Below are 57,254 nucleotides of genomic sequence, written 5' to 3' on the forward strand. Positions count from 1 at the left end.
GATCTTCGGGCGGTTTGGCCACGGAAGATAATCGTAGAGGCCAAGATCGGATTTCATCGGTTCGGCAGACATATCAGCGCGCCTCCGGCTGATAGGCCTCGTACCAGGCAATGGCATCCGCTACCGGGATCACGTCGCCGTATTTGATCGCGATATCATAAAGGTTGGCGAAGTGCGGGCTTTCATGCTTGTCGGCCACGCATTCTTCCGGAACGATAACGCGATAGCCACGGGAAATGGAATCCACCACGCAAGCACGCACGCAGCCAGATGTTGAGCCACCCGTCAGCACCACCGTGTCGCACTGGTGCCAGACCATCAGCGATTGCAGATTGGTTTCGTGGAAAGGAGAGGCCATGCGCTTGTTGATGATGATGTCCTTGACATGATCGATCTTCAGACGCGGATCGAATTCTGCGCGACGCGAGCCAACCTTGATGTTCTGCAGAGAGTCCGGCGTATTTGTCCGGGTGCCCCACACGCCGCAGTCTTCACCGGATTCCATATAGGCCACATAAGTCCAGGTGACAGGCAAACCCTTTTCCCGCGCCAGACCGGAAAGTGTATTCACATAGTCCAGCTGCTTGGGATCAGTCTCGTAGGCCGTTACGAATTCGCCGAGGCTGGTATAGGCGCATTGCAGATCTATGTTGATCAGCATCGGCTTTTTTCCAAATCCGAACCGCTTGCGCGTAGGGTTGGCCTTGGCCTGCTCATACAGTTGACGAGCGGTGAGCGACGACAATTCCATTTGGGCCTCCTGCATTTCATGCGCCGTCCGCATCATTGCCCATTCGGGCTTATCCCCAACGGATCGGCTTTTCATTAATCCCTATTGTTATCACTTTATATCATTTGTAAAGTCCATTTTGAGTTGCTGATGTTGCGATTTTTGGGGCTGCTTCCCGTCGGTGCAATTGCCCAGGGAAACGCTTCGCTTTGCCGCCCGTTTGAGCAGGCTGGCACAGGAAGGAGGAGGGAAACGGATGACGCTTTCACCATGTCCACCACTTGGCGATGACCAGTGGCCCGAGCCGATTGAAGACTTGCGTTCAGGCTTTGCCGGGCAATTGAACGTCTACAGAACCATGGCACACAATCCCGCCCTTCTGCGGGCCTGGGCACCTCTGCGCCAACATCTGGTAAAGGACAGCGCGCTGGGGCCTCAACGCTCCGAAGTGGTCATTCTTCGCACTGGTCACCGCCTCGGTTCCCGCTACGAATGGGCGCATCACGTCAGCCGTGCACGCCAGCTGGGATTCACTGATGAGCGGATTCGCGCAATCGCCGCCATGCCCGACGGAGAGGATGGACTGATCGTGCGCGCGGTCGATGCAATATTCGACCAGCATTACATCCCTCCTGAACTCGAGCGCGAACTGGCGCACACAATAGGTCAGGAGGCGGTTTTCGATCTGATTGCGACAGTCGGCTTCTACAGCGTGCTGGGCGGCATTCTCATGACTTATGATACACCCGTAGACGATGCGATTGCAGCCGAACTCGAGCGCAACCCGATCTGACCTCACCGGAACTTCTTCCTCTTCAACGCATTCTTGAGCAACAAACCAGCTTGCTCAGGACGTGTACCGTGAAAATTGCGATTGTTGGCCTTGGACCGACTGGACTTTACACATTCTCCGAACTTGTTCACGCCGACACTCCCATGGACATCACCATCTATGACGAAGGTGAATGGGCGGGCGCTGGCACACCCTATTCGCGTCAGGGCGCCAGCCGTCTCATGCTGGCAAACATCGCCAGTATCGAGATCCCGGTTCTTAATGGGGTCAGCTATCTCGACTGGCTGAAATCCTGTCCGCCCCGAATTCTCTCCGATTTCGGAATCGAGCAGGAGGATCTGAACGAGAGACTGTTCACGCCGCGCCTGCTCATCGGTTGCTACTATCACGACCAACTCCTGACCTTGCAGCAGCATGCGGAACAGCGCGGCTATACCGTGAGGCTAAACGAGAAGACGACCATTACCGACATAGCGGAAAAGGCCGGTCGCTTCCGGATCGAAAGATCTGACGGTTGCGTAGATGAGGGTTTCGACCGGGTGATCGTCGCGACCGGGCATGATTTCGGGGAAGACAAAGCAAGCTCATCCTACTATCCCAACCCGTGGTGTGGCCTTCTCTCGGCAGATGTTCCGGCTGCTCGTATCGGCATAATGGGCACCTCGCTCAGCGCAATCGACGCCTGCTTGGCAGTGGTTGCGCAGCACGGAGAGTTCGTTGAAGGCGATCAGGGAGAACTGACCTATCGTACCGACGAACAAGATCTGAAGGTAAGCTTCATGTCGCGTAATGGCATCCTCCCCGAAGCCGACTTCTACTGTCCAATTCCGTATGTTCCGACGACAATCATGACAGAATGCTCGCTCATGGCCTGTACGTCGAAGCCGAACGTACTGGATGCCATTTTTGATCTGTTCGCCAGGGAAATCACTCTCGCCGATCCGGCCTATGCAGCACGGGTCAATCTGAGCGATCTCGATGCAGACAGCTTCCCTGAAGCCTATTTCGCGGAACGCATGGGAGGAGACGCATTTGCCTATGCGAGGAAAAATCTGGCAGAGGTAGAGCGAAACAAGGCCGCAAAGCGGACGATAGAATGGCGATACGCCATCCTGCGCATGCATGAGCAAGTTGAAAAACTGGTGCCGTTTTTCCCAGATAGCGATCTCTCACGTTTTGAACGCGGCTTGAAACGCGTCTTCAGCGACAATTATGCCGCGGTTCCTGCGACCTCGATCCGGCGCCTGCTTGCCCTGAGGGAAGCGAATGTTCTTGATGTTGTGACTTTGGATGATGATTACGAGTTGATCCGATCGCAGACGACGACAACAATTCGTTCTGGCGAAGACTCTCATGTGTTCAATGTCTTTATCGACGCACGAGGACAGAAAGCGCTGCGGACGGAGGACTTCAAGTTTCCAAGCCTGCGAAAAATCCTGGTCGAAGATGGTCAGGACATTCCGGAGGTCGATGACCGGTTTGCTCTGATCTCGCCGTCGTCACTGCGAAAGCGCGTCTATCTGGCAGCCCTTCCCTACTTGATGCATGACCGGCCTTTCGTTCAAGGCATTGTGTCTTCGGCAGAAATCGGCGCAAAGGTCGCCCAGGACATTGTCTCTAACCTTGACGGTGTGCAGATCGAGGATGGACGAGAAGTTGCCTTGCAGGAAGATGTGATAGCTGCCTAATGTATCCTCAAACGTCCGTGCTGCGCCGTACGACCGCGCATCCCCATGACCAAGAGGAAGACATTCGTGAAGCCAAAGGCAGCCCACCCAGCGCCAACCGACGCACTCCAGCGCAAATCGGTCAAACCGGTCGTCTGCTATCCGACAGATACGCTTCCCCGCCCGAATATAAGCGCCTACCAGGCACTCCGCGGTGACCTCGAACTCATTGAAACGGTTGTCATCCCCCCGCGTGAGGCCCGGACGTGGGAAGTTCCGGCCGGTCACTTCTGCCGCATGCTATGCACGGAAGGGCCGCAGGTTGGCGATCTGAACCTTTTCAATCTGCATGATCTTTCCGAGCGATTCTATAGCGGGAAGACACGCGCTCTGAACGGCACGCATGTCGGCGTCGGCGATCAGCTTTTCTCAAGCTTCCCCTATCTGCGGCCGATCGCAACCATTACCTACGATACGCTGGACTGGTATGGCTTCGATGAATTCGGCGGTTCCGTGCATGATGTGATCGGAACGCGTTGCGACCCTTATACACATAATCTGCTCAGCCACGGCGGGCAGTATCACCACTGCTGCCATTCCAACCTGACGCGTGCTCTGGCGCAGAAAACCGGCCTTACCCTGCCGGAGGCGGAACCCCACGTCCATGACGTTCTGAACGTTTTCATGTGCACCGGCTTCACCCGCGATACGGGCCAGTATTTCATGAAGGCGAGCCCGGTTCGTCCGGGAGACTATCTGGAATTTTTCGCAGAGATCGATCTTCTCGGATGCATGTCAGCCTGTCCCGGAGGCGATTGCTCGTCTGAACATTCGTCGGATACTGCCGCCTGCTACCCGATGATCGTTGAAATCTACCGCCCACGCGAGGCACCAGCCGGATGGAAGAGTCCGGCCGTCAACGGTTATGACCGCAGCCACGGCGCATGATGTGATTTTCACGTATCCTGCTGAAGGATGCCATGATAGGAGCGGCTCGCTTCTAGAACAAAACGGGCCGCTTGGACTATGACACCTGCCTTCTACGCCGATTACATCGCAGACCTTCAATCTTTGCTGGGGCAAGTCGATGTTTCAGCGGATGATTTGCAGACATTTGATGTGCACATCGAACTGGCGGCTGCTGGAAGCCTGATCGTTTATGAAAGTAAGCGGCGCAAAGGTTTGACGGACAGCCTGTTTTACGGTCGCCCCAAGGGCAGCGCTTCGAACCAGAAGATTTCGAAGGAAACGGCCTTCAATGCAGTGAGCCGCTTTTTCTCGCTTGGCCAGTTTCTGGCGCTGACGGACAAAGCCTCGGATACACTTCGACTCAGTGACGAGTTTCCGCACTGCGCTGTCAGAATTGCCTATCGCAAGAAGGGCAGTCCCAAGGCTCAATCCATGGTCATGGTATTCATCGGCTTCAACGACGAAGCTGATGCACTGGCCTATGCAAAGTCCATCGATGCGCCGGAAATGCTGATCGCTGACCGTCCCTACAAGGGCAAGCGCGCCTATGAGTGGAAGTAAGCGCGCTTCAAAACCGGATGCTGAACTGCACCCGATCCGCCGGAAAACGGGTGATGGAATACTGGATCGGCTGATCGGCGAGATCCGTGTTCAGGGATCGGGTCACCAGCATGATGGCGCCCGGCGTAAGCCCCAGAATATCGAGATCCTCCTGATCGGCATGGACGGCGGAAACCTCGGTCGATTTGCGTAGATAATCTGTCACGCCAAAATCCAGAAATGCTTTGGTTATCGACTGTTTGCGCCTGAAAGCTTCAGCAAAGCCAGCGAAACGCTGACCTGGAAGCCACGTGACGGAGCGGCCCACCGCCTGGCCGTCAGCGCTACGACGCGTTTCCAGCCGGCAAACATCCGCACCGACCGATAAGCCGAGATAGGTCGCCACTTCGGCATCCGCTTGTTCCATGCATTCCCGCAGGAGCTCGCCGCTGAATTGCTGTGCCTGATCCGCCAGACCCGCCGTGAAGCGCGTGCGCGGACTGATGGGGAAATCGAAGCGGTCTTTGCGGGCAATGCGGGTGCCCTTCCCCTTTTCCACCAGCAACAAGCCCTCGTCTGATAGCGCCGCAATCGCTGCGCGGACGGTGTGGCGGTTGACGCCAAATTCCGTCGCCAATTGCATTTCAGACGGCAAAGTGCCCGCCTGGTCGTAAAGGCCTGCAGAGACGTTCGCGCGAATACGATCCGCGATCTGCCGCCAGATGGCGACCCCCTTCTGACGCTGCAACATGCCTACCCCTGTCATATGCGTGTCACGCACAGGTTCTAAAACTCTCATCAGTTGTCTAGATGTCTAGATAACTAGACAAGTGGAGTCAAGCGCTGTGATCGAAACCGCAGAAACTCATTCCTTCGGACCGTTGGAAGCCAAGCGCGCTCTGGCGCTGCTGGCCCGCGCCGACCATCAGACTTTGAAGCAAGTCTGGGACAGTCTTCCGGCAAGGCCGCATTTTCGCAAAATCCGTGGCCCTGAAGTTGGGCTGGTCATGGTCAAGGGTCGCATTGGCGGCGGTGGCGACCCGTTCAATCTGGGCGAGGCAAGCGTTTGCCGCGCCTCGATCGAGACGGATGCAGGCATGGTTGGCCACAGCTATCGCCTGGGCACCGATAAGGCTGCCGCTGAGCTGGGTGCTGTTCTGCATGCTCTTTGGCAAAGCGACGATTACCGCCAGCACATCGAGAGCACGCTTCTGAGCCCGATCGAACAGCGTGCTGAAGCGGAAGCCCGCACCCGCAGCCAGCAAACGGTGGCCACGAAGGTCGATTTCTTTACAATGGTGAGAGGCGAAGACTGATGGTCGCAACAGCAACTCTTCTTCCCGGATTTGCAGATCCGGTTTTCGACGCCCAAAGCAGTTTTCGCGCAGCCATGGATGCACTGGCGCGTCCCAGTACCGTCCAGCAAATAGGCTGCACGCTGACCCCGCCGAAAGGCCTCAGCGCCGCGTCTGCAGCCCTGATGCTGACGCTCTGCGATTATGATACGCCGGTCTATCTGTCTGCAGCACTGGCTCAAGGTGCCGTTCCCGGCTGGCTCGGCTTTCATGCCGGAGCCAAGGTCACGAGTGACAAATCCACCTCCGCCTTCGCCTTCTTCGACAAGAGCAGCCCCCTGCCTGCGTTCAGCCAGTTTTCTCAGGGCACGCAGGATTATCCCGACCGCTCTACGACGATTGTTCTCGAAGTTGCCAGCCTCGAGGGTGGCGCACGGCTTTCGCTCTCCGGCCCCGGCATCAAGGGCGCGAACGAGATTTCGCCGGTCGGACTGCCTGCCACTTTTCTCGATCAATGGCGCGCCAACCGCGCGCTGTTTCCACGCGGCATTGACCTGATCCTGACCTGCGGCAACCGTCTGATCGGCCTGCCACGTACGGTCACGATCAAGGCTCTGGAGGTCTGAACCATGTATGTTGCCGTTAAAGGTGGGGAAACCGCCATCGCCAACGCCCATCAACTTCTGGCCGACCGCCGCCGGGGCAATCGCGATCTTCCAGCCATCACCATCGAGCAGATTGCCGAGCAGCTGGCGCTCTCGGTCGATCGCGTCATGGCGGAAGCATCGCTCTATGACCGTTCACTTGCAGCATTGGCTGTGAAGCAATCCCGAGGCGACCTGATCGAGGCAATCTTTCTGCTGCGGGCCTATCGCACCACGCTGCCGCGCTTCGGTACATCAGAGCCGATCAATACCGCCAGGATGCAGATCGAGCGGCGCGTTTCCGCCACCTACAAGGATCTGCCGGGCGGCCAGCTTTTGGGGCCAACTTTTGACTATACGCACCGTCTGCTGGACCCTGATCTGCTTCACGATACGCCCGTTGAAGCGCCCGTTGGCAGGTCCGACGCGGATGAGCCGGTCATGCGTGTCAGTGAAATTCTGGCGGGCGAAGGTCTGATCGAAGCGGATGGCGAGCTTCCATCAGAGCACATCGCCGGTGACCTGACCCGCGAGCCGATGGAGTTTCCGATGCCGCGCGACTTGCGCCTTCAGGCACTGGCACGCGGTGACGAGGGCTTTCTGCTGGCTCTGGGTTATTCCACACAGCGCGGTTATGGCCGCACGCATCCCTTCGTCGGGGAAATCCGCATCGGTCTGGTGGAGGTTGAACTGGATGTGCCGGAACTGGGCTTTGCCGTTTCTCTCGGTGAAATCCGCGTGACGGAATGCCAGATGGTGAACCAGTTCAAGGGTTCCGCCAAGGCACCGCCGCAGTTCACCCGCGGCTATGGCCTCGTCTTCGGCCAGAGCGAACGCAAGGCCATGTCCATGTCGCTAGTGGATCGGGCGCTCAGAACGCAAGAGTTTGGCGAAGATGTTATTGCCCCGGCGCAGGACGAGGAATTTGTCATTTCCCACTGCGACAACGTGCAGGCAACCGGCTTCGTGGAGCACCTGAAACTGCCGCATTACGTGGATTTCCAGGCCGAACTGGATCTTGTGCGCCGTATGCGCACCAAGCACGCCCAATCTCAGCATCATCAGGAGGCCGCCGAATGACTGCGCTGGCAGACTATAACTTTGCCTATCTGGATGAGCAGACCAAGCGGATGATCCGTCGGGCCATCCTGAAGGCCATTGCCATTCCCGGCTATCAGGTGCCGTTCGCAAGCCGCGAAATGCCCATGCCCTACGGCTGGGGAACCGGCGGCGTGCAGGTGACCGCCGCCATTCTGGGGCCGCATGATGTGCTCAAAGTCATCGATCAGGGCGCTGACGACACCACGAACGCCGTCTCCATTCGCGCCTTCTTCCAGAAGGTCGCCAATGTTGCGGTGACCACGAAAACGTCGGAAGCAACGATCATCCAGACCCGCCACCGCATTCCGGAAGAAACCCTCGGCGAGAGCCAGGTGCTGGTCTATCAGGTGCCGATCCCCGAACCCTTGCGATTTCTCGAGCCGCGCGAAACCGAAACACGGCAGATGCATGCGCTGGAAGAATACGGCCTGATGCACGTCAAGCTGTATGAAGATATCGCCCGCCATGGACGGATCGCCACGACCTATGCTTATCCGGTGAAGGTTGCCGGACGCTATGTCATGGACCCCTCGCCGACGCCGAAATTCGATAATCCGAAGATGAACCAGTCGGCAGCCCTTCAGTTGTTCGGTGCCGGACGCGAAAAGCGCATCTATGCCGTACCGCCCTATACCGATGTCGTGAGCCTCGATTTCGAGGATCACCCCTTCGAGGTGCAGACCTTCGAAAAGCCCTGTGCGCTGTGCGGTGCGCGCCACGTCTATCTCGATGAGGTGGTTCTGGATGACAGGGGCGGCCGCATGTTCGTCTGCTCCGACACCGATTTTTGCGAAACCCGCCGGGCAGAAGGCCATCGTGGCGAGATGCTGGCCGAAATGAAGGAGGCAGCGGAATGAGCGATCAACCTCTTCTGAATGTGCGTGGCGTTTCCAAATTCTACGGAAGCCGCATCGGCTGCACGGATGTGAGCTTCGATCTCTGGCCCGGCGAAGTGCTCGCCATTGTCGGAGAATCCGGTTCCGGCAAGACAACACTGCTGAATTGCCTCGCAACGCGATTGATGCCGACGACCGGCTGCGTGCAGTATCGCATGCGGGACGGCAATCTGCGCGATCTCTACCAGATGAGCGATGCCGAGCGCCGCTTTCTGATGCGAACGGACTGGGGCTTCGTACACCAGAACCCGGCAGATGGTCTGCGGATGACGGTGTCCGCCGGTGCCAATGTGGGCGAACGGCTGATGGCTGTCGGCAATCGTCATTACGGCAATATCCGCAGCACGGCGACCGACTGGCTGGAACGGGTCGAAATCGCACAAGACCGCATAGACGACCAGCCGCGTGCCTTTTCCGGCGGCATGCGCCAGCGGTTGCAGATCGCCCGCAACCTCGTGACCTCGCCACGTCTCGTCTTCATGGATGAGCCGACCGGCGGTCTGGACGTATCGGTGCAGGCGCGTTTGCTCGATCTGGTGCGGGGGCTGGTCAGCGATCTTGGTCTAGCCGTCATTGTCGTGACGCATGATCTGGCCGTAGCCCGTCTTCTGTCCCATCGCATGATGGTGATGAAGGGTGGACGAGTGATCGAGCAGGGCCTGACGGACCGTGTGCTGGATGACCCGCGCGAACCCTACACCCAGCTTCTCGTATCTTCGATCCTTCAGGTTTAGGAGCTTTGTCGTGACCACTCCCCTCATCGTCTCCGACGTTTCGAAAAGCTTCACCATGCATCTGCGTGGCGGCTTGCGCCTGCCGGTCGTTTCCGATGTCAGTTTCTCGCTGGCGGCAGGTGAATGCGTCGTACTGGGCGGCCCGTCCGGTATTGGCAAAAGCTCGATCCTCAAAATGCTCTACGGCAACTATGCGGTCGATACAGGCCAGATCCTCGTTCGCAACGGGGAGCAGATCATCGATCTGGCCTCTGCCGAACCGCGTGTGGTGCTGCAAACCCGCCGGGATGTACTGGGCTATGTCAGCCAGTTTCTGCGCACGGTTCCCCGTGTCTCCGCTCTTGATGTGGTGGCTGAACCGCTGGTTGCGTGTGGCACATCTGTGTCGGAAGCCCGCGAACGGGCGGAAGCTTTGCTCGCTCGCCTGAACCTGCCAAAGGATCTTTGGCAGCTGCCACCTGCCACCTTTTCCGGCGGGGAGCAGCAGCGTGTCAACATAGCCCGCGGCTTCATTACAGATCATCGGGTTCTGCTTCTGGATGAGCCGACGGCTTCGCTGGATGCCGCCAATCGCGCCATCGTGGTGGATATGATCCGCGCCAAGAAGGATCAGGGTGTCGCGCTGCTCGGCATCTTCCATGATGAGGAAGTGCGTGAAGCCGTCGCAGACCGCATTCTGGATGTCTCACAATTTTCGCCCCGAAAGGTCGCCGCATGAGCCGCGTATTGAGCGAAGCGCCAAGCATTCATGAGACGGCGAAAGTCGAAAACACGACTTTCGGTCGCTATACAGAAGTAGCCGAGTTCTGCCGCATTCGCGACTGCGCGATTGGCGACTATTCCTACATCATGGAGCACGGCCATCTCTGGAATGTGGAGATCGGCAAGTTCTCCAATATCGCCGCCTTCGTACGCATGAATGCCACGCATCACCCCATGGAGCGGGCTACACTCCACCACTTCACCTATCGCGCCGGCAACTACTGGCCGGGACAGGCTGAGGATGAAGAAGATTTCTTCGCTGCGCGCCGCGCTAACCGGGTGGTGATTGGCCACGACACCTGGATCGGTCACGGTGCAACGCTGCTGGCTGGCGTGAAAATTGGCAATGGTGCCGTGGTTGGCGCAGGCGCGGTCATTTCGAAAGACGTGGCCCCCTATACCGTGGTCGGCGGCGTGCCCGCAAAGCTGATCCGCGAGCGCTTTCCGGCTGACGTAGCGGAGCGGATGGAGCGCCTTGCCTGGTGGGACTGGAGCCATGACCGCTTGTTCGAAGCTTTGCACGATTTCCGCAGTCTGGATGCTGACGCATTCCTGCAAAAATACGCATGAAAGCAAGTAAAATCTGCGCGTTAGCAGATTTTACATTTCTTACACAAAACGGACATCGGCACTTTACATTAGCGCAGTATGGCTTGGCTCGAGATCACCGGATGGTGCGAGCTGAGCAGGGGAATGAGCGAGGCAACGGCTCGAATTCCCCGAAAACCGGTTCCCGCTTTTCGATCCGTTACTCTGGCGTCAATGAAGGACGAAGGACAAACCATGCGCTTTCAGCTGGAAAACCTGACACGAAAATTCGGCACCAATACCGCCGTGGACAGGGTTAGCCTGGATATCCCATCGGGCCAGATGGTCGGCATCATCGGGCGTTCGGGGGCTGGCAAATCCACCTTGCTGCGCATGATCAACCGATTGGTCGATCCTTCCGAGGGCAGCATCCGCTTCGGCGAAATGGAAGTATCCACGTTGACAGGTCCAGCACTACGGCGCTGGCATCGCGACTGCGCCATGATCTTCCAGCAGTTCAATCTGGTGCCGCGTCTGGATGTTCTGACGAATGTGTTGCTGGGTCGACTGAACCATCGCTCCACCGCGCTCAGCGTGCTTGGCCTTTTTACCCGTGAAGAGCGATTGATGGCAATTGCGGCGCTTGAGCGGTTGGGGATAGAACAGACCGCACTGCAGCCGGCAGGCACACTTTCCGGCGGCCAGCAGCAACGCGTTGCCATTGCCCGCGCCCTGATGCAGGCACCGAAAATGGTTCTGGCCGATGAGCCGATCGCCTCACTCGATCCGCTGAATGCCAAGATCGTGATGGATGCCCTGCGCGAAATCAACGAACGCGAAGGCATTACTGTCATTACCAACCTCCACACGCTGGATACGGCGCGCAACTACTGCGAACGCATCATTGGCATGGCAAAGGGCAAGGTCGTGTTTGACGGCACACCGAACGAACTGGATGCCGATGCCGTACGCCGCATCTATGGCTCCGAACAGGGCGGCATCGACGAGGCCATGACCTCGACCTCCATCTCTCTTCCCGGTGCTGCAAGCAGCAGCACGAAGACATCTGCGGGGCAGATACGCTGGGCCACGGGCACTGCGTAATCCGCAACGATCGAAGGCCCGCGTCAAGGGCAAGTGCTTTCACATCCCACCAATCCATCCGTTACAGGGGATCGAACCATGTTGAAGAAAACCCTCCTTGCCGCCGCAGCGCTTCTTTCGCTGGTGGGTGGTGCATCTGCCGCAGACATGAAGGAATTCCGCATTGGCCTCATCGGCGGCGAGAATGAAGCAGACCGCCTGCGCAACAACCAGTGCCTTGTCGATCACCTGAAGAAGGAATTCGGTTTCGAGAAGGTCTCGCTCTTCCCGGCAGCGGACTATGACGGCGTCATCCAAGGCCTGCTTGGCGGTACGCTGGACTACGCAGAGCTTGGTGCTGCTGGCTATGCCAAGGCCTATCTCGCAGATCCGAAGGCCGTGGAGCCAATCTTCACGACGGTTCAGACCGATGGTGCCATGGGCTATTACTCGATCATGGTTGCTCGCAAGGATAGCGGCATGACCAAGGTCACCGACATCAAGGGCAAGAAGCTGGGCTTTGCCGATCCGGACTCCACCTCCGGCTACCTGATCCCGACCGTCACACTGCCTGCTGCCATCGGCAACGTCCCCGTGAAGCAGTATGTGGGTTCCACCGGCTTTGGCGGCGGTCATGAAAACCTAGTTCTCGAAGTGCTGAAAGGCAATTTCGATGCCGGCACGACTTTTGGTTCTGGCGTTGGCAATTTCAAGGACGGCTACACTTCCGGCAACCTGCGCAAAATGGTGGAAAAGGGCATCCTGAACATGGATGACCTCGTCGAGCTCTGGAAGTCGCCGCTGATCCCGAATGGCCCGATCGTTGTTCGCAGCTCGATCACGCCGGACATGAAGAAGAAGATCACTGCCTTCATGATGGACCTGCCGAAGAAGGACGCAGCCTGCTTCTCCGCCATCCAGGGCGGGGCGTTCAAGGGCTATGCCGAAGTAAACGTCGACTTCTACAAGCCGATCATCGACGCCCGCAAAGCCACCATCGGCGGCTGATCAGCCAGCCAACCAGGCGGCGGCCTCGCTGGTCGAGGCCGCCGTTCCCTTTTCGCGCAAGATGAGCCAGATCATGAACAGCAGCAAAATGTCCGGTCCTGTGCTTTCCCAAAGCGGTCAGCTCGTCGAGCAGCATTGGCGCGAGCTGAACGGCCGCCGCCGGACCTATACGGTACTCGGCAGCCTTGCCCTGTTGCTCGCTCTTTCGGGTTCGCTCTGGTATGCCAACGATGCCAATTCCGGCAAATTCTTTGATCGTCTTCCGCATCTGTTCGATTTTCTGCAGGTCTTCGTTCCTCGCGACGGTATGGAAATCTTCCGCGCCATGTTCGACCTGCCCTCCCCTTACGATGACGGAAGTCTGAAATACGACTATCCCGATGGCCGTCACTACCTGACCGACAGCTTTTATATTCCGGAATATTTCTACCGCATGCTGGAGACGGTCAACATTGCCATCTTCTCCACCATCATCGGCGCACTGGGCGGCTTCTGCCTCTGCTTTCTCGCTGCACGCAACATGACGCCAAGTCGCTGGCTGCGTTGGCCGGTACGCCGTTTCATGGAGGTTCTGCGTGCATTTCCGGAAGTCGTTATTGCCGGTTTCATTCTGGCGATCTTCTCCATCGGCCCCATTCCGGGCATCGTCGCCATCTCCGTCCACACGATCGGTGCCCTGGGCAAGCTGTTCTTCGAAGTCGTCGAAAACGCTGACATGAAGCCGGATGAGGGTCTGCGTGCCGTCGGCGGCAGCTGGCTTGAGCGGCTGTGGTTTGGCATGGTTCCGCAGGTGATGCCGAACTTTTCCAGCTACATTCTTCTTCGCCTCGAGATCAACGTGCGCGCCTCCACCATCATCGGCGCTGTCGGTGGCGGTGGTATCGGTGAGGCTCTGCGACTTTCGATCAGCCGGGGCGATGCGGCGAAAACCATCGCCATGATCATTCTTCTTCTCCTCACGGTGATTGCTGTGGACCAGTTTTCCGCCTGGCTGCGCAAGAAGCTGGTGGGCGAGCAATCTTTCCAGATGAGTGCGTGACCGCCATGACCCTGCTTTCGACACCCGAATACGAACGTCTGGCGGCCCGCCACGAGCACCTTCTGACGCAGAGCAGCTGGAAGACCTATCGTGCGCCGCTGCTTGCCACGGGCCTGATTGTCTACTTCATGTTCTGCTGGTGGTTTTTCTCCATCGGCAAGGTTCTGGGAAGTGCCAACTACAGCATTGCGGGCAATTATCTCGCGGACTGGGTTTCCTACGAAATCCGCCCGGAGCTCAACATAGATCGTGATGGTGCCATCACCATCTCCTATTCGCGGTTCGATCCCATCGGGCCGAACCCGAACCCGGACTGGATAAAGTCCGAAACTGCAACCGTGACCCGACAGCCCGTTGCGAGTGCGCAGCCGGAGGCTCCTTCCGCATCAGCCCCCGCACCTGCACCTGCACCGGCGGTACCTGCCTTCAACTTCATGGCAAACGCGCCGAAGGCCGAAGCAGCAACTAGCACCACGACCATCGCGAAAGCTCCGGTCACGGAAACAGCCATCGTCAAGTCCAGCATCGACCTTGGTCGCAGTGCCAAGATCGTGGTGGATCATCAGACTGTCATTCTCACGCGCGGCAGCGAAACCGTAGAACTGAGGCTGGATAATGCCGCTGGCACAGTGACAGCGCAGGCACTGCTTCCGACATGGGTAGAGCAGCGGATGGCCGGTGGTCGCGCCTATGCCTATTTCGGTTTCGCTGGCTGGGCGGAAGTGTCTGCAGACCGTGTGCGTATTCACAACCGCTTCTTTGGCTGGGCGAACTTTTTCTTCGACATCAATTCCGCCTTCTTCGGTAAGTCTCCCGGTGAGATCCTTACCCTTGTGACAAGCGGCCCGCGCATTGATGCGAGCCAAAGCAACCTTTCGCTCGCCTGGAACGATATTCTCTATAACCCGTCCTGGCAGCATCTGGACGTGTGGAGCAAGCTGCTTCAAACCCTGGTCATGGCTTTTGTCGGCACGGTGCTGGCCACGCTGCTTTCCTTCCCGCTTGCCTTCATCGCTGCCCGAAATATTACCCGCAACCGACCGTTGAACCAGTTCACCAAGCGGCTGTTCGACTTCCTGAGGTCGGTGGACATGCTGATCTGGGCGCTGTTCTTCACCCGCGCCTTCGGTCCCGGACCTCTGGCCGGTATCTCGGCCATTTTCTTCACCGATACGGGCACGCTCGGGAAACTCTATGCCGAGGCGCTGGAGAACCTGGATGACAAGCAGCGCGAGGGCGTGAAGTCGGTTGGTGCCTCACCGCTCGCCATCCAGCGTTATGGTGTCGTGCCGCAGGTTCTGCCGATCTTTGCATCGCAAGCGCTGTATTTCTGGGAGTCGAACACACGCTCGGCCACCATCATCGGCGCTGTCGGCGCAGGCGGGATCGGTTTGAAACTCTGGGAGGCCATGCGCACGAACTCCAACTGGGAGAACGTTTGCTACATGGTGCTTCTCATCCTCCTCGTCGTTTTCATCTTCGATGGCATCTCGAACGCGCTGCGATCCCGGCTCATCGGCACGGCACGCCATTAAGCGAGCCACACGCAATCACCCTGCGCAAGCAGCCCATGCAAGGTCAAATTCATGTCTGAAACCGTTTTCACCAACGCCCGTATCGTTCTCGAAGATCGCGTCCTGAACGGCTCTCTTCGCGTCCGGGATGGGAAAATCCTTGAAATCGACGACCAGCCAAGCCAGATCGGGGAAGATCTGGAAGGTGACTATCTGATCCCCGGCCTAGTGGAGCTGCACACGGACCATCTTGAAACGCATTATTCGCCCCGTCCCGGCGTTCGCTGGCATACGACGTCAGCCATTCAGGCGCATGATGCGCAGGTGGTGACATCCGGAATTACGACCGTGTTCGACTGCCTGCGCATGGGCTCCGATGAAGACGGCGGCTTCGAGCAGGGCGAAATGCGCGAGCTCGCAACAGCCATTCAGCAGGCCCAGAAAGATGAGCGCCTGCGCGCCGACCATCTGTTTCACCTGCGTTGCGAGGTATCCTCCAACAATGTTCTGGAGCACTTCGCAGATTTTGCAGAAGACGATTTCGTGCGCCTCGTCTCGCTGATGGATCACGCGCCCGGACAGCGCCAGTTCCAGTCAATGGATCAATACATCCTCTATTACAAATCAAAGCGCGGTCTGACCGATGCGGAGTTTGCGGAGTTTGTGGCGCGACGGGTTGCTCTGTCAGAGCGTTACGCAGCGCCGCATCGCCTGGCACTCGTCGAACAGTGCCGTGAACGCGGCATAACCATTGCGAGCCACGACGACACGACGCTGGACCATGTGGACGAGGCAATTGAACACGGCGTACGCCTTGCGGAGTTTCCGACCAGCCTTGAGGCAGCCGAAGCATCGCACAAGGCTGGCATGAGCGTGTTGATGGGGGCACCGAACATCGTGCGCGGCAAATCCCATTCCGGCAATATTGCAGCCAAGGAATTGGCGCATCTTGGCGTACTGGACGTTCTGTCTTCCGATTACGTACCGCTCAGCCTGCTTCACGCCCCGTTCATTCTGGCCGATGAAATTGAAACGATTTCTCTGCCGCAGGCGCTTGCCATGGTAACATCTACGCCAGCACGCACGGTTGGGCTTGATGATCGCGGTCGAATTGCCGAAGGGTTGCGTTCAGACCTCGTGCGGGTTCGCAGACACGAAGGCGTACCGGTGGTGCGGTCTGTATGGCGTGAAGGAAAGCGGGTAGCCTGATGGTTTCGAGTGGCGCGAACACGGACGGCGCTTTGCTGGCAGTCGTTGGTCCAAGTGGCGTTGGCAAGGATAGCCTGATCAATGCTCTTCGAGACCGCTTGCATGCGGACGCACGCGTTCATTTCGTACGACGCGTGATCACAAGACCGGCGGATGCGGGCGGTGAAGACCATGAGGCCGTAACCGTTTCCGAGTTCGAAAGGCTCTCAGCCGCAGACGCATTTGCCGTCCATTGGCAAGCACACGGCCTGTCCTACGGAATTCTGCGCTCCGCCGCGGAAGCCTACAATGCGGGTCAGACGGTTATCGTCAACGGTTCTCGCGCCGCCCTGCCTCTATTTGCCGGATGCTTTACCAATACAATCGTGGTCAACATCACAGCCGACCCGGATGTGATCGCTCAACGGCTCGCATCTCGCGGACGAGAGGATGCCGAGCAGATTGCACAGCGCTTGAAACGAGGCTCAGATCTCTGCGTCCCCTGTCATCTGCCGGTTCACGATATCGACAACAGCCGCGATCTGGAGGCGGCTGTCGACGCATTTCTCAAACTAATTCAGCGGTTGAACCTGAGATCAGTCAAAACCGCGTAATGACACTGATACCGGTGCCCTTGGCCTGATCGAGCGTGATCAGTTCCGGAATGGCCTCTTCGAGGCTGATCCGTCTCGAAATCATCTGCTGCGGCTTGACCTTGCCCGACAGGATCATGGCCATCATCGCATCGTAGCGCCATGCCTGCATGCCATGGCTGCCGTAGATCTCCAGCTCGTGGCCGATAACCTGCGCCATGGGGATCTTCGGAGTTGCATAATCATCCACCATGAGACCAACCTGAACGTGGCGGCCTCGACGGCGGAGGTTCTTGATGGAATTGAAGCAGGTGGTTGGATGGCCCAAGGCGTCGATGGACACATGTGCGCCACCCTTGGTGATCTCACGCACCGCTTCGACAACATCCGGTACATTTGCGGCATTGATGCAGGCAACAGCGCCGCACTGGCGCGCTGCTTCCAGCTTTTCTTCCGAGAGATCGATAGCGATCGGGTTGGCACCCAGAGCCGCTGCTATCATGATGGCAGACAATCCAACACCGCCGCAGCCGTGGACGGCGACCCAGTCCCCGGGGCCGGTGCGGGCCTGATCGACAACGGCACGAAACGACGTGGCAAAGCGGCAGCCGAGGCTCGCCGCCGTTGCATCATCGACTTCTTCAGGCAGGTGTACGAGATTGGTATCGGCGTAGTCGATGCCGACGAGCTCAGCGAAGGAGCCCCAATGCGTAAAACCGGGCTGGAACTGGCTTGGGCAAACCTGCTGATTGCCGGAGTGACATTCGGAGCAATGGCCGCAACCTGAGACGAATGGCACTGTCACCCGGTCACCCACCTTGAAGCGCATGACGCCCTTGCCGGTCGCCACGACCTTACCCGCCAGCTCGTGGCCCGGAACATGCGGCAGGTTAATATCGGAGTCATGCCCCTTCCAGCCGTGCCAGTCGCTACGGCACAGACCGGTTGCCGCGACCTGCAAGACCACGCCTCCAAATGTCGGCTCCGGATCCGGCACATTACGGATTTCCGGTGTTTGCCCGAACTTTTCGAAATACATGGCCTTCATGATCGTCTCCCGTTTGAGGATCGGTTTAGCGACCAATCATGAAGGACTCAAGCATGCTGATTGATATGCAAGCCACCCAATACGAGGATGGCGGTATTATTGAAGTCTGCCGCATTTTTCGATCATGTAGGCCTCAAGGTCGGCAACCTGTTCCGGCGTCAGGAAAAGGCCCTGCTTCGTGCGCCGCCACAGAACGTCTTCCGCGGTTCGCGCCCATTCCTTTTCGATGAGCCAACGTACTTCGCATTCATAGAGCGAACCGCCGAAATGGCGGCCAAGATCAGCCGGCACACCGGCAAGACCAACAATATTGCCTGCATCGGTGCCGTAGCATCGAACCAGACGTTCCGCATGGATCTTCTCCAGGAACGGAAAGCGGGAGCGAAGCTGCCGAACCTGCGCTTCGTATCCATCGACCGGAAAATCAGCGCCGGGAAGCCTGCTGCCCGCGGTCCAGGCTGGCCCCTTCAGTCCGATCTTCTCACCGATCTTTTCCAGTGCATGTTCGGCCAGACGTCGATAGGTCGTTAGCTTGCCGCCGAAGACGTTAAGCAGCGGAGCATCTGTACCTTCGCCCTCGATTTTCAGCACGTAATCGCGTGTTGCCTCCTGCGCCTTCGATGCGCCATCGTCGAACAGCGGGCGAACAGCAGAATAGCTCCAGACAATATCCGATGGGCGGACCGGCTCGGCAAAATACTCGCTGGCCGCATTGCAAAGATACGTTATTTCTTCCGCACTGATACGAACGTCCTTCGGATCTTCCTTGTAGTCGCGATCTGTCGTGCCGATCAGCGTGAACTCGCCCTCGTAAGGGATCGCGAAGAAGATGCGGTTATCCGGATTCTGGAAGAAGTAGGCACGAGGATGGTTGAATTTCTTGCGAACGATGATGTGGGAACCCTGCACAAGGCGAACATTGTGCGCATTGTTTTTGCCCATCACACCGTTCAGAACCTGATCGACCCATGGCCCCGCAGCGTTGACCAACATGCGCGCCTGGATGGATGAGGTCTCGCCGGTTTCGGCATGTCGCAGCGCAACATTCCAGATGCCGCCGTCGCGGCGCGCCGAAACCACCTTCGCACGGTTGAAGATGCGGGCGCCACGATTGGCGGCGTCGCGGGCGTTCAGCACCACCATGCGGGCATCATCGACCCAGCCATCGGAATACTCGAAAGCGCGTCCAAAAATCGGCTTCAGCGCCTTGCCAGCCTCATCCTTCTTCAGGTCCAGCGTCTTCGTTGCAGGCAGGAGCTTTCGACCACCAAGGTGATCATACAGGAAAAGACCGAGCCGGATGAGCCAGGCCGGACGCACGCCGCCCTTCTGATAGGGCAGCACGAAACGCAAGGGCCAGATGACGTGCGGCGCCATGGCCCACAAGACTTCCCGCTCCATCAGAGCTTCGCGCACGAGACGAAATTCATAATGTTCGAGGTAACGCAGACCGCCGTGAATGAGCTTGGTTGCGCCAGAGGAAGTGCCGGACGCGAAGTCATTCATCTCGGCAAGTCCAACGGAATAGCCGCGTCCGGCCGCGTCGCGTGCGATGCCGCAGCCGTTAATGCCGCCACCGATGACGAAAAGATCCAGAACTTCGCTCACAACCCGTCTCCAAGATTTGTGTTCGCACATGCGAAAACATCAATATTAAAATCGCATCCAAAACGAATGTCAAACGAAGATTAAGCGAACTAGTTCCGAAAGTTCCTTATCCTGTGGTTTCAATGAGCCGAACGTCGCTTTCCAGGCAGATTGTACGGATTCTCTCCAACGGGCATTGATCCGTTATGAACGTGTGAACCTGCGAAAGATGCCCTATACGCACCGGCGCTGTCCGCTCGAACTTCGTTGCATCTGATACCAGGATCACATGACGTGCATTGGCAATGATGGCCTGAGCAACTTTCACTTCGCGAAAATCGAAATCAAGAAGTGCGCCATCTTCATCGATTGCAGACACGCCGATGACAGCGAAATCCACCTTGAATTGGCGAATGAAGTCAACCGCGGCCTCGCCCACAATGCCTCCGTCAGAGCCGCGAACGACGCCGCCTGCAATGACTACCTCGATCTGCGGAAAAATCCGCAAGCGATTGGCGACATTGATGTTATTCGTAATGACCATGAGGCCGTTGCGTTCGGTGAGCGCCTCGCCCACAGCCTCGGTGGTAGTGCCGATATTGATGAACAGGGACGAATTGTCCGGAATGAGGGCGGCGGCAGCGCGTCCGATATCCTGCTTTGCTCCTGATGCGATTGCCCTTCGGGCTTCGTATTCGACGTTTTCGTTGCCGCTCGGAAAAATGGCGCCGCCGTGGACCCGTGTGAGCGCGCGAGCATCGCACAGATCGTTCAAATCCTTGCGAATGGTTTGAGGCGTGACCGAGAAACGCGCTGCGAGATCCTCCACGGAAACACGGCCTGCCGTTCTAGCCAATGCTATGATCTCTTCCTGTCGGGGGGTGAGCAGCATTTTCGCTTCGCTTTCCTTTGTTTCATCTAGATGGAAAGCGAAGATTTATGACAAGTCAAGCGAAAGAGGCGGAGCTATTGCCAGCTCCGCCTCCCAATTTGCGCATGGTGGATGGATCTTATTTGATCATCGGCAGCAGTTCGTTCACCGACTTCTTCGCATCACCGTAGAACATGCGGGTGTTCTCCTTGAAGAACAGCGGGTTCTCGATGCCGGAATAGCCGGTGCCCTGACCGCGCTTGGACACGAAGACCTGCTTGGCTTTCCACACCTCCAGAACAGGCATTCCGGCGATGGGCGAATTCGGGTCTTCCTGGGCCGCAGGATTGACGATGTCGTTCGAACCAATGACGATGACGACGTCTGTGTTCGGGAAATCGTCGTTGATCTCGTCCATTTCCAGCACGATATCATAAGGCACCTTCGCCTCAGCCAGCAGCACGTTCATATGCCCCGGCAGACGGCCTGCAACGGGATGGATTGCGAAGCGTACTTCCTTGCCTGCCGCACGCAGCTTGCGGGTCAATTCGGAAACCGCACCCTGTGCTTGGGCAACCGCCATGCCATAACCCGGAACAATGATGACGCTATCGGCATCGTTCAGCGCGTTGGCCACGCCTTCCGCATCAATGGCAATCTGCTCGCCGCTGATTTCCATGGCAGGGCCAGTCGTTCCGCCGAAACCACCAAGGATGACCGATACAAACGAACGGTTCATGGCCTTGCACATGATGTAGGAGAGGATGGCACCGGACGAACCGACGAGTGCGCCGACAACGATCAGCAGATCGTTGGAAAGCGAGAAGCCGATGGCCGCTGCCGCCCAGCCGGAATAGCTGTTGAGCATGGATACGACAACCGGCATATCGGCGCCGCCAATTCCCATGATGAGATGATAGCCGATGAAAAAGGCCAGAAGCGTCATCAGAAGCAGTGTCCAGATGCCCGCCCCGCCGACATAGAGAAACAGCAGGATGACAGACAGGATTGCAGCGCTTGCATTGAGCAGGTGACCGCCGGGAAGCTTGGTCGCCTTGCCATCCACTTTGCCCGCCAGCTTGCCGAAGGCGATGACCGAACCAGTGAAAGTGACCGCACCGATAAACACGCCGAGGAAGACTTCGACCTTCAGGATGACCTGCTCGACATGCGTTTTATGGGCAAGAATTGCGGCAAAGCCTTCCAGCGAATGGCGCGCCGTCTCGTCCATGGCCAGAACACGGCCAAGTTCGATATGCGCATTGAAGCCGATGAACACAGCCGCAAGACCGACCAGCGAGTGCATGGCCGCGACAAGCTGCGGCATTTCCGTCATCTGTACGCGTTGCGCCACGACCCAGCCAATGGCGCCGCCCGCGGCAATCATGACCAGCGACAGGAACCAGTTGCCAGCGCCTGGGCCATAAAGCGTGGCCAGAACGGCAAGCCCCATGCCGACAATGCCATACCAGACCGCGCGCTTGGCGCTTTCCTGGCCGGATAACCCGCCCAGGGACTGAATGAAGAGAACCGCCGCAACGACATAGGCGGCTGTTGTAAATCCGTATTCCATGTGGCTCCCCCTGCCCTCAAGACTTCTGGAACATGGCGAGCATGCGCCGGGTGACCATGAAGCCACCGAAGATGTTGATCCCCGCCATGAAGACGGAGAGTGCGGCCAGGATAATCACCAGAATGCTGCCCGAACCGATCTGCATCAGTGCGCCCAGGATGATGATCGATGAAATCGCGTTCGTGACCGCCATGAGCGGGGTATGCAGGGAATGCGACACATTCCAGATGACCTGGAAGCCGACATAGCAGGACAGCACAAAAACGATGAAGTGGCTCATGAAGCTGGCAGGCGCATAGAGCCCGGCCAGCAAAATGAGCGCACCGCTGACGGCAAGCAGGGTGAACTGGTTACGGGTCTGGGCCTTGAAAGCTGCAGCTTCCGCCGCACGCTTTTCCTCAGGCGTCAGTTCTTTCACCTTTTCCTTCGGCTTGGCCGCGGCAATCGCCTGGATCTTCGGCGGCGGTGGCGGATAGGTGATGGCACCCTCCTTCGTCACCGTTGCACCGCGGATCACGTCATCGTCCATGTTGTGGACGGGCACACCATCCTTCGCGGGCGTCAGATCCGTCATCATGTGGCGGATGTTCGTCGCATACAGCGTAGAAGCCTGCGTTGCCATGCGGCTGGGGAAATCCGTGTAGCCGATGACGGTCACGCCATTTGAAGACACGATCTTCTGGTCAGCCACAGTCAGATCGCAGTTGCCGCCGCGCTCTGCGGCTAGGTCCACGATCACCGAGCCCGGCTTCATGGCCGCGACCATGTCCTCCAGCCAAAGCTTTGGCGCATCACGACCCGGAATAAGGGCGGTCGTAATGACGATATCGATGTCGGGCGCCAGTTCGCGGAACTTCTTGAGCTGCGCCTCGCGAAATTCTGGCGAGGACGGTGCGGCATAGCCGCCCGTTGCGGCGCCATCCTGGGCAGGACCGGCGAAATCGAGGAAGACGAAATTTGCGCCCATGGATTCGATCTGCTCGGCCACTTCCGGACGAACGTCGAAGGCATAGGTGATCGCGCCGAGCGAGACTGAGGTGCCAACAGCAGCAAGACCTGCAACGCCCGCACCGATCACCAGCACCTTGGCGGGCGGGATCTTGCCTGCCGCCGTAACCTGACCAGTGAAGAAGCGGCCGAAATTGTTACCGGCCTCGATCACCGCGCGGTAACCGGCAATGTTTGCCATGGAGGACAGGGCATCCATCTTCTGTGCGCGGGAAATGCGCGGCACCATGTCCATGGCAATGACGTTCGCGCCCTTGGCATTGGCAGCCTCGAGAAGCTCCTTGTTCTGGGCGGGATAGAAGAACGAGATCAGCGTTTTGCCAGGCCCCAGAAGCTCCACTTCGGATTGCTCCGGCGGACGCACCTTGGCAATGAAATCCGCCGAGCCATAGAGAGCGGCGGCGCTCTCCAATACTGTCACCCCTGCCTTCGTATAGGCTTCGTCGGAAAAGCCGGCGGCTTTACCCGCGCCCGTCTCGATGAGGCATTCATATCCCAGCTTCTGAAGCTGAAGGGCGCTGTCAGGTGTCATTGCGACCCTGGCTTCGCCCGGAAAAATTTCTTTCGGAGAACCGATTTTCATCTCTATATCCCGCTCCCAGGTATCCGGCATAATCATGCCTGGATAAGTGCGTCTGCTATCAATCCCCGCGCAGACTTTAACCGACCGTAAATTCCGGTCGAGAGATAGGCGTACACGTCACCAGCACCGCTGACTAGTCTGAGAAACGCCTCAGCGGTACGCCAAAGACCGATCGGTGCGATTTTCCACCGATCGGTAATTTAGTGTGATTTTTGATTAGAATGGGTAGTGCTGGTTCGGATCCTCAATGGTCACCCAGCGCAAGTCTGTGAACTCGGCAATGGCAGCCTTGCCACCGAAACGCCCATAGCCGGAGCTTTTCACGCCGCCGAATGGCATCTGGGCTTCGTCTGCCACCGTTGGACCGTTGATATGGCAGATACCCGCTTCCAGGCGAGAGGCCAGTTCCATCGCCCGCTTGATGTCGCGGCTGAAGATGGCCGAGGAGAGCCCGTATTCCGTTTCGTTGGCGATACGGATGGCTTCCTCTTCGCTGCTCACGCGAATCACGGGCTTCACCGGGCCGAAGCTCTCTTCATCGAAGGAGCGCATGCCGTCTTTCACATGGTCCAGCAGTGTTGCGGAAACCACGCTGCCCTCGATCTTGCCGCCTGCCGCGAGTGTTGCACCCTTTTCGACAGCGTCATCGATGAAGGCTTGCATCTTTTTGGCAGCATCCGGGTTGACCAGCGACCCCAGCACAACATGACCGCGCGGATCACCCGCTGGAAGCTGCGATGCGCGGGCGGAAAGCTTGGCGACGAATTCATCCGCCACCTTTTCATGTACGATCAGCCGCTCGGTCGACATGCAGATCTGGCCCATATTCATATAGCAGCCAAATACGGCGGCGTTGACGGCTGCATCGATATCCGCGTCTTCCAGAACGATCATCGGCGCTTTGCCGCCAAGCTCCAGCAGTGCTGGTTTCAGATGACGACCGCACAGCTCGCCAATAATCCGCCCAACCTTGGTCGAGCCCGTGAAGTTGACGCGACGGACCTCCGGTGCCGAAATCAACGCCTCGACGACCTGAGCCGCATCTTCCGGTGCGTTGGTAATGACGTTGACAACACCATCAGGAAGACCTGCTTCGACCAAGACCTCACCGATCAAGACATGCATGCCGGGGCAGGCTTCCGAGGCCTTCAGAATAACAGTGTTGCCGCAGGCGATGGCCATGGCGACGGCACGGGTTCCCAGAATGACCGGCGCATTCCAGGGCGCGATGCCCACGCAAACGCCTGCAGCCTGACGCAGGGCCATAGATATGGTGCCGGGCTTGTTGGAGGGAATGACCTCGCCCTGGATCTGTGTGGTCATGCTGGCAGCTTCCCGCAGGATCCCCGCCGCAAGCATGGTGTTGAAGCCGCCCCAGCCCGCAGTGCCGCCAGTTTCCGTAATCATCAGTTCAATGAAACGGGGCGCCTTGCTCTCCATGATATCGGCAGCCTTCAGAAGAAGCGCGCGGCGCTCGCCCGGGCCCGTGCGCGACCACGCCGGGAAAGCAGCCTGCGCGGCAGCGATGGCGGCCTTTACATCATCCAGACCGGATGCCGGAGCGCTGCTCGCTACTTGTCCGGTGAAGGGGTCAATACGGTCGAAACTCTTCCCGGATATCGCTCCTACCTTCTTGCCGCCGATAATCTGTTGAATTGCGTGCATGATCTTTCCTCCTGCGTTTGGGCTTTCGCCCGATGACTGTTTCTCAAAGGGGATAGTGTGCCGGCGTCTGATTGACGGTGATCCAGCGGAGTTCCGTGAATTCATCAACGGCACTTTTCCCGCCGATGCGGCCATAGCCGGAGCCGCGCATGCCGCCGAAAGGCATTGCAGGATCATCGGCAACAGTAGCCGAGTTGATGTGCAGAATTCCGGTTTCCACTTGCATTGCGACCCGCATGGCGCGCTTGATGTCGCGACTGAACACGGAACCCGACAATCCGTATTCGCAGTCATTGGCGACACTTACGGCCTCGTCAGCGTCTGCAACGCGGATGATCGAGACAAGCGGACCGAAGCTTTCTTCTCGGTAAAGCCGCATCGAACTGTCGACGTGGTCAATTACCGTCGCGTCCATCAGGGAGCCGTAAGCCAAGCCGCCGCATCGGATCTTTGCTCCCCGTGCGCGGGCATCTTCAACAAGGGCGTTCAATCGAACCCCCGCTTCGGCTGAAATCAGAGAGCCCAATGCCATGTGATCCATCACGGGATCACCAGCCCGCAAGCGTTCTGCACGCTCCGTCAGACGTTCAACAAGCTCATCCGCGACCGTATCCTCGACAATGATCCGCTCGGTCGACATGCAGATCTGTCCTTGGTTAAAGAAGGCGCCAAAGCTTGCTGCCTTCGCAGCTTCTTCCAGGTCCGCATCCGCAAGGACGATCAAGGGAGCCTTGCCACCCAGTTCCAACAGGCAGCGCTTCAAGTATCTGGCCGCGATCTGCGCGATCGTCCGCCCCACGCGTGTGGAGCCCGTGAAATTGATACGGCGGACGACAGGATGCGCAATCAGGCTTTCCACGACGCGGGCTGCCTCGTCAGGTGAATTCGACAGAATGTTGAGAACGCCATCCGGCAGACCCGCGTCCTGCATGATGCTGCCCAGCATGCGCTGCGTCGCCGGGCAAAGTTCTGAACTTTTGAAGATAACAGTGTTACCCCATGCCAGCGCATAGGCAAAAGAACGCACTGCCAGCAGGATCGGGGCATTCCACGCTGCCATCGCGAGGCAAACGCCAGCCGGCTGCCGGATACTGAAGGACGTCTCAGCGCCTCGGGAGAGAAGCTGAAGATCAGGATCAACCTCTCCGGCCAGTTCCGCAGCCTCATGAAGAACTCTGGTAGCAAGCTCGACATTGAATTCGCACCACTGGCGGGTGGCACCTGTCTCCGCCATCATGACCTGCGCCAGCGGATCCGTCGATCTCACAAGTCGCTCGGCTGCGGCCAGCAGAATGTCGCGTCGTTGTGATGACGCGGTCCGGGACCAATCCCCGAAGGCTCTTGCCGCAGCAACTGCCGCCGCTTCGACATCGTCAGGCGTGGCAGACGCCGCGGCAGTGACGGGGGCGGCAGATAACGGACCCGAGCGAAGGAAACAGGCATCAGGAGATATCTGCGGCGACTTGCCACCAATCAGCAGCGGCGCGACGAAACGAACCGCCTCAGCAGCGTTTTGCGGCTCCCCGACAGTGCTCTGATACTCGGCCATTGCCGCCTCCTCCCAAAGGCTCACATCACATTACGGGGAATATTCGGTGACTGAATACCAATTTCCGGTCAGTTCTTGTATATTTCTGGCGAATACGCATCTCCCGGGAGAAAAAATGGATATGGGTCAGGTCACGGTCGATGTTCTGATGCCGGCACTTTCCAACCGCGTCGTGATTGTGAACCGCCAGGACCGGTCAGATCAGGTGGCTTTAGTGCTGCTTCAAACCGGCTCCGTCAGAAGACAGGAGCTGGATGAAGACGAGGAAATTGTTGCGCCTGCTCTTTGGATATATTCTGCAGGCCGTGGAGCGCGCCTGGCTCTGGTCGCCGGAAGCCGCGCCTTCGTTCTGAAAATTCCGTCGTCGCTGGCCGTTGACATTTTTCCGACTGATCCGGAAGGGCTCGCCTGTCGGGCCTGCCTCGAAAAGTCGATGCAACTTCCCCTCTCGACACAGGCCGCTGAAAACCTGTCGCGTCGCTGCCAGGAACTCTCGCAGGAACTGGGCAGGGAGATGGGAGGATCGTGGCTCATGATCTCTGCGCTTCTACAACTGATCGTCGTTACCATCTGGCGCGAAGTCGGCGGCGACCTGAACGGGATCCAGCAGACCGGCGTTGTGGCATTGCTTCAGCGATTTCGAAATCTTGTCGAACAGGAGTTCCGTCACCAGAGGCCAGTCAGTTTCTATGCTGGCCAATTGGGTGTATCGCCGGACAGGCTGCACGCGATCTGCACACGTGAGCTCCGCCGCTCCCCGCTGGCCTTGATCCATGAACGACTGTTTCAGGAGGCACGCATCAGGCTGGAACGATCAAACGCCTCGGTGCAAAGCATTTCCGCGACGCTGAACTTCAAGGATCCTGCGCATTTCAGCAGGTTCTTTAAAAACAGTTGCGGCCAGTCGCCATCAGCCTTCAGAGATGCAGCGAGGGCCGCCGACCGCATGCAATCAGCCGCAGCCAGTCTGGAATATCACGATTGGCCGTAACGCCTATGTTGCCAGCGCCCTGACAGAATTCAAGCCAAGAATTGCTGCACCAATCAGGCCCGGTTCGATCTTACATTGTGCGGGAACGACAAGCGGACGCTGAAACTTTCGCAAGATGCGGGCGCGGACGGCGCGATCAATAGCTTCGATCAAGGCGATCGAATTCGACAGACCGCCGCCTACCGGGATGATTGTCGTGCCGGTGACATTGGCGACAAGCGCCAGCGGCCCTGCCAGCACATCGAGGTAAACATCGATCGTGCGGGAGGCGCGCACCTGCTGCGCTTGCCAATTCGCGACAATGCTCTCGCTGGACAGGTCTTCATCATGCAGATGCCTGTGCAGTTTTTCCATGCCGCGCGCACTGCAAATCGCATCGATACAGCCGCTGAGCCCACAACCGCAGGCAAATCGGGGCAGATGAACGGGAGGGTTGCCTGCGTCCGTTGCCGCCACAGGTCCGTGGCCCCATTCGCCAGCAAAGCCACCTTCGCGGTTGATCAGCTGTCCATCAATAACCAGCCCACCACCCACGCCGGTGCCGAGAATGACGCCAAAAACCACGCGGTGACCCTTGCCGGCTCCAATGCCCGCTTCCGCCAGCACGAAACAATCCGCATCATTGGCAACAAGAACCGGCAAGCCGAGTGCGGCTTCCAGATCCTGTCCCAGGCGGCGTCCGTGAATACAAGGCACGTTGGCAACCACTGCTCGCCCAGTTTCCGGGTCAATGATGCCCGCAATGGAGAGCGCAACGCACTCAGGCTGTTCGTCGCTGAGGGCGATGACGGACTTGAGAACGGCTACGAAGGCATCAAAATCATGGATGGGCGTCGCCTGCCTTGGCACGGGCCGAATATCCTCCGCAGAGAAGGCAAGCGCGCCCTTGATTGCCGTCCCTCCGATATCGAAACAGACAATCATGGAGCCACCACTTCGATTGCATTCGCGCCGCCAGAGACGAGAGACCCGTCGATCCACGTCGAGTGCCAACCCAGGTCACGATCCAGAATGACAAAATCCGCGTCAAAACCCGGCCGCAGCTGTCCCTTGTTGATGAGCCCCAAGGCTTCTGCCGGATAACGGGCCGCCATGCGCAATGCCTCAACAAGCGGCAGGCCAAGCGTGAGATGCGTATAACGGACACAGGAAAGCATATCGATATCCGCTCCTGCCAGCGTGCCATCCGCCAGTGTCAGGCGTCCACCATTGCGATAGATCCGGCGCCCATTGAGTTCAAATCCATCATCATCGGTGCCGATGGTCGACATGGAATCGGTGACGAGAAAGATGTGAGACGGCCCGCCCTTGCCGCGAATAGCGACCCGCATCGAGACCGGGTCGACATGAAATCCGTCGGCAATCAGGCCACAGGACAAACGCCCATCGTCCAGAGCGATACCGACAAGTCCTGGCTCACGATTTCCCATCTGGCTCATGGCGTTGAACAGATGGGTAACCATCGACGCCCCGGCCTCGACATAAGGGGCAATCGCATGCGCCTGTGCATCTGTGTGGCCCAGGCTGACGATGTAGCCGGCCTGCACCAATGAGCGGACCTGGTCGCTGGTGACGCTCTCGGGCGCAATGGTTGTGATCGCCTGTCCGAAAGCGCCACGGGCTTCGACCAGTACGGACAGATCATCCGGCTGCATGGGGCGGATCAGCGCCGGATCATGGGTGCCCTTTCTGGCGTGTGAGAGATGTGGCCCTTCAAGATGAAGGCCGAGATAACCCGGCACCTGCTGTTCGAACGCAGCCTTTCCAGCCGTCAAAGCCTGATCGCGAACTTCAGGCGTGTCGGTGATCAGGGTGACCATGACCGAGGTTGTGCCATAGGCGGCGTGAGCCTTGCAGATGGTCTCGATACCGGCCACGTCCGGTTGATTGTTGAAAAGCACGCCGCCGCCGCCATTGACCTGAAGATCGACAAATCCCGGTGCCAGCAGGCGATCTCCCGCCTGACGCAAAACGAAGCCATCCGGCACATCCGATTGCGGCACGATGTCATTCACGGTTCCGCCCTCGATCAGCAAGGCATGATCGTGAAAGAGAGCTTCACCATCGAAAATACGCTGGCAGGCGACGGCAAGCGACTGTTTCATCGGGTTTCCGTCACCTTCTGAAGGGCCGCGGGCTTATCCGGGTTGAAGCCGCGCTGGCGGGATAGCTGCTCAACCATGCCGTAATACGGTATAATGAGGCACAAGGCATCCGTCAGGTGATTACCCGTGGTTACGAAAGGCAATTGTTCCGCACCGCTTGCAAGACGTGTGGTAACGAAGGTCTTCGCATTCTTGGCAACCAGCTTGGACGCCGTTTCCGCAATCGATGCTTCGGCAGCGTCGCGCGCGGCAAAAGCGATCACAGGAAATGCAGGCGCGACCAGCGACACCGGTCCGTGCAGAACTTCCGCAGACGAATAGGCTTCTGCATGCAATTCGCACGTTTCCTTGCATTTCAACGCCGCTTCAGAGGCGATGGCAAGCGAGGGGCCGCGACCCAGCATATAGAGGGACTCAGCCGATGCGAGAGGATCGAGAATCGCGCTCCAATCCAGTTTCAACGCAGCCTCGAAATGCGCTGGAAGAGCCGTCACCGCGTCGATAAGTGCGGCATCGTTCTTCCAGTGGGCGATGATTGCAAGACCGGCCACGATGGAGTTGACGAAGGATTTCGTCGCGGCCACGGCAAGCTCCGGCCCCGCCGCGATATCGACAGCGACCGTCGCCGCCTGGCTGAGTGGGGATGGCACCGTATTGGCCAAGGCAATCGTCAATGCGCCACCTTCAACCGCCGTCTTCGTCAAGGCCACGATATCCGGACTTGCGCCCGACTGTGACACGGCAATTGCGGCGCCACGCGACAGCTTCAAAGGTGACTGGTAAATGGAGGCCAGTGATGGGCCAACGGAGGCAACCGGGATACCGAGTTCCAACTCGATCGCATATTTCAGAAAGTGGGCTGCATGGTCGGATGAACCGCGGGCAATGGTGACAACCACCGCAGGATCGCGCACCCTCAGTGCTTTACCAGCATCTGCCAGAACAGCAGCCTGTTCACTCAGCAGCCGTGCGGCTACAGCCGGGATCTGATCGATCTCCTGTCGCATAATCGATGTCATGTTTGGCCTTTCAATTCCTGCGCGCCTTCAGGCGCCGATCGTAAGTTCTGCGACGAGATCGTAAGCGTCGCTGCGATAAAGGGCGGTCGAGACTTCCATCACCCGACCTGAATCAAGATAGGCTATACGCTGAACGCTGAGTGCTGCCGAACCGGTAGGTACGCCCAGCAATTCCGTCTCCTCTTCCTTCAGAAGTACCGCGGAAATACGCTGGTTTGCCCGAACCGGCTGGATGCGGCGCCCGGACAGTGCCTGGTATAGCGAGTTTTCGACGGCATCCGGATCCGGGAGAATATCGTCCGGAAGACTTGTGCGCTCCAGAGCAATCGGCATCTCGTTGGCCGTACGCAGGCGCACCAGGCGCGCAACACGGGCGTTACCACTTAGTCCGAGCGTCATGGTCTCCTCCGGAGTCGGATGAAACAGACCTCGATCCAGCCAGCGCGAACCCGCTGTCATGCCTCGCCTGCGCATGTCTTCCGAGAATGACGTCAGTCGCGTCAGCGATTGCTGCATGCGAGGAACCGGCTTGCTGACGAAGGTGCCAGAGCCACGTCTGCGCACGAGAAGCCCCTGATCAACGAGATCGTCGATGGCCTTGCGCACAGTGACACGTGAAATCGCCGCTGCATCCGCGATATCACGCTCGGCCGGCAAGGCATCGCCATGCTTCAAACGACCATCCTTCATGGCCTGTTCGATCATATTCTTGAGCTTGACGTAGAGCGGCCCGCCGCTTGCTGCCTGCAATTGCTCAAGAGGCAAAGCCACCTCGTTCAAAAACCCCTCCTGGTGCGGCGCGCAAGAGCGAGAGCCTGCGACCGCGTTAGATGCGCCACGAAAATCGGGTGGACAATACCAATCAAATTCCAAATAGGCAATTGGTTCTATCTGCAGCAAAGAGAGAAACTGGAGTCGCGATCCTATCACCCTCTTTTTAAATGATTTTTTCTACATCAACTGCAAAATTTCTTAAACAGCAAAGATTCATCTAGACGATTGGACTGTTTTTGGTATTAAATGTTAACAAAAACTTGGATGAGCGGAACAGTTGTCGGAGAACCGGGCGGGCGATCCTCAAGAAACATCGCAACAGGTGAATTCTGAAAATGAATTTCATGGAAGCGATATTTCTCGGATTTTCGGTTGACGAAATCGCTTCCGTAAAACAATCTGTGAAAAATAATTACGCAGTGGGGAATTGACCATCATGAAGGTCGCAATCATCGGGCTGGGCTTCCGCCTCGGATATCTTGGCCAGGTTTTCAAGCAGATGGACCCGGATTTCGAAATCGTCGGCTATGTGGATCCGGCGCCTGCCGGCATGGAACGTCTTAACGAAGCTGGTATTTCGCCTGGTCGGTCCTATGAAACGCCGCAGCAATTGATTGAGAGCGAAACTTTCGATCTCCTGATGATCGGTTCTCCAAACCATTTGCACCTCGAACACATCCGCATCGGACTCGAAGCAGGCCTTACGGTCTTTACCGAAAAGCCGATCGTCGTTTCGATCGAAGAGAGCTATGCTTTGGCCGCGCTTCTGCAAAAGCACGGCCACGACCGCCTGCTGGTTGGTCTCGTTCTGCGATACTCGCCGCTCTATAAGGATCTGAGGCAGGCGCAGGCGGACGGTCTGCTGGGCGATGTTGTGTCCATCGAGGCGTCCGAGCACATTGCGCCCTATCACGGTGCCTTCTTCATGCGCGACTGGCGACGCTACAGCCGTTACGCCGGCAGCTTCATGCTCGAAAAGTGCTGCCATGACCTCGATCTGTACAACGGCGTCGTTGGCGCGCGGCCTCGTTTCGTGGCAAGCTTCGGCGGCCGCAAGAGCTTTACGCCGGAGAATGCTCCAGAAAACACCGGCGTCAACGATTTGCATGTCTATCACCGCAAGCCGAGCGGCTGGCTGGGTTCCGACAAGGTCTTCGACAGCGACGGCGATATCATCGATTACCAGACCGCGATCGTCGAATACGAGAACGGCGCTTCGATGACGTTCCATACGAATCTCAACGTGCCGGATGAATTCCGCCGTTTCTGCGTGATCGGCTCGAAGGGCATGGCCGAAGGTGATTTCGTTCGCGGCTTCATGGATGTGCATGACGCGCATTCGAGCGAGAAGCGTGTTGCGAACCGCTACCAGGCGCCCTCGCTGACCTCCCATCACTACGGCGCGGATGAGCAGATGGCGGCCGATGTGTTCGCGCATATCACCAAAGGCACGCCGCTTCCCGTTTCAGCTCTGGATGCGATCGAGGCGGGCATTCTTGCGCTGGCCATGGATGAAGCGCGCAACGGACGCAAGGTCGTGGACCTTGCACCCGTATGGCGTCAGTATGACGCTTGCCTGCATGGCTCAGGATCAGCCCAGGCAAAGTCTGCGTGATGGGGGTCGCCATGGATGCCCGCAAAAGCGCCGTCATCTTTGCCTGGCTGCTGCTCGCTCCGGCACTGCTCTACGTCCTGACCATCGTCGCCTATCCGCTCGTAGACACGTTCATCCTGTCCTTCACGGATGCATCGCTAAAGCGGACGACCGAATGGGTTGGCTGGGCGAATTATGAGAAGATATTCAACGCGAGTTTCGCTGAAGTCATCATCCGCACCTTCGTCTGGACCTTCTTCTCTGTCGCGATCAAGATGATCATCGGCACCTTCGGCGCAACAATGCTGAACGCTGCCGTGCCCGGCCGCGCGCTGTTTCGCGTTTTGACCATGCCGCCTTGGATCGTGCCGATGGCAATCGGCATTTTCATGTGGGGCTGGATGTATAACGGCCAGTTCGGCATGATTTCCGGCATGCTGCAGCGTGCCGGCTTGACGGATGGCCCCATTGCCTTCCTGGCGCAGGGTTCGACAGCTTTCTGGGCAACGATCATTACCGACGTGTGGATCGGTGTGCCGATGGTCACCCTCTATATGCTGGCCGCCATGCAGGCGATCCCGCAGGATCTTTACGAAGCAGCATGGACGGATGGCGCGGGACGTTTCTACCGCTTCCGCCGCATCACCCTGCCGCTCCTGGTGCCATCGATGATTACCATGTCGATGCTGTCCCTGATCGCCACGTTCAACTCGTTCGACATCATCTGGATCCTGACCCAGGGTGGGCCGAACGGCGAAACGACGACCATGATCATCGACACCTACCGGACCGCAATCGGCTCCAAGAAATATGGCGAAGGCGCTGCACGCGCGGTTCTGATCTGCATCTTCCTGTCGATCTTCTGCCTTTGCTACTTCCGCGTCACCAGCCGTCTCGCATCAGGAGAGAAGCAATGAGAGAGCCTCCTCAGCTTATCAACCGCTATCGCTGGTATGAGATCGTTGGCATCTATTGCGGCATCGGTGTGTTTCTCACCTTCGTGCTCGCTCCCTTCGTCGAGGGGTTCCTTGTCTCGTTGAAGCCCTTGAGCCAGTTGTTCTCCTCGCCTTACCGCTTCATTCCGGAGAACGGCTCCTTCCGCGCCTATGTCACCATGTGGGAGAGCGTGCCCGGCTTTGGCCGCTACATCTTCAACTCGTTCTTCATCTCCACAATCGTTACCGCGGTCGTGCTTTGCATGGTCGTGCCCGCGGCCTATGCCTTCGCACGGTTCGAGTTCAAGGGGCGCGGCACGCTTCTGGGCGCCTTCCTCGCCGTCAATATGTTCTCCGGCGCGGTGCTTCTCATTCCACTGTTTCGCCTGATGCGCACGCTCGGGGTTCTGAACACCTATTTCGCCATGATCGTTCCGGGCGTTGCCTTTCTGATCCCCTCGGCGATCTGGCTTCTGCGAACCTATATGATGCGTATTCCCAAAGAGTTGGATGAAGCCGCCTATGTTGATGGTGCGAGCCATTTCTACACGCTGCGCCGTGTAATCCTGCCGATTGCCATGCCCGGCATCACGGTCGTCGCGATCACCACCTTCATCGGCTCCTATGCGCAGCAGTTCATCTTCGCCCTGACGTTCAACGCCAAGAGCGAATACATGCCTCTTCCGGTCGGGCTTTACGCCTATTTCGGCCGTCAGGAAGTGATCTGGAACGAGTTGATGGCCGCGAGCTTCGTTGGCATCGCGCCTGCCATGATCGTGATCTTCTTCCTGCAACGCTATCTCGTCAGCGGCCTGACCGCAGGCGCGGTGAAACAATAAAACAACCACCAGAGAATGGGAGACTAACCGTGAGCATAACAGTAAAGACTGGGCTTTACGCAATGGCGCTGGCCGCTTCTACAGCGCTTGGCACGCTTGCCGCACAGGCCGCCGACAAGGAAATTTCCTGGATCTATTGCGGCGACAAGATCGACCCGATCCATGAAAAATACATCAAGGAATGGGAAGGCAAGAACGCAGGCTGGAAGATCAAGGCTGAAGTCGTCGGCTGGGCGCAGTGCCAGGACAAGGCCACCACGCTTGCAGCAGCCGGCACGCCGGTTGGCATGGCCTATGTCGGTTCGCGCACTCTGAAGGAATTCGCCGAGAACGACCTCATCGTTCCGGTTCCGATGACGGACGCCGAAAAGAAGAGCTATTACCCCAACATCGTTGACACCGTTACCTTCGACAACAACCAGTGGGGCGTACCGATCGCCTTCTCGACCAAGGCGCTTTACTGGAACAAGGACCTGTTCAAAAAGGCTGGCCTTGACCCTGAAACGCCGCCGAAGACCTGGGCTGAAGAGATCGCTTTCGCCAAGCAGATCAAGGAAAAGACAGGCATTGCCGGTTACGGCCTGCCAGCCAAGACCTTCGACAACACGATGCACCAGTTCATGCACTGGGTTTATACCAACAACGGCAAAATGCTCGACGGCGACAAGGTCGTTGCCAACAGCCCGGAAGTTCTGGCCGCCCTGCAGGCCTATAAGGACATCACGCCCTACTCCGTTGAAGGTGCAACCGCTTACGAGCAGAACGAAATTCGCGCCATCTTCCTGGATGGCAAGGTCGGCATGATACAGGCCGGTTCGGGCGCCGCATCGCGTCTCAAGAAGACCACCATCAACTGGGGTATTTCCACTCTTCCATCTGGCCCATCCGCCAAGGGTCCAGGCACGCTCCTGATCACCGATAGCCTTGCCATCTTCAAGGGCACCGGCGTCGAAGAAAAGGCGACCGAATTTGCCAAATTCATCACCTCCCCCGGCCCGCAGGGTGAGTACGAACTTCAGGGCGATGCCGGTCTGACGCCACTTCGTCCTTCCCCGAAAGTGGATGAATTCGTTCAGAAGGACCCCTTCTGGAAGCCACTCATCGAGGGCATCAATTACGGCGGCCCGGAGCCACTCTTCAAGGATTACAAGGGCTTCCAGAACGTTGTGATCGAGATGGTGCAGTCGGTGGTCACCGGCAAGGCTGAGCCTGCCGCAGCTCTGAAAAAGGCGGCTGCCGACATGGAGCAGTACAAGTAACAACCGGGTTCAGGGCGCGGTCAACTTTTTCGCCGCGCCCAGCCACCCTTCCTCTTTCCGCTAAAGCCGCTCGTTCCGGCGAACGGAGAATATGTTTTGGGACAGCTCTATCTCGACAAAGTACAGAAGTTCTACGGAGACTTCGAAGTACTGAAAAGCATTGGCCTTGAGGTGAAGGATGGCGAATTCGTCGTCTTCGTCGGGCCGTCCGGCTGTGGAAAGTCCACGCTGCTTCGCATGATTGCTGGTCTGGATTCCACCAGCGCGGGCGACATCGTCATCGATGGCGTGCGCGTTAATGACAAGCCGCCGGTCCAGCGCGGAATTGCCATGGTTTTTCAGTCCTACGCGCTCTATCCACATATGACCGTTTTTGAAAACATCGCATTTCCTCTGCGCGTCGAAAAACTGCCGGAGGAAAAGATTCGCGAGAAAGTGGGAGCGGTCGCGAAGATCCTTCAACTCGACAAGCGGCTGCAGCAAAAGCCGGGCATGCTTTCCGGCGGCCAGCGCCAGCGCGTCGCAATCGGGCGAGCGATCGTTCGCGAGCCAAAGATCTTCCTGTTCGATGAGCCGCTTTCAAACCTTGACGCGGCCCTGCGTGCAGACATGCGCATCGAGCTGTCGAAACTGCATCGCGACCTCAAGGCGACCATGATCTACGTGACGCATGATCAGGTGGAAGCCATGACAATGGCTGACCGGATCGTTGTTCTCAATGCCGGGGATATCGCTCAGGTCGGCGCACCGCTGGAGCTTTATCACAAGCCGCAAAATCTGTTCGTGGCGGGCTTCATCGGCAATCCGAAGATGAACTTCCTGCCTGTTACCTGCGAAGCGGTTGACGCTGGCGGGATTACCGTATCGTTCGAAGGTCAACGTATTGCGGTGCCCGTAACCCCGCGTGACGGTATTGTTGGCAAGACGCTGACCCTCGGCATCCGCCCCGAGCATATCAGCCTCATCTCCGGGGATCTGCGCATTACGGTCACCCCATCTGTGATTGAAAGGCTTGGCGTCAACACGGTAGCCTACGCATCATTGTCCAGCGGTGAAGGCTTCTGTTCGCTTCTGCCGGGCTCGGCCCCGATCAGGGTGGATGAACCCATGCCAGCTGGTATTCGCGCCGCCGATTGCCATCTGTTCGACGCAGACGGCATTGCGTTCGAGCGTCATGTTGATTGGCAAAAGCTTGAAATGCCGGAAGTTACTGCTGCCTGATACACGCGTTCGCGTCTTCCCCCAACCGTTGACGCTGCTTCAGGCACCGGCGCCCGCCTCCCTCGCGGGCGCCGCTTATTATTATGCCAGGATCATGTTGGTTTCAGTCAGCACCGCAAGCATGCACAGAACCGGAATGCCTGCGGCGAGTTCATGCGCCATATGGCAAACCTCCCTGCGAAGGTCTTCGGACGCCACGTACCCGGTCAAAACGATATGTTGGCCATCCTGCGCAATTTCCACCTCTTCGAACTGACCTGACAGGGCGTAGCGCAATTCCGCCGCCAGAGAATGCAACTTCCAGCAGGAAGTTGAAAAGAATGAAGGGACCGACAGAGAGGAAGACAGGAACATGGCGCATTTACCTCACGCTTACACATGTTCCAAACGCGAAGAAAACGTTCCTGTTCCGAAATATTCATGTGCCGTTCAGGATTCAATCGATAAAGGCAGATCGTCCGCTCACGTAATTTCAGCTTGCAATTCGATCGATGCGGAACCGATCCGATACATATTCTGTTTTGGACCGGTATTCGTGACGTTCCCTAAAATCAGACAACAGAAAACCGCCCCAGCAATGTCGGAGCGCGGTGAGATGAGGACAAGATGGCCGCTTTTCGCGTAGAGAAATCCAACTGGAAGATTTCTGTAATCAACTTTGCCTGGATGGCATTTGTATTGGGCGTTGCTGCCATTTCTGTGATGAGCACCCAGGTCTGACGAGGAGTGGCCGTCTTTCGACGGCCTGTTCCTTTACCAGACGAGCCCGCGCGCTGCGACGGCCTCAACGCGTGTAACAACACCCTCTCGATGAAATGTCATCGTGTCGAACAGGTTCGAGACGACACAGGTGTGATTGGGCACAATCCTTATGCGCTCGCCAATATCCGGGCGAATTCCGTCGACGCGAGACAGATCGACCGTCGCATGCTCTTCTGACAAGCCAACGATCCTGGCATCCGGATATTCCAGAATAAGCCCGTAATCGCCAAAGCCCAGCAGATCAGATGTCAGCGCCTTCGACCCTGCATCGAGTATGGCCCTCTCCGGCGTTGGTCGAGAAACGACCGTCGCGAGAATATGCATCGCACAATTTTCCAAAGCGCAATGCCCCGCCCGAACCATGGATCGATCATTATAGATGTAGGTCCCGGCGCGGTGTTCGGTTGCTGTGGGAACCAGATGGGCGTTAAAAAGGCTGGGTGTACCGCCATTCGAACGGATCACGCAGTCAATACCGTCGACCGCAAGGTAAGCCATGGTTGCGATGAAGAAGTGCTCGACCGCCTCTTCCGTGTTCGCCTTCGGATAGGTCATGAGTCCGCCGAACTTCAGGCTTCGGCTCGCGACGATCCCCCGCGCCAGAGCAGCGGCTTCGTCCGGTGTCTGGACGCCGCAGCGCCCGCCGCCAGTATCGCATTCTACCAGTACGGTCAGCGGCTTACGTCCTGTAAAGCAAGCGGCAAGACCGGTGACGGTAACGATACTGTCCGCGACGACCTTCAAATCCGAGATGCGTTCATTCAGCGCTGCAAGCCGCGCCAGTTTCTGCTCACCCAGAATATTGAAGGCAATCAGGATATCTTCAAATCCGGCATCGGCAAAAACTTCTGCCTCCGTAATCTTCTGGCAGTTGATGCCTCTGGCGCCTGCCTTCACCTGCTGGTGCGCAAGACTCGGAATCTTGTGGGTCTTGATATGGGGTCGAAAGGCAAGACCATGTGAATCCATGTAGGATTGAACACGCTCGATATTCGATGCCAGTACATCCTCATCAATGACCGGCAGCGGGGTAGAGAGCGTTGAGAGCAGATCGCCCGGCCTTGGAGGTTGAGCGGACGAATGCTTTGCGAAATCCATGTCAGGCAGCCTCTATTGAATGCGGATTGGCCATGATCGGCCAGATATCGCGTCGCGCGCGGCGATAGGGATTCGTCGCGGGATTGTTCGGATAGGGCGTCCCGGCAGAGCAGTAAAGAATCTCGGAGGCAATCTTTGAGAAAGCCGCATAGAAATGGTTCGTCGATTTGATAACCAGTATATGCTTCGTTAACGGATCCACGCCGAGCGCCGTGAAAAGAGACGGGTCATAGCTCTGCACACGAACCGAACTCAGGATGATGTCAATTCCGTTCAGCCGGATATGCGCCGCATCTCCGAAGGGCGCTATGCTATCCCCAAACCTCATTTCGGCATTCGGCTGAAGTTTGACCACCGTGACCAATCCGTCAATCGGATTGCCGGTGCCCGGAGCAGACTTCGCACCGAACCGAAGCGGGATCTCAGCCCCCTCACCTGCCGCCATGCAGATCTGGACCGCGATCGGATCCCAGATCATGCCCACGGCCACGTTCGTGACACCTTGTGAAAGAAGTTCGGCCAGAACAACGGTCGCGTCACCTGCCGTGCCGCCGCCCGGATTATCCCACATATCGGCAATCACCACGGGACCGACCGCGCTGGCCCGCGCTTTTGCAACCGCCTCTTTCTCATCGATCCAAGGCATCATGAACGTTCCGCGCCTGGAAAACAGTTCAAGGCCCAGCTTGTGTGCCAGCGCCTCGCCCTTTTCCCGCTTGCCGTTGGTGACTGCTATCATCTTCGTCCCCATTTCCGGCACATCGCCCGCCATGAAGCCGTGAATGACCGAGAGTGAAAGCACGTCTACATCGCTTTGCTCTATCTCCGTCAACCTGTCGACGAAAGATCGCATCGGCTCGCGTGAGGTGGGGAATACGTCGATCATCCGGCAATCGAACACGGACATGACCGGACTGACGCGCCCCTCAAGCGTATCGATGGCTATCCGCCAGAGGTCTTCGGCACGCTCGACGAAATCCGTGTGGGGAAACTCCTTGAAGACGACGAAAAAATTGGCCGCCGCACAGCGCTTTTCCGTCAGGTGACTATGCGGATCAAGTTCGGCACAAAGGAGAACGTCCGGCCCGACCATCTGCCGGATGCGTGAAAGCAGATCTCCTTCCGGATCGAGATAGCCATCAGCGACCATGGCGCCGTGCAGGCCGAGTACCACCGCGTCTACCGGCATTGCATCACGCAATTGATCCAGGATTTCATCGCGCAGACTTTCAAAGGCACGCCGATTGATAAGACCTGCCGGATCTGCCCAGGCGGCGGTTCCCTCGATCAGCGTCCAACCTTTCTGCGCGCAAACCTTGCGGCCAACGGTAATCGGTGCCGTGCAGAGCGTGGGCGTAACCGGATGCTGCCCCGGAGGCGCATACAAGGATTCCTCGAAGGCACGTCGATCGATGCAGATCGGGGCGAATGTATTGGTTTCCGTTGCCAGAGCGGCGGTAAAGATGCGCACAGTGGTCTCTGCTCTCGTTCATCAATCGATCGGTAAAAGGTTCAACCCATCGGGTTAGGCAAGTAGCCGGTAAAACCGGAAATTTTCCAGCGCCCTTCATGCAGACGGCAGTAGTACAATGTCTGCCATTTCATGACGTCGAGCGTACCATCTGCTTTCTTGATGCCACCATCGAATTTCTTGCGAACCAGTGCGGTCTCACCTTCGATCTCGATCTCCTCAAGACGCGTCGTGGAGAAGATCGCGTGGCGTGGATCTTCTCCATATTCGTGACGAGCGAAATCCTGCGCTTGCCGCAGCCACTCGTCGCGATAGGCCGAGAGGCTGGGGAATGCCAGACGCCAGTTATCCGGATTCGGATCCCGGTTACCGGAAATTCCAAGGAAGCCTTCCTCCACGAAGTCGTCCGCGACCATGGACCAGTCCGCCGCAAGGAATGCGTCGATGTCACGCGTGACCAGCATCTCCCAGACTGAATGGCGTGCAGTATCTGTTTGCGGGAAGGGATTGCGGTATGGATCGCGCATAGAGTGCTCTCGTCTAAATTATTTTCACAATGCTTGAAAAGCTCTGGTCAAAATCCCGCGAATATGGTCCAGTGTCAACGATCTAAGAAAATAATTTCCATGGAGTGTCATGTCGATCAAACGTTATGGAGCCGAAAAAGCGGGCGCCGGCGGGCAACGCCTTCCCTTCGCTCGCGCAGTAGAAGCAGACGGCTGGCTTCACGTGTCCGGTCAAGTTGCCATGGTGGATGGCGAAATCATCCATGGCGGCATTGTGGAGCAGACACATAAGACGATCGAAAACGTCATCGCCATCCTGCACGAAGCGGGCTACAGCGTCGAACACGTTGTCCGTTGTGGTGTATGGCTGGACGATCCGCGCGACTTCTGGACCTTCAACCGGATCTACCAGAGCTATTTCGGCGAGCATCCACCGGCACGCGCCTGTGTACAGGCCAGCATGATGGTTGATTGCAAGGTGGAAATCGACTGCATAGCCTACAAACCAAAGGTTTGAGGCTATGGAATCAATGGATATTTTCGCTACTCTTCAGGAAGAACGCAGCCAGTTTTCGGCCTCCGAACAGCGGATCGCCGACATCTTGCTGGGTGATTTCGATTTCGCGGTCAACGCCTCGATCATCGAGCTTGCTGAAAAAGCGGAAGTATCTCCCCCGACAGTCACGCGTTTCTGCCGTCGCCTGGGCTGCCAGAGCTTTGCGGATTTCAAGGTGAGACTGGCAAAGTCTGCCTTTGTCGGCATTCGCTATCTGAACCCGGAAGCCAAAAGCACAGAGCCCGCCGATGTGGCGGAGGACGTGATCACCAAAGCGCAAAATGCGCTGTTTCTCATCCATCGCACGTTGGATCCTGTCATGCTGGAAAAGGCCGCTGACCGGCTTTCGCGCGCGGACATGGTTTATGCATTCGGATCTGGAGGCAATTCATCGCTGATTGCCAGCGAAATCCAGAACCGCCTGTTCCGCCTGGGCTCACGCGTGACTGCGAGCAGCGACCACAACATGCAATTGATGTTCACGGCTGCCGCGCACAGCAATGATGTCCTGATCGGCTCTTCTTTCTCCGGTCGAAATCAGGAGCTGGTGCGTTGCTTCAAGCTTGCTCAGGACAATGGCATCAGCACGGTGGCCCTGACGCAGAGCGGCAGCCCGGTTGCTGACGCTGCCGAAGTGGTCATCGGCATAGACCTGCCCGAGGGCGATAACATCTATCGACCGACCTCAACGCGTTTCGCCTTCCTTGCAGTCGTCGACATTCTGGCGAGCCTTGTGGCCTACCGAAACCGCAAGCTTTCCACAGTGACGCTGCGCCACATCAAACAACAATTGGTCGAGCACCGCGATGGCGGCGACGACCGGCAGATACTGGGAGATTAGCCATGCCCCGCTCCGTCGCAGTTGTGACAGGCGCCGCTGGCGATATCGGCCGCGCCATTGCCCATCGACTGGCGGATGCGCACGATCTCGTCGCTCTTGTGGATATTGATGCTGCAGCCCTGGAAGTGGCTCAAGAAACGCTTGAGGGCTCTGAAAACTTCGTACCGATTGTCTGTGATATTACCAACGAAGCAGACGTCGCTCTTTTGGCAAAACGGGTCGGCGATCTAGGATCAACCAAGACGCTGATAAACAATGCTGGCGCCGCACGCGCCGTATCTCTTCAGGATACGACTGCAGACATCTGGCGGCAGGATGCGAGCCTGAATCTTGAGGCGGCGTTTCTCACGTTCCGTGCGTTCGAAGATGCGCTGAAGTCTACCAGCGGGTCGGTCGTCAACATCGCCTCGGTCAATGGCATGGCGGTCTTCGGTCATCCGGCCTACAGCACGGCAAAGGCTGGGCTCATCCACTTCACCAAGCTTGTCGCGGTCGAATATGGCAAATTCGGCATCCGATCGAATGCTGTTGCGCCGGGAACCGTACGTACGCAGGCCTGGGAGGCGCGGGCCGCTGCAAATCCGCAAGTGTTCGAAGAAGCCAAACGCTGGTACGCCTTGCGTCGCATCGCTACCGCGCAGGATGTCGCCAATGCCGTGTATTTTCTTTCCAGCGAACAGGCGGCGGCAATCACGGGAGTATGCCTGCCTGTCGATTGTGGACTGACTGCCGGGCAGGCCGAATTGGCGCGCACCTTTTCTCAATCCGAACACTACTGATCGATCACAAACTCAGAAACCGGCCGACCAAGAGCCGGAACCGGACGCGGTCCGGAAAGGGAACCATCATGAACATTCCGCTCTTTCGCCTCGAAAACAGCTGGGAGCCCGTGGACGGCGACGCCTGCGGCCGCTTCGTCTTCAATCTCGTCAACCTGTCGGAAGCACCACTCAGCGGCTTCAAGCTGGCCTATACGTCGCTCACCCGTATCAAGGATTCGGAAGTGCCACGGTGCGACAACGCGGTCTTTCTGCGGCGCAATGCCAACTTTCATCAGTTTGCGCCGACTGAAGGTCTGGTGCTGCAGCCGGGTGAGAGCTGGCAATTCACGGTCGCGCCACTTTGGCGGCCGGCCCGCCATCGAACCGACGGGGCAAAGTCTGCCTATTTGACCTTGAGCGACGGAACGCATCTACCGGTCAGCGTTGACGATACCCTGCTGGCAGGTCGTCCGCCCGAGCCTGCACCTGTTCTCATGCCGAAAGGCAAAGTTACCCAGCCATTCTCGCTGCTGCCGTGGCCAGCGTTCTGTGAACTGTCCGCAGCGTCCGTGGTGCCAGTCGCGCTCTATCCGGCGGAGGGCACAGCGGTGGCCCATAAACAGGCAATGCTACGCCTGGGATCACTATACCGTAGACTGTTTCAGGTGGGACATCAGCCTTTCGCTTTGACGCCTGTCCATGAAGGCAAGGCCATTCATTTCGAAGAAGACACGAACCTTGCGCCGGAAGCCTATCGCCTCAGCTTCGATGATGAGATCACCTTGGCATTTTCAGCCGATAGCGGATGCCAATATGGTCTGACCGCCCTCGCCCATCTGCTGCACGGCGCGCGGACCGAGCCGGAAACCTTCCGCTTCCCGGGATCCGGCATCATCGAGGATGCGCCGCGCTATGGCTGGCGCGGCTGCCATCTGGATGTGTCTCGCCAGTTCTACCCCGTTGCCGATGTGACCCGGTTAATCGACATACTGGCCTGGATGCGCCTCAACATCTTCCATTGGCACCTGACGGATGACGAAGCATGGCGGCTGGAGATCAAGGCCTATCCGCAACTGACAACACTTGGCGTATTGCGCGGACCGGACGAGCCGATGCTGCCGCAACTGGGCAATGGTGCAGAGCCGGTGGGTGGCTTCTATTCCCAGGCCGATGTGAAAGCGATTGTCGCTCATGCCGCAAGTCTTAATGTCGAGGTTGTGCCGGAAATCGATATTCCAGGCCATAGTACCGCGACGCTTGTGGCCTTGCCGGAACTGGTTGACGGACAGGAAGCCCCCGACAGTTATCGTTCAGTGCAGGGCTATCCGAACAATGCGCTCAATCCGGCAATCGAACTGACTTACGATTTTCTCGGCAAGGTCTTCGATGAGATGGTGGAGCTATTCCCTTCCAAGCTCATTCACATCGGTGGGGATGAAGTGGCGGCCAATACCTGGATGGCGTCACCGCTCGCCAGAAAACTGATGAATGAACAATGCATTGAAGGCACTTTCGGGCTCCAGAGCCATTTCATGAAACGCATTCAGGGCATGCTGTCCGAGCGCGGCAGGCGACTCGCCGGATGGGATGAGGTATCCCACGGTGGCGGTGTTGACCCGGAGGGTACGCTGCTTATGGCGTGGCAGAAGCCGGAGGTCGGCGTCGAACTGGCCTGTCAGGGTTATGACGTGGTGATGACACCCGGGCAGGCCTATTACCTCGATATGGTGCAGGACGAAGCCTTCCAGGAACCAGGGGCAAGCTGGGCAGGCACCGTGCCTCCAAAACACACCTACACCTATGAAGCGGTTGGCGAGTTTCCGGCAGAACTATCGTCTCGCATGCGCGGCGTACAGGCCTGCATCTGGTCGGAGCATTTCCTCAATCGCGACTACTTCAACCATCTGGTTTTCCCACGCCTCGGGGCAATCGCGGAAGCGGCCTGGACGCCGAAAGACAGCAAGAACTGGCTTCGCTTTGCTGCGATAAGCCCGCTCATGCCGAAGCTGTGAGGACGTAAACCAGATGACCCTTCGTATTGCCGTCGGCGGCATTCATACCGAATGCTCCACCTCCTCACCCGTCCTCATGCAGCCGGAGGATTTTCGCGTGCTGCGTGGCAGGGAGCTTCTGAACGCAGACTATTTCAATTTTCTTGATGCGGATGATGTCGATCACCTGCCGCTTCTGCATGCTCGCGCAGTACCCGGCGGCCCGGTGGCTCGCCATACCTATGAGGCATTCAAGGCAGAGTTTCTTGAATTGCTGAAAGCCAGCCTTTCGCTGGATGGTCTCTATCTGGCCATGCATGGAGCCATGAATGTGGAGGGAATGGATGATGCAGAAGGCGACTGGATTTCGGCAGCACGCGCCGTGGTTGGGCCGGACATGCCTATTGCTGCCAGCTACGACCTGCACGGCAACGTGACCCAGAAGATCATCGATCAGCTCGATATCTTTGCCGGTTACAGGACAGCACCGCATATCGACGTTCGGGAGACAATGGTCCGCGCCTGGTCGATGCTGATCCGCACTCTGACCACAGGAGAAAAACCGGGTATTGCCTGGGCACCCGTTCCAGTTTTGCTGCCCGGCGAGCGGACATCAACGGAAGATGAACCGGCCAAGAGCCTCTACGCCAAGCTACCTGATCATGACGCCGCTGAGGGCATCTGGGATGCCAATCTTATGGTCGGCTATGTATGGGCCGACGAACCGCGCGGGACAGCCTGCGCGGTGGTGACCGCCACAGACAAGGCAGCCGCCAAGGCAGCTGCCGAAAGCATCGCGCAATCCTACTGGCAAGCACGGCAGGATTTTCAGTTCGGCCCTTTCACGGCGCCTCTGGAAGAGGTGCTTGAACTGGCGGAAAAAGCAGAAACGAAACCGGTTATTCTGGCCGATTCCGGTGATAATCCGACCGGTGGCGGCGTTGGTGACCGCGCAGATGTTCTGAAAGCGCTCCTTGCCAGAAACTTCGAAGGTGCGGTCATCGGCGGCATCACGGATCGGCCCGCAGTAGAAGCCTGTTTCAAGGCGGGCGCAGGGTCTACTTTGAGGCTCACGATCGGGGGCTCGCTCGATCCCGCAAGCCCCAGCGTCGAAGTGGACGCTCAGGTGGTAAGCCTCGACGATCCCGGCTCCGAACCCGAGCGTCAGGCCGTAGTGAAGATAGCGGAAGTTACCGTGATCCTGGCCGCTCGCCGCCGCCCCTATCACAATATCGCGGACTTTACGCGTCACGGCATCGATCCGGCAACGGTGCGTCTATTGGTCGTCAAATCCGGCTATCTCTCTCCCGAGCTTGCCCCTATCGCGAACCCCAACCTCATGGCGCTGACCGATGGCGTGATCAATCAAGACATCGAGCGCATATCCAACAAGCGTCGCCAGAGGCCGTGCTATCCCTTCCAGAAGGATTTCGAGTTCACAGCCGAAGCGAGATATTCAAGCCGGTGGATTGATCGACCGTGAGCAATGCGCTGAAAACGACATGGGCAGACAAAAGCCTCAGGACCTCTGCCCTTGCCATCTTCTTCTTCGGAACGACCGGCGCGGCAACATCCCCCTATCAATCCCTGATCGGCATTCAAGAGCTGGGTCTGAGCGATAGCGGCTATGCGGCGCTGATGTTCGCAGCAGCCATCATCAACGTTTCCGCAAGCGTCATGATGGGTATCCTCGCTGACCGGATGGGCGATTATCGGACCTCCATTCTCTACGTGTCTCTCTTCGGCGTCCTTGGCTTCGGCATCGTCTATGCTTTCGCCAATGTTCCGGCGTTTGTCGTTTCCAAGCTCCTGCTGCTACCGATCTTCGGAGCATTGAACTCGCTGATTTTCGCCAATGTTCGCGCCAATTCCGCCCGGCTATCGAGCAGCCAGCTGATCGGCGTTAACTCTACTATCCGGGCGACGATATCGCTCTCCTGGGTTCTGATGCCGGGGGTTGTCGGGGTCATGCTGGCAGGCGCCAGTTCCATGCTTCCGGCCTATCTCATTGCAACACTGGCGGCGATCATCTGCTTCATCCTCGGCGCCTTCTTCCTTCCTCCGGCTCCCAAGATTGAAATAGAAGGCGGTGAGGCCCGCTCGCGATTTCTGGCCTCATTGGGAGAGGTGCTGGATCCTCGTGTCGCCATGCGGGTTCTGGCAATCGCGCTGATCTGTTCGATGCTTCATATCAACGATGCCGTCCGTCCGCTTATCGTCACAGGCAAGGCAGGCGGCACGGTCGCCGATCTTGGCATCATCGTCGGCATCGTTGCCGCTCTGGAAATCGTCTTCATCCTCTTCTGGGGCAAGGCCGAGACTTGGATGAAACCGGTACGGGCACTTGCGCTGGGAGCCGGTCTTTATGCGCTCTATCTCGTGCTTCAGGGACTTGCGACCGAGCGATGGCACGTTTATGCCCAGACCGTGATCAGCGGAATCGCTGCAGCGGCGATCATCAGCCTTCCCATCACCTATCTGCAGGATCTGATTAGCGATAGACCTGGCCTCGGAAGCTCGCTGATTGCGGTGAACATATTCCTCAGCGCCGGTCTCAGTGCGGGGATCTTCGCAATTGGCACGCGGATCGGGGACTACTCATTCGCCTCCATCCTTGGGGCGATCGTCGGCAGCTTCGGCATCATTCTCCTTTTTGTTCTGGAAAGCGGCAAGACAAGGAAGACATCATGATCGGCATCCAGCCATCAAAGCCCGTTCTGGAAATCTGCGTCGATAACGCAGAGGGACTCTTTGCTGCCATCGAAGGTGGTGCCGACCGCATCGAACTCTGTTCCGCCCTGTCCGTTGGCGGGTTGACGCCCTCCTTCGGACTTATGGAACTTGCGGGTAAGCAGACCGTGCCGGTGACGGCCATGATTCGGCCGCGCGCAGGCAGCTTCGTGTTCTCGAACGAAGAGGTCGATATCATGCGGGCCGACATTGATGCAGCCCGGGCCGCCAATCTCAAAGGCGTCGTTCTGGGGGCAAACCGGCCCGATGGGACGCTGGATATCGAGACCCTGAAATGGCTCTGTAGCGATGCAAAAGGCCTGGACCTGACCCTGCATCGTGCATTCGACATGGTGGGTGACAAGGCGGCAGCGCTGGAGGACGCGATCGACCTCGGCTTCTCGCGAATCCTGACATCCGGCGGAAAGCCAACTGCGCACGCAGGAATGGAGATGCTGGAGCAGCTCATCAATCAGGCTCAGGATCGCATCATCATCATGCCCGGCTCCGGTGTGCGGCCTCAGAATGCTTCCGAGCTTCTGAAGCGCCTGCGGGCCACGGAGCTGCACGCCTCCTGCTCCGTTCGATTCACCGAAGGCGACGCGCAACTGGTTGAGCTGAGTTTCGCTTCACGCGAAATGCTGAGAACAGACGCCTCCACCGTTCGTCAGCTGAAGCAGATACTCTATTCGCACGTAGAAGCACGCTTGGCTTCCAGTTGATGGAGCTAGCGCCGTCGCCCGCGCGCTGTCAAAGCGTTGCGGATGGAGAAGCTCGAATGAATGCGCGTTACGCCTGGTAGTTTCGAGAGAATATCCGTGTGAATGGTCTCGAACTCGCGCGGACTTTCCACCTCCACACGCAGGAAGTAATCCCAATCGCCCGTCATCAGATAGCATTCACGGATCTCGGGATGCTTGCGAACGGCATCCTCGAAGCGGTTCAGAAAGTCTTCCGTCTGGCGATCCAGCGTGATGTTGATCATGACAGCGATGGTGCTGCCTTCCTCGCCGGAACCGATCAGCGCCGTATAACCCCGGATGATTCCATTCTCCTCAAGAAGCTTGATCCGGCGCAGACAGGCAGAGGGCGAGAGCCCAACAGACTCCGCCATTTTGGCGCTGCTCATGCGAGCATCCAGCCGCAGCAGACGTATGATATTGCGATCAATGGCATCGAGCGACTGGCTCATTCATGAATCCACTATAAAAGCGCTGCTTTCGCGATTGATTTGATCACAAACGCAAGAAACAAGCAATAATCGCGCGCAACATGCACGATCGAAGCATTATCATCTGGTGCATTAGATCAGGAGGAGCGCAGAAGCGATGGACATGGTCTCATCCACGGAATGGCAAAAAACCGGCGCTCCCGGCTATCTCTCGGTCGATCTGTCGGCGCTGGGGAGAAATTACAGACGGATCGTTTCCACTGTTTCGCCTGCGCGTGCTGCGGCTGTGGTGAAAGCCGATGCCTACGGCCTCGGTGCAGAGAAAGTTTCGAGCGCGCTCTATCAGGAAGGCTGCCGCGACTTCTTCGTTGCGCAATATGGTGAGGCAGTGGCGCTTCGCCCTGTTCTGTCCAAGGATGCCGCAATTTATGTGCTGAACGGGCTTCAGCCGGGCTCCGAAACGGACTGCGCTCTTCGCGGCATCATCCCGGTGCTGAATTCGCTGGAACAGGTCGCCCGCTGGCGCGCCGCCGCGACGCTGAGCGGCCGCAGACTTCCCGCATTGTTGCAGTTTGACACCGGCATGTCGCGCCTTGGCATGTCCGTTGAAGAGGCCGAAGCATTGGCGGCAGATGCGCAGCTTCTGGAAAACATCGACGTGCGCTACATCATGAGCCATCTGGCTTGCGCCGACGAGGCGGACGATGTTCATAATGGTCTGCAGGCAGAGCAAATGGGGCGTATCGCCGACATTTTCCCCGGCATACCGGTTTCCTTCGGCAATTCCGGCGGCTCATTCCTGGGCGAGAAGTTTCGTGGCGCGATGGTTCGACCCGGTATCGCGCTTTATGGTGGACGCCCCACGGATATGCTGGAGCAGCCGATGGAGCCGGTCGTGAGGATCGAGGGTGCCGTGGTCCAGACACGGACTATTCCGGCAGGAACAGCAGTTGGGTATTCCGCAACCTACATTGCACAAGAGGAGCGTCGCCTTGCAACGGTTTCGCTCGGCTATGCCGATGGTATCCTGCGCTCGCTCAGCAGCAAGGGCGCATTCGTCTATCAGGGCGTGCGGCTTCCGGTCGTCGGGCGCGTTTCAATGGACAGCACGATCATAGACGTTTCGGATCTACCCGATGGCGCGCTCAGGCTGGGCAGCCGGGTGGAGTTCATTGGCGACAGTCAGACACTCGAAGACGTTGCCGAGCAGGCAGGCACAATCTCCTGGGAGATTTTGACCTCCATCGGCAACCGCTACTACAGACAATACATCTAATTCAAAGACCAGCAGACGGGGAATATCATGAAGGTCACCATTCTTGGCGCGGGCGTCATCGGCGTCACATCGGCCTATTATCTCGCGAAAGCCGGTCATGAAGTTACCGTGCTCGACCGTCAACCCGGTCCGGCGCTGGAAACCAGCTTTGCAAATGCCGGCGAAGTATCCTTCGGCTATTGCTCTCCCTGGGCTGCACCCGGCATTCCGCAGAAGGCGCTGAAGTGGATTTTCATGGAGCATGCGCCGCTCATCCTTCGCCCCAAGCTCGATATGGCGATGCTTTCGTGGATGCTGCAGATGCTGCGCAACTGCACCTCGGAACGCTATGCGCTGAACAAGAGCCGCATGCTGCGCCTTGCTGATTATGCGCGGCTGGCGCTCGCAGAAGTTCGTGCCGAAACCAATGTCGATTACGACCAGCGCATGCAGGGCACGCTGCAGCTTTTCCGCACGCAAGCCCAACTCGATGCCTCCGCCAAGGATGTGAAGGCGCTGGCAGCGGATGGCATTCCGTTCGAGGTTCTGGATCCGGCAGGCTGCATCCGCGTCGAGCCTGCACTTGCCCATGTGCGCGAAAAGATTGTTGGCGGTCTGCTGACACCAAAGGATGAGACGGGCGACTGCTTCAAATTCACCAACATCCTGTCGGACAAGGCCACATCCATGGGCGTCCGCTTCGAATGGGGCGTGAACATCAAGGCGCTTGACGTGCAGGGCGGCGAAGTCAAAGGCGTGATGACGGATCGCGGCCTCGTATCCTCCGATGCCGTTGTGGTCGCGCTCGGCAGCTATTCGCCACTGCTGGTAAACCCGCATGGCATTCGCCTGCCCGTTTATCCGGTCAAGGGCTATTCCTTGACGATCCCGATCGTGGATGAAAGCCGCGCACCGGAATCGACCGTGATGGACGAAACCTACAAGATCGCCATCACTCGGCTTGGCGACCGCATCCGCGTCGGCGGCATGGCGGAAATCTCAGGCTATACGAATGATCTCGGCCATGCCCGTCGTCGCACGCTGGAACATTCGGTGACGGATCTGTTCCCCGGCGGCGATGTTTCGAAGGCGAGCTTCTGGTCAGGTCTGCGCCCGATGACACCCGATGGTACGCCAGTCATTGGTGCGACCAAGGTGCGTAACCTCTATCTCAACACGGGCCATGGCACGCTGGGCTGGACCATGAGCTGCGGCTCTGCGAAAGTTCTGGCCGACATCGTCAGTGGCCGTACACCTGAGATCGAGACCAAGGATCTCGCGGCGTCCCGCTACGCAGCTTGAACACGAGGACAATGACCAAGCAAGGCCTGTTGGAAATAGAACGTATATCGGCCGATCAGACCGTTGATATCCGCCATGTGGTTCTCTGGCCCGAGAAGGCTAAGCCGGATGTTGTCCTGCCGGAGGATGCCGATGGTACGCATTTCGGTGCGTCGATCAACGGCGCGCTTGTCGCTGTCATCTCCTTGTTCGAAACACCGGAAGGCATCCGATTCCGCAAATTCGCGACGCTGCCTGAATGGCAGGGCAAGGGAGTTGGAACGCAGCTCCTGACCCATGCCATTCAATGGTCGCGGAAGAAGGGCGAGCGCCGCATCTGGTGCGATGCCCGTGTCAGCGCCCTGCCCTTTTACGCTCGGCACGGGTTTGCCGCCCAAGGCGGCGTTTTTGAAAAGAGCGGCGTCGCCTATACGGTGATGAGCCGGGAGCTTTGACCGCTCTTCCTCATTTTACCCTTCCAGCCCGTCTTTTTCGGCCATAACCCGCACGAGCAGAAGCATGACGAGCGCCTGACCGTATGGAGCCGGAACATTGGGGATCTGGCGGTAGAAGTCCAGCGTGTGGCCCATCGGCGTCCCGTCCGAAACCTCCAGCACAATGCCTGTTTCGTCGATCCGTTCGAGAACTGCTGCGAGCGCCCTGCGTGCCACGGACTTCAGGTCTTCGTCCAGAATACCAAGATCGATGCCGCGCAGGATTCCGTAGGCGATGCCGGCGGTGGCGCTTGTCTCTTCCGGCGAATTCGGATCGCAGACCAGAGTGCAGAACATACCGTTGGGTCGCTGATGCTGGGCGAGTGTGCGAACCTGTGCGCTCAAGACATAGGTCAAATGCCGCTTCAGATGCTCCGGCACCTGTTTAACAAGACTGAAGAGTTCGGGAATGGCGACCGTAATCCAGGAATTGCCGCGTGCCCAGAAGGCATTGGCAAAGTTGTGGCGTCCGTTGAACGTCCAGCCATGATACCACAGTCCCGTCACGGGATCGGCCAGATAGCGCTCGTGAACCATGAACTGGTAGAAGGCTTCCTCGATCCAGTCCTGACGGCCAAACCGCTGGCCCGCCCGGGCAAGGAAAAGGCACGTCATGAACAGCGTATCGTCCCACAACTCGCCATCGTTCATGCGCTCCTTGACAACATGCTGAAAGCCGCCATCCTCTGTGCGCGCAAGTTTTGTCATCAGCCAATCGGCCCAGTCCTTGACGAGTGCCTCGAAATCAGGCCGGTCCACATGGTCAATTAGGACGGCCAGAGGAAGCATGGGAGAGGAGGAGTTGACCTGCCGGGGCGGCAGTCCACGCCCGATCTGCCAGTCGTACCAGCGGGCGATCGCCTCCATCAGGGACTTGTCGCCGACGGCTTCAGCATGACGAATGAGACCGTAGATCCCGACGCCGACTTCCCAGTCCCACTCATCGAACTGGAGTTCATAGCCATTTTCCGGCGCTGCGGCGGCATCGTTCATACCCTTGAGGCGTGCCAGACCGACGGCCACGCGCGAAAGGGTTTCGGAGAGAATATGGGGCTGCATCAGCATTGATCAGATTCCTGCATGCGAAGGATCAAAAGGAGAATGCGGCTTCGGTCCGCACGAGAGGGTCGATTGTTCGATTAGGAAAGGCGTAGGCCTTGCCAGCCACCTGCAGCCCATCGCGCCACGACAGGGCGAGGTCAGGTTTGCCGGGAAGCGAAACTGCCAGCGTCAGATCGCTGCCGCCGAGTGACATCCGGATGTCCGACAGTTGAGAGACAAAGGCTTTACGCGCTCCCTCATCTGCCGCGTCGGCCACGATGGTGAGCCATCCGCAGCGGTTCCCCGCGACGCGATATTCGATGCCATCACCCGGACCGGTAGTGACTGGTGTGATGGTGCCCGTTGCGGTGAGTGCTGCAATGCCCCCACCGCTCGTCAGGATAAGCCAGTTGTCGACCAACTCCACCTGATCGAATGCGGCAGCTTCCACATAGGCATGCGTGAAGCCAATCCGGGGGCTTTCTCCCAGATCGTAGAGCATCAGGCTCGCATTTTCCAATTGAGCGGCACGCGGCAGAGATCCATTTCCGGCCCAGAAGGAGGGACGCTGGCTCCCCCATGGATCGTCTTCTCCAGGGTGGTTGACCCAGGCGCGCGCGAAAGGATCAGCAGCAAAGCGAAGGTCCATCACATGCTGCTGGTGACCGCGACCACCCGGTTTGCCATCCACCATCGAGGAGAGCTGAACGTGCGCGGTCTTGTAGAGCGCAAGGCGCGCAGCCTCATCATGACCCTGGACGTAGTGGGCGAGAACGGCGACCCCGGGCTTCGGCTCGACGTAATCCAAGACATGTGCAGGCGGCTCGTAGGTGCCAGCACAGAACATGGTGAGTGCAGCCACGCCATCGTTCAGGAAGCCTTGACCGAATGCGACCGTCGCAAAGGGAGCAAGTTCGGTCAAAGGACCGCCGCGCAACTCCTTGTCATAGGCACGCCCCATGCTTCCGGCGGGAACGCCACCGGAGGTGTGCAAAGCGATCATGGTAAAGAGGCGGTCCAGCAAAAGCTTGGACCGGCGCTTGATTTCTCCGTCCCCGAAATGCTCAAGCGCCAGCAGACCAATGAAATCGATGGGGTAATAGGCGGCGGAATTCCATTCTGCGAGCCCATGCGTTTCGACAGAATCGAACCATTTGAGTAGCCGCTCTTCCCCGAGCGCCGCCTGCTGATCGCCGGTTCGGCCCGAGCAGGCAAAGCGCTTTTCGGTGAAAAGGCGCCCTGCCAGATATTGCGAGACATGGAAGCAAAGAACGTGGTTTTCGCTCCAGAACCACATCACATCATTGCCGGGCTCATCGACCCAGTAGCGATAATTCAGAATGGAGGCTTCGATCTGCTCCCAGAGAACTGCCGGAATCTGGTTCCGATAAGCCCCTGCGAGCCAGAGGAGCGGCACCAGCACGAAATCGGAGCAATCCCTCCGCTCGTCAATGGCCGCGAGTGTATTGGCGATGATCTCGCGGAAGGTTTCATCGACCTCGCGACCGAGAGCGAGATAGGCGATGGCTTTGCCCGCGCGCTGCTCGCCATGGTCCGCCGCAAAGGTGAGTGCCGCCCGCTTGCGCTCCGCCAGTGACTGATCCCGCATGTCTCGTGCAGCGTCCCGCATCGTCGCAAAGGCGATATGGCGGGAAACGGACACGTTCCCGACCGAAAATGTAAGATCCAGCGGATGATAGCCATCCGGCAGTTTGTCGATGCCCGAGAGAGCGAGCGTTCTGTCGCCTGCCTTCAGATCCGCGGTCACATCAAGGATCGGTGGCTTGTCGCGCATGTGAACGCTTGGCAGGATGCGCGCCCGCACCCGCACATCAACCGACGGCGCATGCGAAAAGACGAGAGAGACCTTGCCATCTTTCGAATGAAAGGGAGTAGGACGGACCTCGGTCGCCAGATCCTTCACCAGGGAAATCGTTGCATCGGAGGCATCGACCGGAAGTTCAACGTGCAGAGGCTCCGTGCCAAGTGAGGTGAGTTCGAAGTACCAAAGCGCATCGCGCTCTGCCAGTTCCTCGCACAGAACCACGACCTCGCTTCCTCTGGCCTTCAGCGGCAGGGTGATCTCCGTCTGGCTCTCCTTGTTGCGTTTGAAGGGCTCGAAGACCACGACTTCCGCACCGTCGACCCAGATCCGAATGCCGCCGCAGGTAGCAAGACGGAAGGAAGCCGGTCCATCCTTGGAAACCGATATGTGCGTCTTCAGCCAACGCTCCAGTTTGGTGGGACGATGCCAGAAACCGGAAAATTCGACACGACGATTGAAGCCGGGAAGGTAGAGATCATCGACCGGGATGACATCGGGCAAAGCAACGGTGCGAGACTTGATTTCCTTCCACAGGGCAATACGACAGGGTAGATCACCGACATCAACGAAGCCGTTGATGAAGCGGTAGTTCACCCGATCTTCCGCAAGGGCGACCTCGCCCGGATAGTAGGTGGCGCGAATGGATGACATGGCCCAGGCGGTTATTGCGCCACCCTGCCCGACGGTGAATCCGATTTGCGGCGTTTGATGTTTGCGGGTCGAGTTGATGTTCATGCTCATGTCTCCGCCTGACTTTGCTGGAAAGAAAGGCTGTCTATGTCGTGTTTCGAAAGTTCAGAAATGAGGTGTTTGACGCGCGTTGGCACCCACGCCTCCAGTGCAGGCCACGGTACGAGCCTGTAGTCACCAATGTCATCACTGGTGCGCGTAAAGCTCCAGCTCGGCGCGAACCGCCAGTTCTGAAGTTGTGTGCGCGCGAGCTGGTCTTGCTCTTCCGTCGCGTGAAAAAGACCCGCATCTGAAAAGCGATTGGACAAATGAATTCCGCGCTGACCCGCCAGAGCCCCGCACATCTCGTCTATGCGCTCGCCAGCCTCCAAACGCATGGTCTCACCATCTGCCCAATGCGCATGCTTACCAGGTTCGAGGAAGAGAACCGGCCTGCCCGCTTCAACCGGCAGGGCTCCATCAGGTCGTTGCATGACGAGCCGCGAACCATGGCGCGACGCCTCTACCTGCACGACTTGGCCGTATGCATCGAGATGCAGCCAGACATGCTCCAGATCGTAGAGGTGCTGGATATCCCAGTCATACCAGATTGCATATTCGATGACGCAGTCTGCAACCGGCTCGATCTGGAATTTGGACGAAACGGATTGAGCGGTCTCGCGATAAATCGCAAACCCGGCCGCTAAGGGCGGAAAGGGCTCGGCATCATCCAGGCGCAACAGCGGACGATGCGCATGGGCGAGTTCCGTCTCCGCACCTTCAGCACGGAGACTTCCCAGATCACCCAATGTGGCAACGCGCCCGTTCACTGTGCAGCAACCCCCGTCAGATCGAGGCTTTCGGCATAGTGACAACGAACCTGTCTTCCTCCGGCAACCGACCGCAGGGCCGGAACCTCTGCCTTGCATTTGGCATCCGCATAGGGACAACGCGGGTGGAAGGGGCAACCCGTTGGAATGTTCATCGCATCGGCAATTTCGCCTTTCAATGCCACACGCTTGCGCTCGCGATTGCCGCGCGGGTCCGGCTGCGGCACTGCGGCCAAAAGCGCCTCGGTATAGGGATGCAGGGGTTTG

56 protein-coding genes (2 of these 56 only partly in view) are annotated in these 57,254 nt (G+C 58.0%); 33 read left to right on the top strand and 23 right to left on the bottom strand.

Annotation, left to right across the window (positions count from 1 at the left end):
• Both ASD54_RS21955 and ASD54_RS21960 read right to left on the bottom strand, forming a co-directional pair.
• Positions 1–72, bottom strand: partial view of a polysaccharide deacetylase family protein gene (locus ASD54_RS21955; protein WP_200958478.1) — the start only. Its footprint begins 870 nt before the window's first position; 72 of the gene's 942 nt are visible here — the first part of the coding sequence; it begins with the start codon at positions 70–72; its stop codon lies off the left edge, out of view.
• 1 nt (position 73) lies between these two features.
• Positions 74–751 carry an isochorismatase family protein gene (locus ASD54_RS21960; RefSeq protein WP_062556914.1) on the bottom strand — a complete coding sequence of 226 codons (678 nt, stop codon included), beginning with the start codon at positions 749–751 and terminating at the stop codon, positions 74–76.
• Between the two features lie 235 nt (positions 752–986).
• Here ASD54_RS21960 and ASD54_RS21965 point away from each other — a divergent pair, with 235 nt between their 5' ends.
• The 4 genes from ASD54_RS21965 to ASD54_RS21980 all read left to right on the top strand — a co-directional run bounded on the left by ASD54_RS21965 (position 987) and on the right by ASD54_RS21980 (position 4,720).
• Positions 987–1,523 (top strand): carboxymuconolactone decarboxylase family protein, encoded by a 537-nt coding sequence (locus ASD54_RS21965; protein WP_062556688.1) that lies wholly within the window; start codon positions 987–989, stop codon positions 1,521–1,523.
• A gap of 68 nt (positions 1,524–1,591) precedes the next feature.
• Positions 1,592–3,211, top strand: a complete 1,620-nt coding sequence (locus tag ASD54_RS21970; protein ID WP_062556689.1) for an FAD/NAD(P)-binding protein — start codon at positions 1,592–1,594, stop codon at positions 3,209–3,211.
• A gap of 45 nt (positions 3,212–3,256) precedes the next feature.
• Complete coding sequence (locus tag ASD54_RS21975) at positions 3,257–4,138, top strand: DUF1989 domain-containing protein (RefSeq protein WP_082547330.1); 882 nt, start codon at positions 3,257–3,259, stop codon at positions 4,136–4,138.
• A 78-nt stretch (positions 4,139–4,216) separates the two neighbouring features.
• Positions 4,217–4,720 carry a hypothetical protein gene (locus ASD54_RS21980; RefSeq protein ID WP_062556690.1) on the top strand — a complete coding sequence of 168 codons (504 nt, stop codon included), beginning with the start codon at positions 4,217–4,219 and terminating at the stop codon, positions 4,718–4,720.
• Positions 4,721–4,727: 7 nt separating this feature from the next.
• Here ASD54_RS21980 and phnF read toward each other — a convergent pair whose 3' ends face one another.
• On the bottom strand, positions 4,728–5,465 hold the full coding sequence (gene phnF, locus ASD54_RS21985; protein WP_062556691.1) for a phosphonate metabolism transcriptional regulator PhnF: 738 nt from the start codon (positions 5,463–5,465) through the stop codon (positions 4,728–4,730).
• Positions 5,466–5,544: 79 nt separating this feature from the next.
• Here phnF and phnG point away from each other — a divergent pair, with 79 nt between their 5' ends.
• From phnG to phnN, 13 genes are all read left to right on the top strand, one after another.
• Positions 5,545–6,015 carry a phosphonate C-P lyase system protein PhnG gene (gene phnG / locus ASD54_RS21990; protein ID WP_062556692.1) on the top strand — a complete coding sequence of 157 codons (471 nt, stop codon included), beginning with the start codon at positions 5,545–5,547 and terminating at the stop codon, positions 6,013–6,015.
• On the top strand, positions 6,015–6,620 hold the full coding sequence (phnH, locus tag ASD54_RS21995) for a phosphonate C-P lyase system protein PhnH (protein WP_062556693.1): 606 nt from the start codon (positions 6,015–6,017) through the stop codon (positions 6,618–6,620). The genes phnG and phnH overlap by 1 nt, the downstream gene beginning before the upstream one ends.
• Before the next feature lie 3 nt (positions 6,621–6,623).
• On the top strand, positions 6,624–7,718 hold the full coding sequence (locus ASD54_RS22000; RefSeq protein ID WP_062556694.1) for a carbon-phosphorus lyase complex subunit PhnI: 1,095 nt from the start codon (positions 6,624–6,626) through the stop codon (positions 7,716–7,718).
• A complete protein-coding gene (locus ASD54_RS22005; protein ID WP_062556695.1) occupies positions 7,715–8,596 on the top strand; it encodes an alpha-D-ribose 1-methylphosphonate 5-phosphate C-P-lyase PhnJ in 882 nt (293 codons plus the stop codon). Before ASD54_RS22000 ends, ASD54_RS22005 begins: the two co-directional genes overlap by 4 nt.
• Positions 8,593–9,369 (top strand): phosphonate C-P lyase system protein PhnK, encoded by a 777-nt coding sequence (gene phnK / locus ASD54_RS22010; protein WP_062556696.1) that lies wholly within the window; start codon positions 8,593–8,595, stop codon positions 9,367–9,369. The genes ASD54_RS22005 and phnK overlap by 4 nt, the downstream gene beginning before the upstream one ends.
• Positions 9,370–9,379: 10 nt before the next feature.
• Complete coding sequence (gene phnL / locus ASD54_RS22015) at positions 9,380–10,087, top strand: phosphonate C-P lyase system protein PhnL (RefSeq protein ID WP_062556697.1); 708 nt, start codon at positions 9,380–9,382, stop codon at positions 10,085–10,087.
• Positions 10,084–10,701, top strand: a complete 618-nt coding sequence (locus tag ASD54_RS22020; protein WP_062556698.1) for a DapH/DapD/GlmU-related protein — start codon at positions 10,084–10,086, stop codon at positions 10,699–10,701. The genes phnL and ASD54_RS22020 overlap by 4 nt, the downstream gene beginning before the upstream one ends.
• A 213-nt stretch (positions 10,702–10,914) precedes the next feature.
• Positions 10,915–11,763, top strand: coding sequence for a phosphonate ABC transporter ATP-binding protein (gene phnC, locus ASD54_RS22025; protein WP_062556916.1), 849 nt, complete (start codon positions 10,915–10,917; stop codon positions 11,761–11,763).
• A 78-nt stretch (positions 11,764–11,841) separates the two neighbouring features.
• Positions 11,842–12,750 carry a phosphonate ABC transporter substrate-binding protein gene (gene phnD, locus ASD54_RS22030; protein ID WP_062556699.1) on the top strand — a complete coding sequence of 303 codons (909 nt, stop codon included), beginning with the start codon at positions 11,842–11,844 and terminating at the stop codon, positions 12,748–12,750.
• Positions 12,751–12,823: 73 nt separating this feature from the next.
• Positions 12,824–13,789, top strand: a complete 966-nt coding sequence (gene phnE, locus ASD54_RS22035) for a phosphonate ABC transporter, permease protein PhnE (RefSeq protein WP_062556700.1) — start codon at positions 12,824–12,826, stop codon at positions 13,787–13,789.
• Positions 13,790–13,794: 5 nt separating this feature from the next.
• The gene (gene phnE, locus ASD54_RS22040) at positions 13,795–15,324 is read left to right on the top strand and encodes a phosphonate ABC transporter, permease protein PhnE (protein WP_156379343.1); all 1,530 of its coding nucleotides are present in this window, start codon (positions 13,795–13,797) and stop codon (positions 15,322–15,324) included.
• A gap of 51 nt (positions 15,325–15,375) precedes the next feature.
• Positions 15,376–16,512 carry an alpha-D-ribose 1-methylphosphonate 5-triphosphate diphosphatase gene (locus ASD54_RS22045; RefSeq protein ID WP_062556702.1) on the top strand — a complete coding sequence of 379 codons (1,137 nt, stop codon included), beginning with the start codon at positions 15,376–15,378 and terminating at the stop codon, positions 16,510–16,512.
• The gene (gene phnN, locus ASD54_RS22050) at positions 16,512–17,105 is read left to right on the top strand and encodes a phosphonate metabolism protein/1,5-bisphosphokinase (PRPP-forming) PhnN (protein WP_062556703.1); all 594 of its coding nucleotides are present in this window, start codon (positions 16,512–16,514) and stop codon (positions 17,103–17,105) included. The genes ASD54_RS22045 and phnN overlap by 1 nt, the downstream gene beginning before the upstream one ends.
• Here phnN and ASD54_RS22055 read toward each other — a convergent pair.
• From ASD54_RS22055 to ASD54_RS22085, 7 genes are all read right to left on the bottom strand, one after another.
• The gene (locus ASD54_RS22055; protein ID WP_062556704.1) at positions 17,092–18,132 is read right to left on the bottom strand and encodes a zinc-dependent alcohol dehydrogenase family protein; all 1,041 of its coding nucleotides are present in this window, start codon (positions 18,130–18,132) and stop codon (positions 17,092–17,094) included. The genes phnN and ASD54_RS22055 overlap by 14 nt on opposite strands.
• Positions 18,133–18,228: 96 nt before the next feature.
• Positions 18,229–19,770 (bottom strand): glycerol-3-phosphate dehydrogenase, encoded by a 1,542-nt coding sequence (glpD, locus tag ASD54_RS22060; protein ID WP_200958479.1) that lies wholly within the window; start codon positions 19,768–19,770, stop codon positions 18,229–18,231.
• A gap of 76 nt (positions 19,771–19,846) precedes the next feature.
• On the bottom strand, positions 19,847–20,611 hold the full coding sequence (locus ASD54_RS22065; RefSeq protein ID WP_062556706.1) for a DeoR/GlpR family DNA-binding transcription regulator: 765 nt from the start codon (positions 20,609–20,611) through the stop codon (positions 19,847–19,849).
• Between the two features lie 118 nt (positions 20,612–20,729).
• The gene (locus tag ASD54_RS22070; protein ID WP_062556707.1) at positions 20,730–22,163 is read right to left on the bottom strand and encodes an NAD(P)(+) transhydrogenase (Re/Si-specific) subunit beta; all 1,434 of its coding nucleotides are present in this window, start codon (positions 22,161–22,163) and stop codon (positions 20,730–20,732) included.
• A gap of 16 nt (positions 22,164–22,179) precedes the next feature.
• Positions 22,180–23,754 carry a Re/Si-specific NAD(P)(+) transhydrogenase subunit alpha gene (locus tag ASD54_RS22075; protein WP_062556708.1) on the bottom strand — a complete coding sequence of 525 codons (1,575 nt, stop codon included), beginning with the start codon at positions 23,752–23,754 and terminating at the stop codon, positions 22,180–22,182.
• 216 nt (positions 23,755–23,970) lie between these two features.
• Positions 23,971–25,419 carry an aldehyde dehydrogenase gene (locus ASD54_RS22080; RefSeq protein ID WP_062556709.1) on the bottom strand — a complete coding sequence of 483 codons (1,449 nt, stop codon included), beginning with the start codon at positions 25,417–25,419 and terminating at the stop codon, positions 23,971–23,973.
• Between the two features lie 43 nt (positions 25,420–25,462).
• Positions 25,463–26,968, bottom strand: a complete 1,506-nt coding sequence (locus ASD54_RS22085) for an aldehyde dehydrogenase (protein ID WP_062556710.1) — start codon at positions 26,966–26,968, stop codon at positions 25,463–25,465.
• A 115-nt stretch (positions 26,969–27,083) separates the two neighbouring features.
• Here ASD54_RS22085 and ASD54_RS22090 point away from each other — a divergent pair, with 115 nt between their 5' ends.
• Positions 27,084–27,959 carry a helix-turn-helix domain-containing protein gene (locus ASD54_RS22090; RefSeq protein WP_062556711.1) on the top strand — a complete coding sequence of 292 codons (876 nt, stop codon included), beginning with the start codon at positions 27,084–27,086 and terminating at the stop codon, positions 27,957–27,959.
• A gap of 3 nt (positions 27,960–27,962) precedes the next feature.
• Here the strand turns inward: ASD54_RS22090 and ASD54_RS22095 are convergent, their stop codons facing one another.
• Genes ASD54_RS22095 through ASD54_RS22110 form a run of 4 tightly spaced genes read right to left on the bottom strand, consistent with a single transcriptional unit; the run spans position 27,963 to position 31,863 of the window.
• Positions 27,963–28,883: an ROK family protein gene (locus tag ASD54_RS22095; RefSeq protein ID WP_062556712.1), complete on the bottom strand. Its 921-nt coding sequence runs from the start codon at positions 28,881–28,883 to the stop codon at positions 27,963–27,965.
• Positions 28,880–30,064 (bottom strand): N-acetylglucosamine-6-phosphate deacetylase, encoded by a 1,185-nt coding sequence (nagA, locus tag ASD54_RS22100; RefSeq protein WP_062556713.1) that lies wholly within the window; start codon positions 30,062–30,064, stop codon positions 28,880–28,882. The genes ASD54_RS22095 and nagA overlap by 4 nt, the downstream gene beginning before the upstream one ends.
• Positions 30,061–31,083: an SIS domain-containing protein gene (locus ASD54_RS22105; RefSeq protein WP_062556714.1), complete on the bottom strand. Its 1,023-nt coding sequence runs from the start codon at positions 31,081–31,083 to the stop codon at positions 30,061–30,063. Before ASD54_RS22105 ends, nagA begins: the two co-directional genes overlap by 4 nt.
• 27 nt (positions 31,084–31,110) lie before the next feature.
• A complete protein-coding gene (locus ASD54_RS22110; protein ID WP_062556715.1) occupies positions 31,111–31,863 on the bottom strand; it encodes a GntR family transcriptional regulator in 753 nt (250 codons plus the stop codon).
• Positions 31,864–32,293: 430 nt separating this feature from the next.
• On the opposite strand from ASD54_RS22110, the gene ASD54_RS22115 reads away from it, so the two are divergent.
• The 5 genes from ASD54_RS22115 (at position 32,294) to ugpC (ending at position 37,705) form a co-directional block, all read left to right on the top strand.
• Entirely contained in the window at positions 32,294–33,472 is a 1,179-nt protein-coding gene (locus tag ASD54_RS22115) for a Gfo/Idh/MocA family oxidoreductase (RefSeq protein WP_062556716.1), read from the top strand.
• Positions 33,473–33,483: 11 nt separating this feature from the next.
• Positions 33,484–34,368 carry a sugar ABC transporter permease gene (locus ASD54_RS22120; protein ID WP_062556917.1) on the top strand — a complete coding sequence of 295 codons (885 nt, stop codon included), beginning with the start codon at positions 33,484–33,486 and terminating at the stop codon, positions 34,366–34,368.
• On the top strand, positions 34,365–35,225 hold the full coding sequence (locus ASD54_RS22125; RefSeq protein ID WP_062556717.1) for a carbohydrate ABC transporter permease: 861 nt from the start codon (positions 34,365–34,367) through the stop codon (positions 35,223–35,225). Before ASD54_RS22120 ends, ASD54_RS22125 begins: the two co-directional genes overlap by 4 nt.
• Before the next feature lie 62 nt (positions 35,226–35,287).
• Positions 35,288–36,484 carry an extracellular solute-binding protein gene (locus ASD54_RS22130; RefSeq protein ID WP_156379344.1) on the top strand — a complete coding sequence of 399 codons (1,197 nt, stop codon included), beginning with the start codon at positions 35,288–35,290 and terminating at the stop codon, positions 36,482–36,484.
• Positions 36,485–36,580: 96 nt separating this feature from the next.
• A complete protein-coding gene (gene ugpC / locus ASD54_RS22135; protein WP_062556719.1) occupies positions 36,581–37,705 on the top strand; it encodes a sn-glycerol-3-phosphate ABC transporter ATP-binding protein UgpC in 1,125 nt (374 codons plus the stop codon).
• Between the two features lie 81 nt (positions 37,706–37,786).
• Here the strand turns inward: ugpC and ASD54_RS22140 are convergent, their stop codons facing one another.
• The 4 genes from ASD54_RS22140 to ASD54_RS22155 form a co-directional block, all read right to left on the bottom strand.
• Positions 37,787–38,059, bottom strand: coding sequence for a hypothetical protein (locus tag ASD54_RS22140; RefSeq protein WP_062556720.1), 273 nt, complete (start codon positions 38,057–38,059; stop codon positions 37,787–37,789).
• 399 nt (positions 38,060–38,458) lie between these two features.
• Entirely contained in the window at positions 38,459–39,565 is a 1,107-nt protein-coding gene (locus ASD54_RS22145) for a D-TA family PLP-dependent enzyme (RefSeq protein ID WP_062556721.1), read from the bottom strand.
• A 1-nt stretch (position 39,566) separates the two neighbouring features.
• Positions 39,567–41,036: a M81 family metallopeptidase gene (locus ASD54_RS22150; protein ID WP_062556722.1), complete on the bottom strand. Its 1,470-nt coding sequence runs from the start codon at positions 41,034–41,036 to the stop codon at positions 39,567–39,569.
• Between the two features lie 41 nt (positions 41,037–41,077).
• Positions 41,078–41,563, bottom strand: a complete 486-nt coding sequence (locus ASD54_RS22155; RefSeq protein ID WP_062556723.1) for a hypothetical protein — start codon at positions 41,561–41,563, stop codon at positions 41,078–41,080.
• 109 nt (positions 41,564–41,672) lie between these two features.
• On the opposite strand from ASD54_RS22155, the gene ASD54_RS22160 reads away from it, so the two are divergent.
• From ASD54_RS22160 to ASD54_RS22190, 7 genes are all read left to right on the top strand, one after another.
• On the top strand, positions 41,673–42,059 hold the full coding sequence (locus ASD54_RS22160; RefSeq protein ID WP_062556724.1) for a RidA family protein: 387 nt from the start codon (positions 41,673–41,675) through the stop codon (positions 42,057–42,059).
• A gap of 13 nt (positions 42,060–42,072) precedes the next feature.
• Complete coding sequence (locus tag ASD54_RS22165; protein WP_062556918.1) at positions 42,073–42,939, top strand: MurR/RpiR family transcriptional regulator; 867 nt, start codon at positions 42,073–42,075, stop codon at positions 42,937–42,939.
• Positions 42,940–42,941: 2 nt separating this feature from the next.
• A complete protein-coding gene (locus tag ASD54_RS22170) occupies positions 42,942–43,718 on the top strand; it encodes an SDR family oxidoreductase (protein ID WP_062556725.1) in 777 nt (258 codons plus the stop codon).
• 68 nt (positions 43,719–43,786) lie between these two features.
• On the top strand, positions 43,787–45,712 hold the full coding sequence (locus ASD54_RS22175) for a family 20 glycosylhydrolase (protein ID WP_062556726.1): 1,926 nt from the start codon (positions 43,787–43,789) through the stop codon (positions 45,710–45,712).
• A gap of 13 nt (positions 45,713–45,725) precedes the next feature.
• On the top strand, positions 45,726–47,174 hold the full coding sequence (locus ASD54_RS22180) for a M81 family metallopeptidase (RefSeq protein WP_062556727.1): 1,449 nt from the start codon (positions 45,726–45,728) through the stop codon (positions 47,172–47,174).
• Positions 47,171–48,382, top strand: a complete 1,212-nt coding sequence (locus ASD54_RS22185; RefSeq protein WP_062556728.1) for an MFS transporter — start codon at positions 47,171–47,173, stop codon at positions 48,380–48,382. Before ASD54_RS22180 ends, ASD54_RS22185 begins: the two co-directional genes overlap by 4 nt.
• Positions 48,379–49,143, top strand: a complete 765-nt coding sequence (locus tag ASD54_RS22190; protein WP_062556729.1) for a copper homeostasis protein CutC — start codon at positions 48,379–48,381, stop codon at positions 49,141–49,143. Before ASD54_RS22185 ends, ASD54_RS22190 begins: the two co-directional genes overlap by 4 nt.
• Before the next feature lie 5 nt (positions 49,144–49,148).
• Here the strand turns inward: ASD54_RS22190 and ASD54_RS22195 are convergent, their stop codons facing one another.
• Entirely contained in the window at positions 49,149–49,613 is a 465-nt protein-coding gene (locus ASD54_RS22195) for an Lrp/AsnC family transcriptional regulator (RefSeq protein WP_062556730.1), read from the bottom strand.
• A gap of 136 nt (positions 49,614–49,749) precedes the next feature.
• On the opposite strand from ASD54_RS22195, the gene alr reads away from it, so the two are divergent.
• The 3 genes from alr to ASD54_RS22210 are packed head-to-tail and all read left to right on the top strand — an operon-like array spanning position 49,750 to position 52,583.
• The gene (gene alr / locus ASD54_RS22200) at positions 49,750–50,868 is read left to right on the top strand and encodes an alanine racemase (RefSeq protein WP_062556731.1); all 1,119 of its coding nucleotides are present in this window, start codon (positions 49,750–49,752) and stop codon (positions 50,866–50,868) included.
• 27 nt (positions 50,869–50,895) lie between these two features.
• A complete protein-coding gene (locus tag ASD54_RS22205) occupies positions 50,896–52,149 on the top strand; it encodes a D-amino acid dehydrogenase (protein WP_062556732.1) in 1,254 nt (417 codons plus the stop codon).
• Between the two features lie 11 nt (positions 52,150–52,160).
• On the top strand, positions 52,161–52,583 hold the full coding sequence (locus ASD54_RS22210) for a GNAT family N-acetyltransferase (protein WP_062556733.1): 423 nt from the start codon (positions 52,161–52,163) through the stop codon (positions 52,581–52,583).
• Between the two features lie 15 nt (positions 52,584–52,598).
• Here ASD54_RS22210 and ASD54_RS22215 read toward each other — a convergent pair whose 3' ends face one another.
• The 4 genes in view from ASD54_RS22215 to ASD54_RS22230 are tightly spaced (at most 25 nt apart) and all read right to left on the bottom strand, a layout consistent with a single transcriptional unit that may run on beyond the window.
• Complete coding sequence (locus ASD54_RS22215) at positions 52,599–53,687, bottom strand: glycoside hydrolase family 88 protein (protein ID WP_062556734.1); 1,089 nt, start codon at positions 53,685–53,687, stop codon at positions 52,599–52,601.
• 25 nt (positions 53,688–53,712) lie between these two features.
• The gene (locus ASD54_RS22220; RefSeq protein WP_062556735.1) at positions 53,713–56,223 is read right to left on the bottom strand and encodes a hypothetical protein; all 2,511 of its coding nucleotides are present in this window, start codon (positions 56,221–56,223) and stop codon (positions 53,713–53,715) included.
• A 2-nt stretch (positions 56,224–56,225) separates the two neighbouring features.
• Complete coding sequence (locus ASD54_RS22225) at positions 56,226–56,987, bottom strand: hypothetical protein (RefSeq protein ID WP_062556736.1); 762 nt, start codon at positions 56,985–56,987, stop codon at positions 56,226–56,228.
• Positions 56,984–57,254, bottom strand: the end of a protein-coding gene (locus ASD54_RS22230) for an oligopeptide/dipeptide ABC transporter ATP-binding protein (RefSeq protein WP_156379345.1). 752 nt of this gene lie beyond the right edge of the window; the window shows 271 of its 1,023 coding nt (coding positions 753–1,023); its start codon lies off the right edge, out of view; it ends in the stop codon at positions 56,984–56,986. Before ASD54_RS22230 ends, ASD54_RS22225 begins: the two co-directional genes overlap by 4 nt.

Origin of the sequence: Rhizobium sp. Root149, assembly GCF_001427345.1 — a bacterium.
In the GTDB taxonomy this organism is placed as follows: Bacteria; Pseudomonadota; Alphaproteobacteria; order Rhizobiales; family Rhizobiaceae; genus Neorhizobium; species Neorhizobium rhizoryzae.

Bases quoted from the DNA above. Each gene is read 5' to 3' on its own strand.
- ASD54_RS22115 (WP_062556716.1), top strand. From the start codon at position 32,294: ATGAAGGTCGCAATCATCGGGCTGGGCTTCCGCCTCGGATATCTTGGC.
- ASD54_RS22170 (WP_062556725.1), top strand. From the start codon at position 42,942: ATGCCCCGCTCCGTCGCAGTTGTGACAGGCGCCGCTGGCGATATCGGC.
- ASD54_RS22065 (WP_062556706.1), bottom strand. From the start codon at position 20,611: ATGCTGCTCACCCCCCGACAGGAAGAGATCATAGCATTGGCTAGAACG.
- ASD54_RS22160 (WP_062556724.1), top strand. From the start codon at position 41,673: ATGTCGATCAAACGTTATGGAGCCGAAAAAGCGGGCGCCGGCGGGCAA.
- ASD54_RS22125 (WP_062556717.1), top strand. From the start codon at position 34,365: ATGAGAGAGCCTCCTCAGCTTATCAACCGCTATCGCTGGTATGAGATC.
- phnE (WP_156379343.1), top strand. From the start codon at position 13,795: ATGACCCTGCTTTCGACACCCGAATACGAACGTCTGGCGGCCCGCCAC.
- ASD54_RS22080 (WP_062556709.1), bottom strand. From the start codon at position 25,419: ATGCACGCAATTCAACAGATTATCGGCGGCAAGAAGGTAGGAGCGATA.
- ASD54_RS22105 (WP_062556714.1), bottom strand. From the start codon at position 31,083: ATGACATCGATTATGCGACAGGAGATCGATCAGATCCCGGCTGTAGCC.
- ASD54_RS21975 (WP_082547330.1), top strand. From the start codon at position 3,257: ATGACCAAGAGGAAGACATTCGTGAAGCCAAAGGCAGCCCACCCAGCG.
- phnD (WP_062556699.1), top strand. From the start codon at position 11,842: ATGTTGAAGAAAACCCTCCTTGCCGCCGCAGCGCTTCTTTCGCTGGTG.
- phnE (WP_062556700.1), top strand. From the start codon at position 12,824: ATGAACAGCAGCAAAATGTCCGGTCCTGTGCTTTCCCAAAGCGGTCAG.
- ASD54_RS22215 (WP_062556734.1), bottom strand. From the start codon at position 53,687: ATGCTGATGCAGCCCCATATTCTCTCCGAAACCCTTTCGCGCGTGGCC.
- phnK (WP_062556696.1), top strand. From the start codon at position 8,593: ATGAGCGATCAACCTCTTCTGAATGTGCGTGGCGTTTCCAAATTCTAC.
- ASD54_RS22175 (WP_062556726.1), top strand. From the start codon at position 43,787: ATGAACATTCCGCTCTTTCGCCTCGAAAACAGCTGGGAGCCCGTGGAC.
- ASD54_RS22165 (WP_062556918.1), top strand. From the start codon at position 42,073: ATGGATATTTTCGCTACTCTTCAGGAAGAACGCAGCCAGTTTTCGGCC.
- nagA (WP_062556713.1), bottom strand. From the start codon at position 30,064: ATGAAACAGTCGCTTGCCGTCGCCTGCCAGCGTATTTTCGATGGTGAA.
- ASD54_RS22145 (WP_062556721.1), bottom strand. From the start codon at position 39,565: ATGGATTTCGCAAAGCATTCGTCCGCTCAACCTCCAAGGCCGGGCGAT.
- ASD54_RS22090 (WP_062556711.1), top strand. From the start codon at position 27,084: ATGGATATGGGTCAGGTCACGGTCGATGTTCTGATGCCGGCACTTTCC.
- ASD54_RS21980 (WP_062556690.1), top strand. From the start codon at position 4,217: ATGACACCTGCCTTCTACGCCGATTACATCGCAGACCTTCAATCTTTG.
- phnC (WP_062556916.1), top strand. From the start codon at position 10,915: ATGCGCTTTCAGCTGGAAAACCTGACACGAAAATTCGGCACCAATACC.
- glpD (WP_200958479.1), bottom strand. From the start codon at position 19,770: ATGTGCGAACACAAATCTTGGAGACGGGTTGTGAGCGAAGTTCTGGAT.
- ASD54_RS22075 (WP_062556708.1), bottom strand. From the start codon at position 23,754: ATGAAAATCGGTTCTCCGAAAGAAATTTTTCCGGGCGAAGCCAGGGTC.
- phnN (WP_062556703.1), top strand. From the start codon at position 16,512: ATGGTTTCGAGTGGCGCGAACACGGACGGCGCTTTGCTGGCAGTCGTT.
- ASD54_RS22000 (WP_062556694.1), top strand. From the start codon at position 6,624: ATGTATGTTGCCGTTAAAGGTGGGGAAACCGCCATCGCCAACGCCCAT.
- ASD54_RS22070 (WP_062556707.1), bottom strand. From the start codon at position 22,163: ATGGAATACGGATTTACAACAGCCGCCTATGTCGTTGCGGCGGTTCTC.
- ASD54_RS22190 (WP_062556729.1), top strand. From the start codon at position 48,379: ATGATCGGCATCCAGCCATCAAAGCCCGTTCTGGAAATCTGCGTCGAT.
- ASD54_RS21960 (WP_062556914.1), bottom strand. From the start codon at position 751: ATGGAATTGTCGTCGCTCACCGCTCGTCAACTGTATGAGCAGGCCAAG.
- ASD54_RS22220 (WP_062556735.1), bottom strand. From the start codon at position 56,223: ATGAACATCAACTCGACCCGCAAACATCAAACGCCGCAAATCGGATTC.
- alr (WP_062556731.1), top strand. From the start codon at position 49,750: ATGGACATGGTCTCATCCACGGAATGGCAAAAAACCGGCGCTCCCGGC.
- ASD54_RS22095 (WP_062556712.1), bottom strand. From the start codon at position 28,883: ATGATTGTCTGTTTCGATATCGGAGGGACGGCAATCAAGGGCGCGCTT.
- ASD54_RS22195 (WP_062556730.1), bottom strand. From the start codon at position 49,613: ATGAGCCAGTCGCTCGATGCCATTGATCGCAATATCATACGTCTGCTG.
- ASD54_RS21965 (WP_062556688.1), top strand. From the start codon at position 987: ATGACGCTTTCACCATGTCCACCACTTGGCGATGACCAGTGGCCCGAG.
- phnH (WP_062556693.1), top strand. From the start codon at position 6,015: ATGGTCGCAACAGCAACTCTTCTTCCCGGATTTGCAGATCCGGTTTTC.
- ASD54_RS22005 (WP_062556695.1), top strand. From the start codon at position 7,715: ATGACTGCGCTGGCAGACTATAACTTTGCCTATCTGGATGAGCAGACC.
- ASD54_RS22130 (WP_156379344.1), top strand. From the start codon at position 35,288: ATGGCGCTGGCCGCTTCTACAGCGCTTGGCACGCTTGCCGCACAGGCC.
- ASD54_RS22180 (WP_062556727.1), top strand. From the start codon at position 45,726: ATGACCCTTCGTATTGCCGTCGGCGGCATTCATACCGAATGCTCCACC.
- ASD54_RS22020 (WP_062556698.1), top strand. From the start codon at position 10,084: ATGAGCCGCGTATTGAGCGAAGCGCCAAGCATTCATGAGACGGCGAAA.
- ASD54_RS22055 (WP_062556704.1), bottom strand. From the start codon at position 18,132: ATGAAGGCCATGTATTTCGAAAAGTTCGGGCAAACACCGGAAATCCGT.
- ASD54_RS22155 (WP_062556723.1), bottom strand. From the start codon at position 41,563: ATGCGCGATCCATACCGCAATCCCTTCCCGCAAACAGATACTGCACGC.
- phnF (WP_062556691.1), bottom strand. From the start codon at position 5,465: ATGACAGGGGTAGGCATGTTGCAGCGTCAGAAGGGGGTCGCCATCTGG.
- ASD54_RS22210 (WP_062556733.1), top strand. From the start codon at position 52,161: ATGACCAAGCAAGGCCTGTTGGAAATAGAACGTATATCGGCCGATCAG.
- ASD54_RS22085 (WP_062556710.1), bottom strand. From the start codon at position 26,968: ATGGCCGAGTATCAGAGCACTGTCGGGGAGCCGCAAAACGCTGCTGAG.
- ASD54_RS22045 (WP_062556702.1), top strand. From the start codon at position 15,376: ATGTCTGAAACCGTTTTCACCAACGCCCGTATCGTTCTCGAAGATCGC.
- ASD54_RS22205 (WP_062556732.1), top strand. From the start codon at position 50,896: ATGAAGGTCACCATTCTTGGCGCGGGCGTCATCGGCGTCACATCGGCC.
- ASD54_RS22120 (WP_062556917.1), top strand. From the start codon at position 33,484: ATGGATGCCCGCAAAAGCGCCGTCATCTTTGCCTGGCTGCTGCTCGCT.
- ASD54_RS22140 (WP_062556720.1), bottom strand. From the start codon at position 38,059: ATGTTCCTGTCTTCCTCTCTGTCGGTCCCTTCATTCTTTTCAACTTCC.